The organism is Rhodococcus sp. 852002-51564_SCH6189132-a (assembly GCF_001665495.1).
In the GTDB taxonomy this organism is placed as follows: Bacteria; Actinomycetota; Actinomycetes; order Mycobacteriales; family Mycobacteriaceae; genus Rhodococcus; species Rhodococcus pyridinivorans.
Map to the genome: position 1 here is coordinate 1 of NZ_LZMJ01000056.1, position 57,671 is coordinate 57,671.

Below are 57,671 nucleotides of genomic sequence, written 5' to 3' on the forward strand. Positions count from 1 at the left end.
CCCCGTGGGCCCGCGGGGGGGGGCGCGCCGGGGGGGGGGTCTTCTGCCGCCCCCCCCCCTGCGCCCCCCCCCCCGCCCCCCCCCCCCCCCCCCCCCCCCCTTCTGGTATCGGTGGGGCCTTACTTGGCCGAGACCGAGCGTCCCGCCGACTTGAGGTCGTTGCAGGCCTCGATGACACGCTGCGTCATGGACGCCTCGGCCTTCTTGAGGTAGCTGCGCGGGTCGTAGGCCTTCTTGTTGCCGACCTCGCCGTCGATCTTGAGCACACCGTCGTAGTTGGTGAACATGTGTCCCGCGATCGGGCGGGTGAACGCGTACTGCGTGTCGGTGTCGACGTTCATCTTCACGACGCCGTAGCTCAGCGCCTCGTCGATCTCCGACTTCAGCGAGCCCGAACCGCCGTGGAAGACGAGGTCGAACGGCTTCGACCCCTCGGGCAGACCCAGCTTCTTCGACGCGGCGGCCTGGCCCTCGGCGAGGACGGACGGCTTGAGCTTGACGTTGCCCGGCTTGTAGACGCCGTGGACGTTGCCGAAGGTAGCGGCGAGCAGGTACTGGCCCTTGTCGGCGCCGAGCGCGTCGACGGTCTTCTCGAAGTCCTCGACCGTGGTGTAGAGCTTGTCGTTGATGGCGTTCTCGACGCCGTCCTCTTCACCGCCGACGACGCCGATCTCGATCTCGAGGATGATCTTCGCGGCCTTGGCGGCAGCGAGGAGTTCCTGCGCGATCTCGAGGTTCTCGTCGATCGGGATGGCCGAGCCGTCCCACATGTGCGACTGGAACAGCGGGTTCTGTCCGTTGTTCACGCGCTCCTGCGAGATCGCGATGAGCGGGCGGACGAAGCCGTCGAGCTTGTCCTTCGGGCAGTGGTCGGTGTGCAGAGCGATCGTCACGTCGTACTTCTCGGCGACGACGTGGGCGAACTCGGCGAGTGCCACGGCGCCGGTGACCATGTCCTTCACACCCAGGCCCGAGCCGAACTCGGCGCCACCGGTCGAGAACTGGATGATGCCGTCGCTGCCGGCGTCCGCAAAGCCCTTGATGGCGGCGTTGATCGTTTCGGACGAGGTGCAGTTGATGGCCGGAAACGCGAAGGAGTGCTCCTTGGCGCGGGCGATCATCTCGGCGTAGACCTCGGGAGTTGCGATAGGCACGGCAGGTGACCTCCATGTCGACGTGTCTGTGCGCTCGGCCGATGTGGGCGGCGGCGCGTTGTCCCTGCATTATGGCAACTCCGGACGTCGAACGCTTGAGTGCATCCGCGAAGTCACGTGCGGCTGTGCCCGGCCGAGTACCACTACGATGGCAGCCGTGATGACGGAGGCCCGCTCGGAGGCGAAACCCGAGGACGACGACCGCACCGCCCAACCGAAGCCGGCCGAGATGCTCGCCAACGTCGCGCGAGGCGGCCTGATCGGAGTTGCAGAGACGGTACCCGGCGTGTCGGGCGGTACAGTGGCCCTGGTCACAGGGATTTACAGTCGCCTGATCGCGTCCGGCAAGCACATCACGGACGTCCCCCGCGCGATGGTCGGGGGAGCGGGTTGGCGGACCGCTCTGCGACGTGTCGACTGGTGGCTTCTGATTCCGGTCGCTGTCGGCATGGTGGTCGCCGTGTTCTCGATCGCCGGGGTCATGGAGTCGTTCGTGAGCAACCAGCCCGTCTATTCCCGGGCATTGTTCATGGGAATGATCGCGACGTCGGTGATCGTCCCCTTCCTGGAAATCGAACGCGGAGCCCTACGTGCACGGGGAGCGAAGGGCCGCGCGTGCGCTCTGTTCGTACTGATGGCCGCCGCTGTGTTCGCGCTGACGTCGCTGCCTCGCAGCGAGATGACCGATCCGTCCCTGATCCTGGTCTTCGGCGCCGCGGCCGTGGCAGTCTGCGCTCTCGTGCTGCCGGGTGTCTCGGGATCGTTCTTCCTGCTGGTCGTCGGCCTCTACGCGCCGACGATGGCCGCCGTCGACGATCGGAACGTGCAATACCTGGGCGTGTTCGCGCTCGGGGCACTGGTGGGTGTGGTGACGTTCGTGCGCGTACTCGAATGGCTGCTGGAACGCCATCACACCGCGGCCATGGTCGCCGCAGCGGGTCTGATGCTCGGCTCACTACGTGCGCTGTGGCCGTGGCAGACGGATACCGGAGCACTCCTCGGCGTAGGCGACGGCTGGCCACTCGCATCGGGTCTGTTCGTGGCCGGTGCCGCTGTGGTCGGCGTGGTCGCTCTGGTCCAACGCCGGGTTTATGCCGCTGATGCCCGCGCATCCGTGGAGGCAGCGGAGCAAGCACGAAGTATCGAACAACGCTGAAGAACGACGCCGAACGCTGTACCGGGTCGGAGGATCGGTTCGTGAATCGGTACTCTCGCACGTCGTGATTACTTCGGTCCCCACGACCAACCTGGCACTGCTTCCGGGGTTTCTCGATCCTGTCAATCTCCTGAATTCGTTCGGGACCTGGATGCTCATCGGGCTGCTGCTCGTGGTGTTCATCGAATCCGGTCTGCTGTTCCCGCTGCTGCCCGGCGACTCGCTGCTGTTCACCGCGGGCCTGATCGCGGCGGCCAAGTCGGCGGAGGTCGAACCGTTCGCCCCGTTGTGGGTGCTGATGGTGACGATCCCCATCGCGGCGGTCCTCGGCGACCAGGTCGGCTATCTCATCGGCGCGAAGGGCGGAACCAGGCTGTTCAAGCCGGACTCGAAGCTCTTCAAGCAGGCCTACATCGACGAAGCGCACCGCTTCTTCCTGCGCCACGGACCCGCGATGATCTTCCTGGCACGTTTCGTGCCGATCGTGCGCACCTACGCCCCGCTCGTCGCGGGCGCCGCGAAGATGCCCTACCGCGTGTTCATCACCTACAACATCATCGGCGGCATCGTGTGGGGCGCCGGCGTGACGCTGCTCGGCTACCTGCTGGGACAGATCAGCTTCATCGCCGACAACATCGACATCATCTTCCTGGGCATCGTGTTCGTCTCGGTGATCCCGATCATCACGGAGGTCGGCAAGCGCGTGCTCAACTCGCGTCGTGCGGCCAAGAACGGTGAGGCGCCGGCCGCCGAGGCCGCGACGATGCCGATCAACCGCATCGAGAGCACGTAGGAACGAACCTGGCACCACAGAAGGTGGCTTCCGCCCGTCGAACGAACGGGTCGGAATCCACCTTCTTCCGTTTCAGGACCGCGAGGCCGCGACAGCGTAGGCCGCTTCCATGAGCATCCACCCGCCGAGCTGCACCGACATGTCACGTTCGGCGACGGCCGACTCGCGGACGGTGCCGCCCGCGAACCGCGCGACCGAGGTGCCCAGGCCGGGTAGCCGCGCCTGCCGCGACCAGTCGCGGCCGAAGACCGGCAGCTCCTCGACCTGCAGCCGGTTCTCCCAGGCGGCCTCCGCCGACGCCAGCACGATCCGTGCCGCGACGTTGCGGGCGCGGATGTCGTCGCGGTCGACGACGGGCAGTGTCGTGGCGACCATCGCGAGGTAGCGGGCCAGGATCCCGTTGAACAGTCCCCCGTCGCCCCCTCCCCCGCCGGTGACGACACTGCGTTCGGTGAGGTGGTCGTCGACTGCGGCGACGAGCGCGTGGACCCTGCGGCGATGCCGGGGGTCGTCGAGCTGCAGGGCGAGTTCGGTCTCGAGACCGAGCGTCACACCCTGGCAGTAGCTGTAGATCGCGCGTTCGTGCACGCCGTCGCGGATGCCGTCCAGGACGAGACCCGTCTCGGGGTCGAGCAGCACGTCGTGGATCCAGTCGGCCATCTCCTCGGCGCGGTAGACCTTGCCGGTGCGGGCGAGCAGCAGCGCCGCGGGACCGTTCGCGGGGGCGTTGAAGAAGTTGTCCCGGCGACGCCACGGGATGCCGCCGCCGCGTTCGGGTTGCCAGGCGTCGAGGAGCTCGTCGACGAGGGTCGCGATCGCACCGCGGTGGTCGACGTAGAGATGCCGTTCGGCCCGTTCCAGCGACAGGCCGAGCCACGCCATGTCGTCGTAGTAGTTGTTGGTCCAGCCGGTGAGGTTGCGGATGCGGTGGGTGCGGGCGAGCCGCACGACGCGGCGCCGGCGACGCGGTGTGGCGTCGCGCTCGGCGGCGTCGACGGCGGTGTCGATCAGGTGCGCCTGCCACCAGTAGTGCCAGGAGAGGAACAGTCGCTCACGTCGGACGGCGGGCCATCCGACCACCCCGAGCGCGGTGCCGGGCAGGGCCCAGAGACGACGGATGTGCCGCGAGACGATCGCACCCTCTGCGGCGTCGGCCCGCTGCGACCACCGGGCGGCTTCGACTCCGTCCGAACGCTGTCCTGCTGCGGTGTTCATCACCCTCCACACTGCCCGACCGGCGGCCGTCCCGACGACGGTCCGCGCGACTTTCATCCCGGAATGCGGGGCAGGTGTTACCAGGCGTCCGAGAAATCGGCGTGCTGCCTGATCCACGCGTGCATCGCGATCCCCGCGGCGACACCCGCGTTGATGGATCGGGTGGAGCCGAACTGGGCGATGGAGACCGTCATCGACGCGACGTTGCGGGCCGCTTCGGTGACGCCGGGACCCTCCTGCCCGAACAGCAGCAGGCAGCGGTGCGGCAGGGTCGCCGTCTCCAACCGGACCGAGCCGGGGGTGTTGTCCACCGCCACGATCTCGAGGTCCTGTTCGGCCGCCCACGCGACGAGCGCGTCGACGTCGGGGTGGTGGAGCAGGTGCTGGTAGCGATCGGTGACCATCGCTCCGCGCCGGTTCCACCGGCGTCGTCCGACGATGTGCACGGTGCCCACGGCGAACGCGTTGGCGGTGCGGACGACCGTCCCGATGTTCGCGTCGTGGGCGAAGTTCTCGATGGCCACGTGCAGCGGGTGCCTGCGACGGTCGATGTCCGCGACGATCGCCTCGCGGTTCCAGTAGCGGTAGGCGTCGACGACGTTGCGCCGGTCGCCGTTGGCGAGCAGCTCCGGGTCGTAGCGCGGGTCGGTGGGCGGCTCGGTGCCGAACTCCTCGATCCACGGTCCGACGCCGTGCGGGTGCTCACCCCATTCGGTGGGGCCCGCCACGTCCTCGACGGCCGGTTCGGAACGCGTGTCGGTCACCGTCAGAACGTCTCGTTCGAACCTGCTGCGACACGGAAACCGTGGCCGGTGGCGTCGTTGGTGCACGTCACGTCGGCTGCGGTGGTGGCGCACGTATAGCCGAGCTGCGACAACGACGATCCCGGCGGCAGGACGGGGCTCGCCCCGTCGGGCGAGAGGTAGACCGGTCCGCCCGAGCACACGAACTCGCCTTCTCCGGAGTCCTGTACGCGGATGCCGAGTCCCCAGTTGACCATGCAGTCCTCGGGGCGCGGCGGGATCGGATCGGTCGGTCCTTCGCAGCCCGCCTCGGTGCGGGTGGGCAGCCGGACGATGCCGCATTCGAAGGTGCCGTCGGGGCTGCTGAAGTAGTACGACTCGTTGCGCTGGTACTCGACCTGCGCGAGCGGAGCCGGTTCCTCCGGGGAGGTCTCCGGCTCGGGAGCCGGTTCGGTCGTCGACGGGGTCGCCTCCTCGGTGGTGCTCGCAGCGACCGTCGTGGAGGGGGTCGTCGAGGCAGCCGCGGAGGTCGTCGTCGACGTCGCTCCGGAGTCGGCCTCCGGCCCGTCCGCGGAGCCTCCGCATCCTGCGACGAACAGTGCCACACCCGCGACGACTGCGACCGGCCACATCCGAATTCTCACGCAACACCCTTCCCGACGACGTGCGGGTGTCACTCTATCGAGCGGCGTCAGTGGCCGGTCAGGCGCCGGTTCACCAGGCGATTCATCCATCCGGGCGACACCTGGGCGAGCGTGGCGAGCACGGTCGCCTGCCGGCCCACGGGCCGATGCACCCGTCCCGAGCGCCGCGTGGGACGAGTCGCGTCGAACACCGCGCGGGCGACGTCGTCGGCGCCGAGGTTCACGCCCAGGGAGCGTCGCGAGCCGATGTCCATCCCGTCGACCATGTTCGTGTCGACGAACAGCGGCCACAACGCCTGCACCTTGATGTCATGGCGGGCCCACTCGAGTTCGAGTGCTTCGGTCAGGCCGCGCACCGCGAACTTGGTGGCGCTGTAGGTGGCGAGCTCGGGCTGTCCGTAGAGCGCCGACGCCGAGCACATGTTCACGATGTGCGCGCCGGGGGTGTCGCGGAGATACGGGAAGGCCGCGTGGCAGCCGAGGACGACACCGGTGACGTTGACGTCGACGAGCTGCCGGTGCCGGCTCGCCGGGGTGTCCTCGAACGGCCCGGACGACAGCAGCCCGGCGTTGTTGACGAGGACGTCGAGCCGGCCGTCGGTGCAGAACTCCTCGAGTACGCGGGTCCACGCGGAGGTGTCGGTGACGTCGAGGGCACCGGTGGCGATCTGCCCCGCGGTGACCGAGGCGCCCTCCTCGGCGAGGCTCGCGAGCCCCGCGGTGTCGATGTCGAAGGCGCCGACGCGGTAACCGTGACGGGCGAAGAACAGAGCTGTGGAGCGGCCGATACCGGCGGCGGCTCCGGTGATCACCACGCTGGGAGCAGACATGGCATCACCCTAGTCACGGGCGGGAGCCGACGGCGCACAGCGGGGATAGGCTGGGATCGGAGGAGCTGTGAATCGTCGTATCGTTGCCACCGTCGCGTTCGTCACCGTGGGATATGTCGTCGTTCTCGCGTTGTGGATGCACCTGCTCCTGCCGATCTCCGAACCCGGCACCGAGGGCTTCCAGGTGGTCTTCCTCGTCTGCCTGTACGGCACCGTGCTCGGTCTGTCGATGGCGCTCGCGGGTCGCCGCTCGAAGGTCATGCGCCGTATCGAACGCGAAGGGTACGAGGGATGGGCGACCATCCGTTCCGCGACCCCGCTCGATCTGACCTCGACCGGTCAGCTGACCCGGCTCGATCTCGAGCTCACGGTGCCCGGCTCGGAGTCCTATCGCGGCACGGTCGTCTACGAGGTCGACCGTCGCAACCTGCAGCGCTACGCGCCCGGGGAGGTCGTGAGCATCTGGGTGGACCCGCTCGACCGCGACCGGATCGTCCTCTATCCCTGACTGTTCCGGCTCGTGAGAGCAAGGAGCCCTTCCACGAGCAACAGCTGGGCCACGGTGTAGGTGGCGAGCACGAACCCTTCCGCTGCCGCGCGCATCTTCTCGTCCTTCAGCAGGGTGCGGCGCACCACGATCGATCCGTCGGACAGCGTGAAGATCAGGCCGCCGAGACCGAGCCGACTACGCCTGTCGGCACCCGGCACGGCCAGCCCTGCGCGCACTCGCGCACCGGGTGCGAGGGCGGGGTCTCCGGCAAGGATCGCAGTGGTGGCGAGCAGGGCGCCGTATCCGGTCAGCGGCGCGGCCACCGAGCGGTTGCGGACGGCGAGCAGACCGGCCGCACCGGCCAGGGCACCGGCACGCTGCACCGCGACCGGCTTCGACACCCGCGCACCGCGCCGGACGAGGATGCTCGAGTAGGCGGTCTGCATGACACCGAAACAGGCTGCACCGCTCAGGATCCGGCGGTCCTCGTCGGAGCGGATCATGGCGATGTCACCGAGGGTGGCGGCTGCGAGACCTGCGACAAGCAGGGCGGTGTCGGCGCGATCGGTGTCGCGGGAGCGGCGCAGCACCCGCACGGCGAGCGCGGGTGCGATGAGCGGTTTGGCGATCTGCTGCAACTTCTCGTTCCCCGACACTCCCCCGACGACGGTGGCGGCCGACGCCGCCGCGAACACCGCGTGCTCGACGCCCCACCTCTTGCGACTGAACCAACCCATGCGCGCACAGTACCCGGCTGCATCGATCGTCCCGCAAGCTTCAGCAGCGGCGCGCACCGCCGGACGCCGTGGCGCGCAGGAAGGTCGGCGCCGGCAGGTCGCGCTGCACAGCGGCGTCGGCGACGGCCTTCCGCACCGAGTCCACGCGGTCGTCCTCGCACAGCGCGATCGCCGACCCGCCGAAACCGCCGCCCACCATCCGGGCGCCGAGTGCACCGGCAGCGACGGCCGCGTCGACTGCGGTGTCGAGTTCGAGGCAGCTGACCTCGAAATCGTCGCGCAACGAGCGGTGCGACGCATCGAGCAATGGTCCGAGATCCCGGATCCGCCCTGCCCGCAGCAACGCCGCAGCCTTCTGAACGCGGGCGATCTCGTCGATCACGTGCCGGGCGCGGCGACGTAGGACGGGATCGTCGATCAGGTCCGCCGACGAGGCGTCGCGCAAGCTATCCACGCCGAGGAACCGGGTGGTGTCTTCGACCTCACGGCGACGCTGTCCGTACTGTCCGTCGGCGAGCTCGTGCCCGGTCCCGGTGTCGACGACCAGCACGGTCAGCCCGCGGGCTTCCGCGTCGAACGGGATGTGTTCGCTGCTGCCATCGGCGAAGTCGAGGAGCAGCGCGTGGCCCGGACGTGCGTGGAGGGCGATCCGCTGGTCGAGCCCACCGGTGGGGGCACCGGCGTAATCGTTCTCCGCGCGCACACACGCCGCGGCGAGTCGATCACGGCCGTCGTCGCCGAGGGGCAGCCCGCACAGGTCGGCGAGCGCCACCGCGACCGACGTCTCGAGCGCCGCGGACGACGAGAGTCCCGCTCCGACGGGCACGTCCGACGCGACCGCGATGTCCGCACCGGTCAATCCCGGCGGGTCGAGCGTCCAGATCACGCCGGCGACGTAGGCGGCCCAGCCGTCGACGTGCCGGTCGCGCAGATCCAGGTCGACGCCGTCGAAACCGGAACTGCGCACGCGCAGTACATGATCGGAGCGCCGACGCACCGCGACGACGGTGATCTGCGGGATCGCCATCGGCAGACACAGACCCCCGGCGTAGTCGACGTGCTCGCCGATGAGATTGACGCGCCCGGGGGCGCACCAGCAGCCCTCGGGTTCGGTGCCGAACTCGGTCGCGAACAGTGCGCGGGCGGTCTCTGCGAGCGTCATGGCGCCACCTCACGCAGGCGTTCGGCGATCCGTTCGGGGGTGGTGTCGCTGATCCACGCGCCCATCGCGGATTCGGACCCTGCGAGATATTTCAGCTTGTCCGGGGCCCGCCGCAACGAGAAGATCTGGCAGAACAGCCGCATGTCCCCGCGAGGTGCACCGACCGGCGCCTGGTGCCAGGCAGCGATGTAGGGGGCGCGGTCGACGCCGGGGAAGAACCGGTCGACGCGGCCGAGAAGGTCGCGCTGGACGGCGGCGAGTTCGTCGCGTTCGTGTTCGTCGAGGGCGGCGAGATCCGGGATGTCGCGGTGCGGGACGAGGTGCACCTCGACGGGCCAGCGTGCCGCGGCGGGGACATAGGCCGACCACGCGTCGCCGGAGACCACCAGTCGGGTGCCCGCGCGTCGTTCGGCGTCGAGGATGGCGCCCTGCAGCGACCTGCCGGTCCGCTGCCGATACTCACGGGCGCGGTCGAGCAGGGCGCGTGAGCGCGGTGGGACGAACGGGTAGGCGTAGATCTGCCCGTGTGGATGTTGCAGTGTCACACCGATTTCCACGCCGCGATTCTCGAAGCAGAAGACCTGCTCGACATCCGGTTGCTTCGACAGCGCGGCGGTGCGGGCGGCGAGCGCATCGATGACGGTGCGCGCCCGCGGCACGGAGAGGTCGGCGAATCGGGCGTCGTGGTCGGGGGTGAACGCGACGACCTCGCAGCGGCCGGTCGCCGGTCGTCGCGGCCACAGACCTTCGTCGTCGACGAGATCCTCACCGGCCGACGGCGCCCCGAGCGACGGAAAACGGTTCTCGAACACGACGACGTCGTAGTCGTCGGCCGGGATCTCGGTACACACGTCCGCCCTGCTCGGGCACAGCGGGCAGTCGACGGCCGACGGCAGGAAGGTACGGTCCATGCGGTGGGCCGCGAAGGTGACCCACTCCCCCGTCAGCGGGTCGCCGCGCATCTCGGAGGTCGCCGCGACCGGCGGCAGGTCGCGGCGGTCGCGGAGGTCGCGGGTCGCGGCACCGGAGACGAACGGCTCGGTGTCGTCGAAATAGATCAGTTCCCGGCCGTCCGCGAGATGCGTGACGGTCTGCCGGACCCGCGCCCCCACGCGGCTACTTGTCGTCCAGACCCAGGTCGGCGAGGCCGAGCAGGGAACGGTACTCGACGCCCTCGGCGGCGATGACCTCGTCGGCGCCGGTCGCGCGGTCGACGACGGTCGCGACACCCACGACGATCGCGCCGGCATCGCGCAGCGCCTTGACGGCGGTGAGCGGCGAGTTGCCGGTGGTGGTGGTGTCCTCGACGACGAGCACGCGCTTGCCGGTGACGTCCGGTCCCTCGATCTGCCGCTGCATGCCGTGGGCCTTGGCGGCCTTGCGGACGACGAAGGCGTCGATGGGCCGGCCGGGGGCGTGCATGACGGCGAGGGCGACGGGGTCGGCACCCATGGTCAGGCCTCCGACGGCGTCGAAGTCCCAGTCGGAGACGAGTTCGCGCAGGAGCGTGCCGATGAGCGGGCCGGCCTTGTGGTGCAAGGTCGCGCGGCGCAGGTCGACGTAGTAGTCGGCTTCCTTACCGGACGACAGGGTCACGCGGCCGTGTACCACCGCCAGCTCGCGTACCAGTGCTGCCAGTTCGTCGCGGTCACTCATTGCGTCCTCACCCGTCGTTCGGCGGCGCGACGCCGGTGCGGTCGCGCTCGTGTCGGGGAACGAGCCTAGTCGCTGCGGGTCGCAGGTCAGGCAGCGACGGTGTCGGAGGTCGCCTCGGACTCCGACCGGACGTCGTTCTCGACAACCTTCGCATCGACGGTCTCGTGCCTGCGGGCCGGCTCGGATGCGGCGACGGGCGTGGGCGCCTCGAACAGCACGACAGGTCCGACGGCCGCGAGCTTCGCGAACAGCGAGGTGGGGAATCCGCCGACCGCGGTGTTCAGTGCGCCACCGAGGTCGTTGTGTACGCGGACGGCTCCGGCGATGCGCTGCTCGCGGGTCTGCAGTTCCCGGGCGACCCGGATGAACGGCGAGTGGTTGACCCCTCCGAGTCCACCGATCAGCTCGTGGAGCGTCGCCGACAGCGCGTTCTCCGCACCGGCGCGTTCGGTGAGACCCAGGCGCTGGTCGCGCACACCGATGGCGAGCGAGCGGGCGCCGACGACGGGCCGGATGCGCTCACGTTCTACACCGGCGCCGGCCGACGCCGCGATGAGCGCGGGCACGAGATCGTAGCGGTCGTCGAGCTCGTGGAGGAGCAGGCGCAGGCTCTCCCGGTGGCGTTGCTGCAACGTTTGAAGACGGCGCACGCCTGCGCGCAACCACAGCACCACCGCAACCACGACAGCAACACAGAGCACCACAGCCACAGACGTCACGCGCAGAAATGTACCGAGCGCACGAACCGCGTCGAAGACTGCACCCGGCGTGTCCTGCGCGGTGTATCCGTACCGTGATCTGGCAACGCCCGCCGTCAGTTCGTCCGTGGCGATCGGGTGCTGTCGCGGCCGCAGCCGATCAGGTCCGGCCGCGACCGTTGCCGAAGGTGTTGGTCAGCTTCCGCACGAGGTTCTGCGGCACCAGTCGTCCCGCCGTGGCGAGCACCTTGTACTGCAGCCCCGGAATGCTGCGGACCTTGCCCTTGTCGAGGTCGGCGAGCGAAGTGCGCACCACCTCGTCGACGTCGAGCCACATCAGGTTCGGGGTGGACGACATGTCGATCCCGGCACGCTGATGGAACTCGGTGCGCACGAAGCCGGGGCACAGTGCCTGCACCCGCACGCCCGTGCCGGCGAGGCCACCGGCCAGCCCTTCGGTGAACGACACGACATAGGCCTTGCTGCCGGAGTAGGTGGAACCGCGACCGGGCAGCAGACCGGCCACGCTCGCGACGTTGACGATGTCGCCCCTGCCCGCCTCGATCATCGACGGGAGCGCGGCGCGGGTGAACGCGACGACCGAGGTGACGTTGACGTCGAGCTGCGCCTGCAGCAGGCCCGGATCGGCGGTCCAGAACTCGCCGGTCGTGCCGAAGCCGGCGTTGTTGACGAGCATCTCGACACCGCGACCGAGGCGTTCGACGACGAGATCGCGACCGTCGACGGCCGCCAGATCGGCGACGATGATCTCCGATGCCGCCCCGAACTTCTGCTTCAGCTCGGCGGCGAGTTCGTCGAGGGCGGGACGGGTGCGGGCGACGAGCACGAGGTCGTAACCGCGACTCGCGAGGGTGCGGGCGAAACCCGCACCGATTCCCGAGGTGGGTCCGGTCACGAGCGCGACGGGGCGGACGGAAGTCATGGCCGCCACACTAACGACACGCGACGCGCGCGACCACCTCCCGAGGATCTACCTCAGTGACAATTCTCGGCGTTTCGCCTCAGTGACAATTCTCGGCGTTCCGCCTCAGTGACAATCCTCGGCGTTCCGCCTCAGTGACGGGCGGAGGGCCGGCCCGGATCCTGCGAACCCCGGTCCAGTTCCTCGGGTTCCACGACGGGCGGCAGCACGTGGAGGATGCCCGACAAACGCGCGACGGTCTCGATGGCCGAGTCCCATTCGCGTCCGGAGCTGCCGACGGGGATCGAGCCGAGCGTCCACTCGCCTTCGCTCCACAGCATCTGTACGTGGTCGGGGATGGACTCGGTGAACGCGACCATCCGCTGGTCGCACACGCGTCGCGCGATCTCGAGGTCGGTGGCGAAGACGATGCGCGGGCCGATCGAACCGAGCAGGTTCATGTCGGGGTCCTTCGGCGGCGGCGTCGACTTGAGCCGCAGATCGATGTCGACGTCGGAGCCGACCTTGCGCCGGACCGCGATGATCGTCGCGGTCTCCTCGATGTCGAACAGGACGAACTCCTCGCCGCGGCGAACCCCACGGACGATGTCGATCGCGCCGAGATATTCCTGCTTGGCGAGCGCCGCGCGGTGCCAGGTGGACGGCAGGTGGTCCTCGGCGGAGGTGTACTTGTAGCCCTGCGCTTTGGCCCAGATCTCCCGGATACGACCCGACTGTTCTCGCCGCGTCCGGTCGACGTAGAGCAGCGCGACCGCACCCAGCAGTGCGACCGCGGCCAGAGAGAACCACATGGCAGTCATCGTCGAGTCAGCCTAGCGGGTCAGCGGCCCGAACCACCGAAGGATGGGAGGGACGCGCTGACGACGGTCTCGGCGGTCATCCGTCCCTGCTCGACGGCACTGCCGGTCGCCACGGCGGTCGCTCCGACCTCGAGGCTCTCGGCGGTGTCGCCGGTCAGGGTGATGATCTCGGTGTCGGGGGTGAGGACGACGGTGACCGTCGAACCACCGATGACGCCGAGGGTGATGCTGCCGCCGTCGTTAGCGGTGATCGTGCCCACGACCGCGCCCGCGTCGCCCATGACCTCGCCGAGTCCGCCGGGGATCCGGTCGAGCGGCAGTCCCGGTGTGGTCGGTTCGGGTGCCGGCGGGAGAGTCGCCGTCGGCGGGGGCGCGACGGTGGCCGGGGCGCGATCCGACGCGACCCGCGAGGTGGAGTCGTCGGGCCGGCTGAGCAGGAACCCGATGGTGCCGCCGAGCGCGATGAGGACCACCGCGGCGAGCGTGATCAGTCCCCAGCGCGGGCCGCGCGGCTTCCCGGCATCCGTGCCGGGCGCCGGACCCGTGGGTGGCTGCCCGGGGATTCCGTGCCCCCGCGTTCCCGGTCCCGGGTTCATCGCCGTCTGCGGGTTACCGGGGTCGTATCCGGGGAGCACCTGTGTGGGCTGATAGCCGTGCGGGGGCGGGTAGCCCGGCTGAGGCGGATACGGCTGTTGCGACGGAGGACCCTGCGGGGAGGGATAGGCCTGGGTGGGCTGGTACTCGCTCCCCTGCGCGCCCCACTGCTCGTAGCGGGTGTACGCGACCGTCGGGTTGGTGACCGGCCGCCCGTACGCCTCGGTCGCGTCGTCGGTGTGCAGCACGCGGGTCGCGTCGGGGTCCGTCCCGTTCGACGACTCGTCGAGTGCGTAGGCCCGTTCCTGCGGGGTGCGCGGATCCTGGGGATTCTTCATAGCGCCTTCCAGAGTAGGCGCGCGCGGCCCCGGCGGCTCCTGCCACCGAGGCCGCGCACGGGCGCCGTCAGGCGCTGATCACGAGGTGGTCGCCGTCCTCGCTGACGCCCACGTGGACGGTGTCTCCGTCCTTGATCTCACCGGCGAGCAGCTTCTTGGCGAGCTGGTCGCCGACCGCCTGCTGTATCAGGCGGCGCAACGGACGTGCACCGTACTGCGGGTCGTAGCCGCGCACCGCCAGCCAGAACCGCGCGGTGCTCGAGACATCCAGTGTCAGTCGCCGCGCCGACATGCGGTCGGCGAACTGGTCGAGCTGGATGTCGACGATCTTCTCGAGCTGCTCCTCCGAGAGCGGGTCGAAGATCACGACGTCGTCGAGCCGGTTGATGAACTCCGGCTTGAACGCCGCCCGCACCGCCGCCATGATGTGCTCCCGATCGCCACCCGCACCGAGGTTCGATGTGAGGATCAGGATGGTGTTGCGGAAGTCGACCGTGCGGCCCTGGCCGTCGGTGAGACGACCGTCGTCGAGCACCTGCAGCAGCGTGTCGAAGACGTCCGGGTGTGCCTTCTCGACCTCGTCGAACAGCACCACCGTGTAGGGGCGACGCCGCACGGCCTCGGTCAGCTGACCGCCGGCCTCATAGCCGACGTAGCCCGGAGGCGCACCGACGAGGCGTGCCACCGAGTGCTTCTCGCTGTACTCGGACATGTCGATCCGCACCATGGCGCGTTCGTCGTCGAACAGGAAGTCGGCGAGCGCCTTCGCCAGCTCCGTCTTGCCGACACCGGTCGGGCCGAGGAACAGGAAGGACCCCGTCGGACGGTTCGGGTCGGCGACACCGGCACGTGCACGACGCACCGCGTCGGAGACGGCCTGCACCGCGACGTCCTGGCCGACGACCCGCTTGCGCAGTTCGTCCTCCATCCGCAGCAACTTGGAGGTCTCGCCCTCGAGCATGCGGCCGGCGGGGATGCCGGTCCATGCCGCGACGACGTCGGCGACGTCGTCCGGGCCGACCTCCTCCTTGAGCATCAGGTCGCCACCGGCGGTGGTACCCGACGCGGCGGCTGCCGCCTCGAGCTTCTTCTCCAGCTCGGGGATGCGGCCGTAGCGCAGCTCGGCGGCCTTGCCGAGGTCGCCGTCGCGTTCGGCGCGTTCTTCCTCACCGCGCAGGGATTCGAGCTGTTCCTTGATCTCCCGCACGGAGTCGATCGCGGTCTTCTCGTTCTGCCAGCGCGTGGTGAGCTGGTTGAGCTTCTCCCGCTCGTCGGCGAGTTCGGCGCGCAGCTTCTCGAGGCGTTCCTTCGAGGCCTCGTCGCTCTCCTTCTGCAACGCCATCTCCTCGATCTCGAGGCGACGGACGACGCGTTCGACGGTGTCGATCTCCTCGGGACGCGAGTCGATCTCCATCCGCAGGCGCGAGGCTGCCTCGTCGACGAGGTCGATCGCCTTGTCGGGTAGGAAGCGCGAGGTGATGTACCGGTCGGACAGCGTCGCCGCCGCGACGAGCGCGGAGTCGGTGATGCGCACGCCGTGGTGCACCTCGTAGCGCTCCTTGAGGCCGCGCAGGATGCCGACGGTGTCCTCGACACTCGGCTCCCCCACCAGGACCTGCTGGAAACGACGTTCGAGGGCCGCGTCCTTCTCGATGTACTTGCGGTACTCGTCGAGGGTCGTGGCACCGACCAGCCGCAGCTCACCGCGGGCGAGCATCGGCTTGATCATGTTGCCGGCGTCCATCGCCGACTCGCCGGTCGCGCCGGCGCCGACGATGGTGTGGAGCTCGTCGATGAAGGTGATGATCTGCCCGGCCGATTCCTTGATCTCGTCGAGCACGGCCTTGAGGCGTTCCTCGAACTCGCCGCGGTACTTCGCGCCCGCGACCATCGAGCCGAGGTCGAGCGAGATGACGGTCTTGCCGCGCAGCGACTCGGGCACGTCCCCGGCGACGATGCGCTGGGCGAGGCCCTCGACGATGGCGGTCTTACCGACGCCTGGCTCACCGATGAGGACCGGGTTGTTCTTGGTCCTGCGGGAGAGCACCTGGACGACACGGCGGATCTCGTTGTCGCGACCGATGACCGGGTCGAGCTTGCCTTCACGCGCCCGCGCCGTCAGATCGGTGGAGTACTTCTCCAGGGCCTGATAGCTGGCCTCGGGATCGGCGGAGGTCACGCGGCGGTTGCCGCGGACGGTCGTGAAGGCGTCGCGCAGGGCGGCCGGCGTTGCGCCGTGCCCGGCGAGGAGCTTCGCGACATCGGAGTCGCCACCGGCGAGGCCGACGAGGACGTGCTCGGTGGAGACGAATTCGTCGGTGAGTTCGGTGGCGAGTTTCTGTGCCGCGGTCATGGCCGCGATCGCCTCACGCCCGAGCTGCGGTGTGGTGGTCGCCCCGCTGGTCTGCGGAAGACGACGGACGAGGTCCTCGGCTTCCCTGCGCACCGCGGCCGGGTCGACGCCCACCGCTTCGAGCAGCGGGCCGGCGATGCCGTCGGTCTGGTCGAGCAGTGCCACGAGCAGGTGTGCCGGACGGATCTCCGGGTTGCCCGCAGCGGACGCCGACTGAAGTGCAGCGGTGAGTGCGGCCTGGGTCTTGGTCGTCGGATTGAACGAGTCCACTGCGCGCCCCTTTCTTTCTCGGTGCACCCCACGCGCAGGCGAGTGCCCCATGTCGATTCTGCAGCCGATTCCCTGCCTCGGACAGGTCTCGGTGATGTCGAATTCTTCAACGGATCATAAGTTGAGTTTGTTCCACTCAACTTTCCTGAGTATAGTGATTCTGTTCACAAACCGCTCGCAGGTTGTGACGGACCCCGTGGTCGGTGGCCGGGCGCCCTGCAACCGACTACAGTGGCGGCGTTCGCGCAGCACGGATACAGGGAGGATGGCGTGGAGGCTTTCGCCATCGCCCGGGTTCAGCTCAGCTTCGCGTCGATCATCGCCACCCCCACCGGAGCCGAACGGTTCGCGACGGCGTTCTACAACGCCATGTGGAGCGAGTCCACCGGCATCCGCTCACTGTTCCCCGCCGGCATGGAGTCGATGCGACAGCGGTTCGCGACCGCGGTCGGCTGGGTCGTCGCCCGCCTCCACGAACCGGGCACCGTCGACAGGTTCCTCGCCCAGCTCGCGCGCGACCACCGTAAGTACGGGGTCGAGCCGCTGCACTACCGCGTCGCGGGCAACGCACTGCTCGCCGCGGTCCGCGAATGCACTCCCCTGATCCTGTGGACGGCCGCGCTCGAACGCACCTGGGCCGAGGTCGTCGACGGAGTCGTCGAGACGATGGCGACCGCCGCGGCCACCGACGACCTGCCTGCCTCATGGGGGGCCACCGTCGTCGGCCACGAACGCGTGCTCCCCGATCTGGCCATCATCCGGCTCGAGGCCGACAGCTCGATCCCCTACTACGCGGGCCAGTACATGAGCGTGCAGATCCCGCAGCGCCCGCACATGTGGCGGTACCTGTCGGCAGCGATCCCGCCGAATCCGTACGGGCAGATCGAATTCCACGTTCGACGGGTCTCCACCGGATGGGTGAGCCCCGCGCTCGTCGGCGAGACCGCGGTCGGCGACCGGTGGACGATCGGCCCACCGCTCGGTGGCCTGCACGTCGACCGCGAGAGCGGCCGGGACGTGCTGATGATCGCGTCCGGCACCGGTCTCGCACCCATGCGCGCCCAGATCATGGAGATGGCGATGCGCGGCGACAACCCGCGCGTCCACCTGTTCTACGGGGGCAAGTATCCGTGCGACCTTTACGACCTCGAAACCCTGTGGCAGATCGCCACGACCAACCCGTGGCTGACCATCGTGCCGGTGCTCGAGGAGAAGGAGAACCCTTGGTGGCACCCGGTTCCCGCGAAGGAACCGCCCACCGGCCTCAACCGGCCGATGTACGGCAAACTCGGTAAGGTCGCCGGGCAGTTCGGCACGTGGGCCGACCGTCAGATCCAGATCGCCGGGTCGCCGTCGATGATCCGCACGACGCTGTACGCGCTGTCGGCGGCGGGCACCCCGCGTCAGAACATCAGCTTCGACCCGCTCTGATCTGCTTGCGCAGCTTCCGTGCTGCGAGAACGTTCCGCGTCAGCGAGATGGGGTTCGGTGGCACCCATCCGGCCTGCTTTGCCATTCCGAGGTCGTCGCGTACGGCCCAGTGCTCGACGATCTTGCCGTCGGCCACCCGCAGCCAATGGGTCTGCCGCACCGAGAACCGCTTCCCCGTGGGCGCGAACACCTGATCGACGCGCCCGTACTCGTCGTAGGTCACGAACGGACCTTCGTGCCGGGCCGACATGACGGAGTCGACGACGACGAGACCGTCCTCCTCCACGACGTGCCTCACCTCGAACCTCAGGTCCGCGAAGGCCTCGCGCAACCACAGTGCAGTCGCGAAGAAACCGTCGGGTCCGTGGACTCTGGCGGGAGGCGGTTCACTCTTTGCTTCGCGATTGACCGCGTCCGCGGACAGCACCTCGCCGAAAACGCTGCGATCACCGTCGGCCATCATCATCAGAGCCCGCACGGCGAGAGATTTCTTCTCCTCGGATCCGAGTTCCGGGGTGGACGCCGGAGTGGAATGTTCGATCTTCACGGCACTTCTCCTGCCTGTGAAACGAGACGATCGACCCCCGGTTCGAGTATGAACCGGCCGGTCCAGAAGTCAACGCCGCAGGAGAAGGGAACGGTGGCTACATCCGCTGCGCCGCGACCGCCCGCGCGAACTCCGGATGCGCCTGCGAGATGACGAGTTCCGAACCGTCCTCGGCCACGGACATTCCCAGAGAGGCCCGCTTCGGCTCGAGCACCCGCAGGGCGACGTAGATCGGGAGGAACGACAGACCGAAGACACCGAGCAGCGCCAGACCGTAGATCTCGGGAGCGCCCTGCACGAGCGCGAACACCAGCGCGAGGAAGATGACGCCGAGGACCGTGCAGGTCGCGGCGGCGGCGATCTGCCAGCGCGTGCGGACGGCGACGCAGCGAGCACACACGGGCCAGTCCACCGCGGCGACCTGCACCGTGTAGGCGGCCTCGAGCGCCGAACCGAACCGGTTCGATCCCTGGCGGGGCTCCGATGCGTCGGCCGCGACCGTCACCCGGACACGTCCGGTCTCGGGCTCTCCGTGGCGCGGGCAGATCGGGGGGATGGGATCGATCGGTCGCATCGAACCGTCTCCGAGCGTGCTCGTCGCTCCCGAGCCCGGATATTCGACTGCCAACCGCACCTCGACCCGCTGGACGTCCCCGTTCACCATGCGAGGGAGTATGTCAGGCCGCCCTCCCCGGTGAAAGCCGAGGATCTATCGGCCGCGTCGCCTCTCCGTCTCGGCCACGAAATTCGGGTGGGCGTACGCGACAACGAGGGCCGACCCGTCGATCGGAGCCTCGAAACCCCACCAGCCCTGACGCATCTGTCTGACGAAGATCGCCGGGGTCGGAACGAGAATGGCACCGAACACCAGCAGTGTCGCCACGCCGGGATGTTCACGCCCCAACCCGATGATCGCCATATTCACCACGGCGAGCAGACAGAACAACCCGGCAAACAGGAACAACTTGATCGCCCATCGCGCCACCCGATCCACCCGCACACAGTGCGCACACATCGGCACGTCGAACGAGATGTGGCGCGGTACGTGCTGTGCGCGGGCGCGCCAGGTGCTCGCCTGAGCTCCGGCCTCGGTGCCGAGGATCCGAATTTGACCACGGGTGTGCCGAACCTTCCGGCTCGTGGTGACCCATGTCCTCACTCGTTCGATCTCCGGCACACCGTGCACGGGACACAAGGGCGGAAGTGGATCCTTCACGGTCAGCAGGGGGTTCGATGCTCCATCCGGCGCCGACTTCACGTCGTCGCGGCACTTCAACTCGAAACGCACATGTGCACGGTCCGATTTCGTGATCCCCCCATGTTTCACGCCGAGCACTGTAGCGGGCCGTCTGGAGGCGCGTCGCCATGCCCTACACTCTCGTCCGATCACGACAGGGGGGATGTCTTGACACAACCGTATCTACACGTGGATCCCGACGATCTGCGCACAGCGGCACGCGATCTGCAGGATCTGGCCGATCAGGCCGACAGCGCGCGCCGCTACGTAGACCGATGGCTGACGGCACCCGAGATCGGGGGGTTCGTCTTCCTCGACGTCGCCGAGCGTGTGCATACCGTCCGCTCCCGGCTGACCTCGCTCTACGGGGAACTGGGCGTGGCCACCGACCGGGCTGCGACGGCGATGACCGAATCCGCACGGACGTACGAGGACACCGAAGTCGCCACTTCGACACAGTTCGAGCGCACGAACCCGGACGTCGGCTGGTGAGCGCCCGTCCCGATGAAGCGCTTGTCGAACCCACCGCCTCCGATCCCATACCGGACCTGCTCGAACGCACCCTCGGCTTGTACTACCTCTCCCCGAGCTTCTACGTCGCCGAACTGTGCAAGTTCGTGGTGGGTACCGATCCGTGGGCATGGGCTGCCCAGTACTACGCCGGGGATTGGGCGACAGTGCTGCGCGCGAGCGATGCTGTCGACAGACTCGCCACCTTCCACCGCGAGTACGCGACCGCCGTCGAGGAGGTCCACGGCACGGTCGCCCCCTGGAGTGGGTCGGCCGCACACGCCGCAGGGTTGTACCTCACCGATCTCGCGGCCGTTCTCGACGAGCAGGCGCAGGCCGTCCACGGCATCGGTAGGCAACTCGAACAGGTAGCCCTGGCCATGTACGAACTGAACCAGGCCTTCGCCGAAATTCTCTCCGTCATAACGGATGCCGCAATCATCGCCCTCGTCAAGTGGGCCGCGGCGGGTGTCGTCGGCGCGACCGGGGTCGGCGCCATCGCCTCCGTGGTGGTGGCGGGCACCTCACTGCGGGAACTCAAGCTCATCGCCGATTCGTGGAGCCGAGCGATGAGCATCCACACCGCCGTATGGACGACCGTCCAGGGATCCATGGGATTGCTCGTCGGTCACCTCACACAGATCGAGAACATCGAGATCCCCACCCTCCCCGCAGTCTAAGCACCACGGTGCCGCACAGGAATCGAGAAGACATGGACGAACCCGAGATCGTCGTCGACGTCGCGCGCGGCGATGCCACCCTGTCGCGCGAGATCGTCACGTCATTGCGGTCGATCGCCGATGCCACGGGCGACCCGGCCTTCGCGAAGCTCGTCGAGCAGGTGACGTCGGGTGAGCTGGGGGTGCGGGAACTCGCCGGTACAGAAGTGTTCTCGTCGATGCTCGACCGTCTGGTCGCCCCGGTCTTCGAGTCGCTGAAGGAGACGACCTTCGAGGACCTCGTCGAGGAGCGTCCCGACCCTCAAATGTAACGCGGATCACACTCCTCGCGATGATCCATCATCAGCCACACACAGAGGAACGGACATGAGCAGGATTCACGTGTGGCTCGCGATGATCGTCGTCATCGCGGGGATCGGGCTGACGGGCCCGACCGCGTCGGCCGCAACGCCCTATTGCGGCATCCACTGGGGTTCGCTGGACAAGGTGAACCCGACGATGGTCGCCTCGCCGTTCACCGCCGTGCGGGCAGGACGGCACGAGTGCTTCGACCGGATCGTCGTCGATCTCGCCGGGCCGGCCGCGGGTTACCGCGTCGGCTACGTCCCCGCCGTCCACGAGGACGGATCGGGGTTCGAGGTCCCGCTGCGCGGAGGCGCCTACCTCCAGGTGGTCGTCCTCGCGCCCGCCTACTACGTACCGGCGAACCGGCGCGAGGTCGTCGACGTGAGCGGATACCGCACCCTGCGACAGGTGGCGTGGGCCAACAGTTTCGAAGGCCAGACCACCCTCGGTGTCGGGGTACGGGCCCGGCTGCCGTTCCGGGTGTTCACCCTCGACGGTCCCGGTAGCGGTTCACGGGTGGTGCTGGACGTCGCGCACCAGTGGTGAGGCAGGACAGCGGCATTCCGAATCCACGAGTCCTGGTGACAAACAGCCGGTCCCGGCAACCACGACCGGTTGCCGGGACCGACCGCCACGCGAACGAGGTCAGCGATAGGACGCCCGCAGCGTCTTCTTGTCGAGCTTGCCCAGCGGCGTCAACGGCAGGGCGTCGAGGAAGTCGACCGATTTGGGGGCGTGCACCGAACCCTTTGCGGCACGCACCTTCTCGATCAGTTCCTCGACCGGCACCGACTGACCGTCGCGCAGCACGACACACGCCTTGACGGCCTCGCCCCACTTGGTATCCGGCACACCGACGACGGCCACGGACGCGACCGCCGGGTGCGACGAGATGACGTCCTCGATCTCGCGGGGGAAGACGTTGAAGCCGCCGGTGACGATCATGTCCTTCTTGCGGTCGACGATCGTCATGAAGCCGTTCTTGTCGGCGCGCGCGACGTCGCCGGTGTGCAGCCATCCGCCGCGCAGCGCCTCGGCGGTCTCCTCCGGCTTGTTCAGATAGCCCTTCATCACGAGCGGGCCGCGCACACAGATCTCGCCGAGTTCGCCCTGCGGCACCTCGTTCAGGTCGTCGTCGAGCAGGCGGACGTCGAGCCACGGCACGGGGCGGCCGCACGACGCGAGGCGGCTCGGATCGTCGGGGAGGTGTTCTTCCTTGCGCAGCACCGAGATGGTCATGCCGCATTCGGACTGGCCGTAGAACTGGAAGAAGACCGGGCCGAGCCGCTCGATCCCTTCGCGCAGGCGGGACGGCGACATCGCCGACGCACCGTAGAACAGGGTCTCTATGCTCGACAGGTCGCGGCTGTCGAAATCGGGATGGTCGAGCAGCATGTAGATCATCGTCGGCACGAGCATGGTCGCGTTGATGCGATGCTTCTCGATCGCTTCGAGCACGAGCGCAGGATCGAAGTGCGGCAGCACGTAGAGGCATCCGCCGCGCAGGAGCGTGGGGACGAAGAACGCCGCACCGGCGTGCGAGAGCGGGGTGCACACGAGGAAGCGCGGCTGCTCGGGCCACTGCCACTCGGCCATCTGGATCTGGTTCAGGGCCGCGCCCGAACGGAACGAGCCCATCACGCCCTTCGGCTTCCCGGTCGTGCCGCCGGTGTAGACGATGGAGGAGGTGTCCTCGATGTCGACGGGCGCGGACACGAGGCGCTGCTCGGTGAACTCCTCGGACAGGGCGAGAATGTCGGTGCCCACCGAGGACGGGCCGAGGGAGAACAGGTTCTTCAGGGTCGGCACCTGCTCGCGCAGCTCCGCTGCGCGTTCCTCGAAGTGGCGGGGATCGAAGATCAGGGTCTCGATCTCGGCGTCGGTCGAGATGTACAGGTGGTCGGAGAGCGAGCCCATCGGGTTCAGGGCCGTGGTGCGGCAGCCGGCGACCATCGTGGCGCCCATCGAGATGAGCACCTCGGGCCGGTTCTTGGACAGCATCGCGACCGCCGTTCCCTGGCCGACCCCGACGGACGCGAGCGCCTGCTGGAACCGGCTGATGGCGGCGCGCATCTCGGCTCCGGTGAGGACGACGTCACCGAGGTGCAGGGCGGGCCGGTCGGCGCTGCGGTCGAGCGCGGTGATGAGGAGATCGGGCGTGAATGCGGGGCGGTAGAGGTCGGCGTACTCCTCGGGCATGGTCGTCCTTCCGGTGTTCTGTGACGGTCCGTTGTGTGACGTCACCGGCTGGCGTTCTCCGCTGTGGTGACCATCACCTGCCGTTCGTCACGATAACCGCCCGAGACCGAAAACTGAAACACGTTCCACCCTGCCTTTTCGGCGACTTCTCGCCTAGAGTCTTGGGCACGTCACAGCACACCACCGGGGGATCACGCATGCAGTCGGCCACGCCGTCACCGAGCGAGACCGAAACGGCAGTCACCGCAACCGTCGTCGAACATCATCGGCTCCGGCGCGACCTCGCCGTCGTGCGTCTCGAATGCGACGACGCGATCGTCGATTTCCGCCCCGGGCAGTACGTCGACGTGGCCGTGCCGCAGCGTCCCACGCTGCCGCGTCGCCTCTCCCCCGCGCTGCCACCGTCGCTGGACGGCAAGCTCGAGTTCCACGTGCGCACGGTCCCGGGTGGCTGGGTGAGCGGCGCGATCGTCGCCGACACCCAACCGGGCGACGTGTGGCAGATCGGCGCCGCCCGCGGCGGCGACCTCCACATCGACGACACCGGCCGCATCGTCATCATGGTGGCCGGCGGCACGGGCCTCGCGCCGCTGCGGTCGCTGATCCTCGACACGGCGCGTCACCCGGATCCGCCCCGCACCTTCCTGTTCACGGGCGCCCGCAACCCGCGCGACCTGTACGCCGCCGACATGCTCATGCTCCTGTCCGAGGCGCTGCCGTGGCTGACGGTGGTGCCGGTCGTGGAGACCCTCGAGATCCCCGACATCCCCGACCCCTGGTTCGATCGCATCGCCCCGCGCATCGACGAGTTCGGACCCGACCCCGACGAACTGCTCGAGGGCAGCGTCGACGAGGTCGTCACGTCCTACGGTGCGTTCGGCGACCACCAGGTGCTCGTGTGTGGCCCGGCGGCCATGGTGCGCACCACCGCTCAGCGGCTGATCGAGACCGGCACCCCGGTCGAGAACATCCGCTACGACCCGTACTGAGTGCGCCCGACGTCCGGCCGGCTCTTCAGCGATCGGCTGCGACGGTCACCCAGGCACGAGCGACGACGGATCCGGAAGGATCCGTGCCGATGAGCGCGACGTCCTCGACGTCCTCGTGATCGGTGCGGTAACGCTGCAACACGGTCACCGACCAGGTCTGTGATCCGGGACCCGCGGAATGTCCGTAGAACCGCATCCGGAGTCGCCGCACATCGGCGAGGTCGAACCGTTCGACAACCGAATGCAGCAGTTCGTCGGCGAGCGGGACGGACGCACCGTGCTCACCGACCGGACGCGCCGATCCGGACACGTAGACCTCGGCGACCAACCGCCCGATCTCATCGACGTATCCGAGTGTCCGGTCGAGCCGACCGGACGCCTCGTCGCGGTTGTCGCGGGACCGGCAGGCCAGCGCCTCGGTGGTGGGTGGCGCGAAGAACACGATGTCCACTTCGTCCACCGGGCCGTCTTCGAGGCGGGGCCCGGCTCCCCAGAGGGACAGCACGGTCGGGAGGGAACGGACGTCCCCGTTCGTGATCGTCACATGCCCTCCCTACCTTTCGGATCGTCCACTCAGGCGACCGGTGCGTCCGACGATGCTGCGTCGCGTGCCGCGATGTACCCGAAGACCAGGCCCTGCCCGATGGTGGCACCGGCACCGGGATAGCGGTGGCCGAACGCGTTGGCCGCGGTGTTGCCGATGGCGTAGAGACCGGCGATGGGGCTGCCGTCCTCGCGGAGGACCCGCGCCCGCTCGTCGGCGCGCACGCCACCGCACGTGCCGAGATCGCTCAGCGTCATCTTCACCGCGTAGAGCGGGCCGTGCGTGAGGGGTCGCAGGTTCGGGTTCGGCTGGACGGTCGGGTCACCGTAGTAGCGGTCGTAGGCACTGCCGCCACGTCCGAACTCGGAATCCGTTCCCGCCGCGGCGTCCTCGTTGAACCTTCCGAACGTCGCGGCGAAGGTGTCCACCGGCACGCCCATCGACGCCGCGAGTTCCGCAGCGGTGGTGCCGCGGTGGGCGATGCCCGCCTCGTACCAGGCCTCCGGGAGCGGCCGGCGCGGGAACACCCCGGCCGCGAACACGTAGCTGTTGCGGTACTTCTGGTCGAAGACGATCCACATCGACTCGATCGGATCGCCGGCACGCTCGCGTTCGAGCACCAGCTGTCCGAACGACATGTAGTCGGACGACTCGTTCGTGAACCGGCGTCCCGTCTGGTCGACGATGAACGAGCCGGGCAGCGAACGCTCGGCGAGCATGACCATCGGCGGCTTGCCCGGACGGGTCGGCGCGACGGCGGGGAACCACCATGCCTGATCCATGAGGGCGAGATCGGCACCGACCTCCTGGGCTGCCTTGATCGCGTCGCCGGTGTTGGTCTCCGCCCCGAGGCTCTCGTGGTCGAGCAGACGCTCGGACTGGAACTTGCGCCGCATCTCCATGTCGTGGTCGAACCCACCCGCGGCAAGCACCACCCCGCGACGAGCGGTCACCGTCACCTCACGTCCGTTCTGCGCTACGACGGCACCGGTGACACGATCCCCGTCGGTGAGCAGACGCACCAGCGACGTCTCGGTCCACACCGGCACACCGGCCTTCAGCACACCCGCGAACAGGCCGGCGGCGATCGCTTGCCCACCGGCGACGTATTCACGCTTGACGGCGAGACCGGCGACCCCCTGTGCGAGCCGCTTGAAGATACGCGGAAAACCCTTGTGCGGCAAGCGCAACATGAGGTTCATCCACTTGTAGTCGGCACCGGTGGTAGGCATCGGCAGGCTCGCCTCCATGAGGCCGGGACGCAGTCGACCCCGCTCCTCACCGAGGACCGACAGGTCCATGGGCAGGCACTCGCAGCTGCGGCCGACCGCCGAACCACCCGCCAGTTCGGGGTGATAGTCGGAGTAGCCCTCAGCCCAGAACAGCTTCATGGGGGTGGTGCGCTGGAGCATCTCGACGGTGGCGACACCGTTGTCGACGAAGGCCTCGCCCCGTTCGACCGGCGCCGTGCCGTCGACGACCGTCCGCACGTAGGTGTGGCCGCGCTCGACGGTGTCGCCGCTTCCCGCCGCGGTGAGTACCGGATTGGCCGGCACCCAGAACGCACCGCCGGAACGGGCGGTCGATCCGCCGACGTAGGCCGACTTCTCCACGAGGAGGGCGGACAGTCCCACCTCGTGCGCGGTGAGTGCGGCGGCCATGCCGGTACCGGACCCGATCACGAGCAGGTCGACGGTGGTGTCCTGGGCGGGTGCCACGGGCGGTACGGATGTCGGCGCCATCGACAGTCTCCTTCTCGTCGTTGTCTGCGGGACGCTAGGACAGTTGCTCAGGACGCGAAGCCGCTCGTCCCGGTCACCGGGAGATCCGGCCCGTCGACCAGGGCGCGCACCATCTTCCACACCTCCTGCCGCGCCGGCTCGCTGAGCGACAACGCGGGGAAGGTCAGGAATCCGTGGAACAGGCCGTCGAATCTGCGGTGCTGCACGGACACCCCGGCCGCGGCGAGACGGTCGGCGTAGTCGTCGCCGGACGAACACGGCGGATCGAGTTCGGCGGTGGCGACGACCGCCGAGGGCAGCCCGGCGAGCGACTCGGCGCGGGTGGGGATCAGGCGGGGATCGTCGGTGCCGTCCGGTGCGTACTGCTCCCAGTACCACCGCATCGCCGCGGCGGAGTTGTAGTAGCCCACCCCGTACTTCCGGTACGACTCGGTGTCGAAGTCGTCGTCGATCACCGGATAGAACAACGCCTGACCGAGCACCGCCGGTCCGCCCCTGTCGCAGGTGGCGATCGCGACGGTCACGGCGAGGTTTCCACCGGCACTGTCGCCGGCAAGCACGATGCGCGCCGGGTCTCCCCCGTACGACGCGACGGTCGCGGCCGTCCATTCGAGCGCGGCGTACAGGTCGTCGTGCGCGGCCGGGGCAGGGTGTTCGGGGGCGAGGCGGTAATCGACGGACACGACGACGGCCCCGACAGCCTCCGCCATCGACCGGCAGAACTCGTCGTGACTGTCGAGATCGCAGAAGACGAACCCTCCACCGTGCGCGAACACGACGACCGGGCGCGCGGCCTCGGAGGACTCGGGACGGTAGAGGCGCAACGCGAGGCCGCCTCCCGGTCCGTCGACGACGAGATCGTGTACCTCACTGGTCGTGTATCGGCGAGCGGGACCGGACGTGCTCCGCGAGCCCGTCCGAGCGCACACTCCTGACGGACCGATCGACGAAGGAGAGCGTATGACCGACGGATCGAACCGCATGCCGGCAGTACGCATCGGGATCACCAGCCCGGTCGTCACCCGGGTCCCCGGGGCCTCCGGCGACTGGGAGGCCGGCGCGGGCATCGAGGAACTGTCGCAGATCGCGGTCACCGCGGATCGGTCGGGATTCCACCACCTCACCTGCAGTGAACACGTCGCCGTACCGGCGCCCGTGGCCGCGACGCGCGGTGGGACGTACTGGGATCCGCTGGCGACCCTCGGCTTCCTGGCAGCGCGCACCGACCGGATCCGACTGGTCACCCAGGTTCTCGTCCTCGGCTACCACCATCCTCTGGAGATCGCGAAGCGCTACGGCACGCTCGACACGGTCAGCGGTGGACGCCTGACCCTCGGTCTCGGCGTCGGTTCGCTCGAGGAGGAGTTCGCGTTGCTCGAAGCCCCCTTCACTGATCGCGGCGCACGCGCCGACGATGCTCTCGCCGCCCTGCGCGCATCTCTATCGACACGCGAACCCTCCTATCACGGAGAGTATTTCGAGTACTCGGATGTGGTGGTCGATCCCTGCGCCGTGCAGCCGCGAGTTCCGTTATGGATCGGCGGCCGCACCCCGCGTTCGCTGCGACGCGCGTGCGAGTTCGGGGACGGCTGGGTACCTTTCGGGCTCCCCTTCGACGACGTGAAAACGATGCTCGCGAAGAGGCAGCCGCCGCCCGGCTTCGAGGTCGTGCTGTCGGTGACGCGGCTCGACCCGCTCGGTGACCCCGACGCGACGCGCAGACGACTCGGCCGCGCGATCGCAGCGGGCGCGACGATCGTCGGTGCCGGTGTGGACGCCGGATCCGCCGACCACTACTGCGACCAGCTCGTCGCCCTCGCCGACCTGTTCGGCAGGGAATTCGGCGATCTCGGGGTGGGGTGAGGTCGGCATCTCCCGCTGGCCGGGAGAACGGCGATGCGGTGCGCCAGCGGGTCGCTAGCCAGCGTCGACGCGACACCTTTCGTCCCGCACCACACAGGAGCGACCGTGACCGTTTCCGACACCGACGCCCGCACTCAGCGCATCCGCACCACCGTGCATGCCTATCTCGATGCCGTGGCCGCAGGCGTGGCCGCCGACATCGCCGCCCTCTACGCCGACGACGCCACCCTCGAGGATCCTGCCGGAAGCGAGCCTCGCGTGGGCCGGGCAGCGATCGCCGAGTTCTACACGGGTGTCGAGGCCACCGAGAACACCACCGAGTTGCTCACGCTCCGGATCGCCGGGTCGACCGCGGCCTTCCACTTCCGTGTGGTCACGAAGGCGGGCGAGCAGACCTACGAGATCGAGCCCATCGACGTCATGACGTTCGACGACGAGGGACGCATCACCAGCATGCGGGCGGTCTGGGCTCCCAGCGACATGCGTGTTCGCTGACCGGTCGGCGGGACAGGGTTCGCACACTGTGTCGTCGGTGACGGACACTGGAACGAACGCCGATCGATTGGAGTTTCGATGACAGCGGAACACGCGGTACTGGATCCCCGACGGATCCGCGACGTGATGGGCAACTTCTGCACGGGTGTCACGGTGATCACCGCGCTCGACGGCGACGAACCGCTGGGATTCGCCTGTCAGTCGTTCGTGTCGGTCTCGCTGGACCCGCCGCTCATCTCGTTCTGTCCCGCCCGCACGTCGACGACCTGGCCGAAGATCCGGGAGGTCGGCACCCTGGCCGTCAACGTCCTGGCCGAGAGCCAGCGCACCCTGTGCGGTGCGTTCGCGGTGAGCGGCGGCAACAAGTTCCGCGGGGTGCGCTGGGAGCCGGGCGACAACGGCGCTCCGGCGATCGAGGGAGCCCTGGCGCGGGTCGAGGCAACCGTGGAGACCGAGTACGAGGCCGGCGACCACACGATCGTGCTGGCACGGGTCACGGGGCTGACGTCGCTGCACTCCCGCGGTCCGCTCCTGTTCTTCCAGGGCACCTACGGCGGTTTCGAACGGCGGTGACGCCGAACGACAGGTGAGGGAATAGACGGTCACCGGTCGAGGTTGCTCCGAAGGTGTGCCCGGCGGCCGATACCGGGCCCCGACGCGAAGGATTACCGGTGACCGTTCCCCTCTCCATCCTCGACCTCGCACACATCGGCAAGGGCGAGACCGCCCGTGAGAGCTTCGACGCCAGCGTGAAGATGGCCCAGCTCGCCGAGCAGTGGGGTTACCGGCGCATCTGGTACGCCGAACACCACAACATGCCGACGATCGCCTCGTCGGCGACGAGCGTGCTCATCGCGCACGTCGCTGCGCACACCTCGTCGATCCGTCTCGGCGCCGGCGGCATCATGCTGCCGAACCACTCGCCGCTGACCATCGCCGAACAGTTCGGAACTCTCGCCACGCTGCATCCCGGCCGCATCGACCTCGGTCTCGGCCGCGCCCCCGGCAGCGACCAGAAGACCATGCGGGCGCTGCGCCGCGACCCGACGTCGGCCGACAGTTTTCCGCAGGACGTCCTCGAACTGCAGGCCTACCTGAAGGGTGAGTCGCGGATCCCTGGAGTCGACGCGATCCCCGGTAAGGGCACCGATGTGCCGCTGTACATCCTGGGCTCGTCGCTGTTCGGCGCGAAACTCGCTGCTCTGCTCGGTCTTCCGTACGCCTTCGCGTCGCACTTCGCGCCGCAGGCCCTCGAGGACGCGGTGCGGCTGTACCGCCGCGAGTTCCAGCCCTCCCCCGACCACTCGGAGCCGTACGTCATCGCGGGTGTCGGTGTGATCGCCGCCGATACCGCCGAGGAGGCGCAGTCGCTGTTCGAGGCGACCAAGCGGGCGCGGGTCGTCCAGATGGTCGGACGCGGGCGCACGTTCAGCGAGGAGGAGATCGACATGCTGCTCGACTCCCCCGCCGGCATGCAGGTGCTCGAGATGCTTCGGTACACCGCCGTGGGTACGCCGCAGGAGGTGCGCGACTACCTCGACCGGTTCACCGAGCGCGCGCAGGCCGACGAGTTGATCGTCGTGTCGTCGGCTCCCGGACGCGACGCGTGGCTGCGTTCGCTGGAGCTTGTTGCGCAGGTCAGCGACCTGGTCCCGGCCTGATCGACGAGGGCTTACGCGTCAGGCTACCGGCGGGTACACTTCAGCGGCCGGCCAGGCACGGCTGAGAACCACGAGTCGTCAACCGCCAGGAGCACGATGAAGTACCGCACCCGCGCTGTCGCAGCGGCAGTTCTGACCGCTGCAGCGGCGATCACCGCACCCGCCACTGCGGCCGCCGATTCCCTGCCCACCGACGGGCCCACCATCACGCTGACGATCCGCAACGACACCGATGCGCCGATGGTGCTCACGTCGACCGAGAACCCTTACGGAACATGGGTGGACGAGCCGGCCACCGTGGTGCCGGCCCGCTCCACCGAGACGGTCTCGGCGAGCAGCGCCGACCGGCGCGGGTTCGGCATCCAGATCGACTACACGATGCCCGGCGACGCGACCGTGGCGCTCATGGCCAACAACTACGGCACGGGCGTCGCGAACGGCGACGGCACCCACATCGGCGGTGCCAACCGGCACCGCTTCGAGGTCGCGACCACCGTAGAGGACGGATATCCGTTCATGACAGCGGACTTCGCCGTCACCCGACCCTGAGACGACGGACCGGGCCCGGAGGATACCTGCGTATCCTCCGGGCCCGGTTCGTATGTGCGTCGGCGTCCTGCCTCTGTGTGTCAGCGTCCCGCCGCGTCCATCACGGACAGGTGCGCGAACAGTGCGCTCGCACCGATCGGATTGCCGCCGCCGGGGTAGACGGTGCCGCTCGGTGCGGCCATCGTGTTGCCCGCCGCGTACAGGCCGGGGATCGGAGCACCCTCGCTGTCGAGCACCCGCCCGACGGTGTCGGTCCGCAGACCGCCCTTGGTGCCGAGGTCGGAGACGCCGAACTGCGCCGCGTGGAAGGGGCCCTGTTCGATCGGGACCAGCGCGGACCCACCGCCGGTGAAGGCGAGATCGTAGGGCTCGTCCCCGCGGCCGAAGTCCTCGTCGACTCCCTTAGCGGCCAGGTCGTTCCACCGCGCGACGGTCGCCTTCAGGGATTCGGCTGGCACACCGATCTGCTCGGCGAGTTCCTCGAGGGTGTCGGCGGTCTTCCACAGTCCCGCGTCGACGTACTTCTCGGTTTCGACGAGCGGCACATTCGTCGCCCCGACCGGTGGGACCTCACCGTTCCGGTCGTCGTAGATCATCCAGAACGGCAACGTCATCTCGCCGCGCTCCATGCGGGCGATGACGTCGCGGCCCAGACGGTCGTAGGGTGCGTACTCGTTGGTGAACCGCGCACCGTCCTGGTCGACGAAGATGCCGCCCGTGAAGCACAGCGCGAACGCCGAACGTCCGTCCGGGTGGGTCAGTCCCGGCGACCACCAGGCCTGATCCATCAGGTCGACGTCGGCGCCGACGGCGATGCCCGCCTCGTGGGCCTTGCCGAGATTCGACCACGGGCCCATCGAGTCCCGCGCGGCGCCGGGCACCCCGTACTTGCTGCGCATCTCGTCGTTCCGATCGAAGCCACCGGCGGCGAGGACGACACCCTTGCGCGCGCGGATCGCCCGTCGCTCGCCGTCGTTCCCGACGACCGCGCCCACGACCACACCGTCCTCGACGATCAGTTCTTCGAGCGGGGTGTTCCGGTACAGCTCCACGTTCGGGTACTTGCGCAGGGCGATGAGGAATCGTCCGACGAGCGCGCGACCTCCGATGAGCATGTCGGGCAGGGGTTCGCCGTTGCGTTCGCGGCCGAGCGGGCCGCGGATCGACTCGTTGAGCTCGGGATCGGCGGCGATGGGCAGCGGCGACGGGACGATGTGACGTCCCTGGGCACGGGCCTTGGGCGCCTTGCCGAAGTAGTCGGGCCACGGGTAGACCATGAATTCGAGATCGTCGTCGGACTCGAGGTAGTCGATCAGCGGGGCGCCGCCGCGGACATACGCCTCCTGCAGTTCGCGCGGGGTGCGGTCGCCGACGACCGCGTGGTAGTAGGTCAGTGCGTCCTCGAGGGTGTCGTCGTCACCGGCACGCTGCAGGACCGCGTTGGTGGGGAACCAAACGCCGCCGCCCCCGGAGTACGCCGTGGTGCCGCCGAAGTACTCGGATGCCTCGACGAGGATCACCGACAGTCCTTCGCGCGCAGCGGTGTACGCACCGCAGCACCCTCCGGCTCCCGACCCCACCACGAGGACGTCGCATTCTTCCGCCCACTCCGCCATGACTGTTGCCTTCCGTCGACCGTTCGTGTGGAACACGCCACACTAGGCAGACATCGAGGCTCCACAGGGCGATCGTCTCGCTGGGCGGGAGATTTTCGTTCTCGACCGATCCGGCGGATCAGTCCCGCTCGACCGCGGTGCGGTCAGTCCCGCTCGACCGCGGTGCGGTCAGTCGCGCTCGACCGCGGTGCGGTCAGTCCCGCCTGTTGCGCGGCTTCCACACGACGAGGGCGTTGCTGCGCGGAATGGGCACCAGATCGCCGCGTGTCGAACGCAACTGGGCGACCTCGGCGTTGAGTTCGGCGACACGCTGCTGCAGTGCCTCGACCTGGTTGGTCAGCTCTATGATCCGTTTGATCCCGGCGAGGTTGACACCTTCGTCCTGGGAGAGGCGCTGCACTTCGCGCAGCAGTTCGACGTCGCGCGGCGAGTACCGGCGGCCGCCGCCGCTGGTGCGGTGCGGGGTGACGAGTCCGAGCCGGTCGTAGTTACGCAGCGTCTGCGCATGCATCCCGGCGAGTTCTGCTGCCACCGAGATGACGTAGACGCGCGCATCGGGATCCGGTGACAGATTCCGTGGCATTCTCGTCTCGCTCATCACGCACCTGCCCATCCCTCTCGAGGATCGAAACCGCTTGCCTCTTCTGCACGAAGATAGTTGTGCAGCGCTTCCGTCGCCTTCTCGTCGAGATTCTGCGGGATCGCGACCTTCACCGTGACGAGAAGGTCACCGGCGCCGCCCCCGCGCTTGGGGACGCCGCGTCCGCGGACCCGCAGGACCCGGCCGTCGGCCGTTCCCGGCGGGATCTTCAGCCCGACGCGGCCGTCGAGGGTCGGCACCGAGACGGTGCCGCCGAGGACGAGTTCGCCGTAGCTGACGGGCAGCACGAGGGTCAGATCGTCGCCCTCACGCCCGAACACGCGGTCGGGACGGACGTGCACCGTCACGAACAGGTCGCCGGACGGGGCGCCGCGCAGACCGGCCTCGCCCTGACCGGCGAGGCGGATGCGCGAACCGTCCTTGATGCCTGCGGGGACCCGCACGGTGATGGTGCGGGTGCGGTTCTGCACGCCGGTACCGCGGCAGTCGCTGCAGGGGTTGTCGATGATCGATCCACTGCCCCGGCAGTCGTCGCAGGGTTCCGAGAATCCGAACGCGCCCTGGTTGCGGGAGACCACACCGCTTCCGTTGCAGTTCGGGCAGACCCGCGGGCTCGTTCCCGGCTGGGCACCGCTGCCGTGGCAGGTGGTGCACGGCGCCGGGCTGGTCATCCGCAGGGGAACCGTGACGCCCTGGACGGCGTCGCGGAAGTCGAGCGTCGTCTCGGTCTCGACATCAGACCCGCGGCGCGGACGCGAACGGCCGGCGGTGGAAGCGGTGCCGCCACCGGCGCGGTTGAACAGGCCACCGAAGAGGTCGCCGAGCCCACCGTCGCCGCCACCGCCGAACAGGTCGCCGATGTCGAAGGTCGCTCCGGTACCACCGGAGAATCCGCCGGCGCCGGGACGGAAGCCACCCGGCATGCCGCCGGAGGCGAACAGGCGCCGGGTCTCGTCGTATTCCTTGCGCTTGGCGGGATCCGACAGGACGGCGTTGGCCTCGCTGACGGCCTTGAAGCGTTCCTCGGCCGTGGCGTCACCGGGGTTGGCGTCGGGATGCAGGTCCCGCGCCAGTTTCCGGTAGGCCTTCTTGATCTCGTCCTGCGTTGCGTCGGGGGAGACGCCCAGGTCCTTGTAGAAATCCTTCTCGATCCACTCCCGCTGGCTCACCGGGCGTCTCCTCCTCTCGCGTTTTCTTGTTCTTACTCTGTGCCCGGCTCCGCCGACCGCGCGTCACCCGGCGTGTCCGCCGGATCGCCGTCGGTGACCGTCACCATCGCGTGCCGCAGGATGCGGTCGCCGAAGCGGTAACCCTTGCGGAGCACCGTCCCGAGCACCGGGTGGTGACCGTCGCCTTCCATCTGGACGGCCTCGTGCAACTCGGGATCGAAGGCGTCGCCTTCCTCACCGAACGCGACGAGTCCGACACTGTCGAACACACCGGTCAGCTTGCCGGACAGTGCCTTCAGCGGACCCGTCTCCAAGTCGCCGTGGGCGCGTGCCCGGTCGAGGTCGTCGAGGACGTCGAGGAACTTCGCCGCGACGGAGGCCTTGGCCTCCTCCGCGATCGCCGTGCGCTGCGCCTCGGCGCGGCGACGGTAGTTCGCGTACTCCGCGCTCACGCGCTGCAGGTCGGCGGTGCGCTCGGCGAGTTCCTTCGCCTCCTGCGACTGTCCTTCGGTCCGCTCGGCCTTCTCGGCGTCGCCCTCCGCAGGAACCGACTCGATCACCTCGCCCTCCTCGGCGCGCGACTCCTCGGCGGGGTCGCGCACCTCGAAGGTCTCAGGGTCGATCCGTCGCTTGTCGGTGACGGTCACCGGTTCCTGCTCGGGCTTGTCGGCACTCACTTCTTCTCCGAATCGTTCGGCTCGTCGACGACCTCGGCGTCGACGACGTCGTCGGCACCTGCGGCCGCGCCGTCACCGGCAGCGGCACCCTCGGCGCCCTGCGCCTCGTAGATGGCCTGGCCGAGGGCCTGCGACTCGGTCGCGAGCTTCTCGACGGCGGCCTTGACCGCGTTGATGTCGGAGCCGGCGAGGGCGTCGTTGGCTTCCTTGATCGCAGCCTCGACCTTCTCCTTGACGTCGGCCGGAACCTTGTCCTCGTTCTCCTTGATGAACTTCTCGGTCTGGTGCACGAGCGACTCGGCCTGGTTGCGGACCTCGGCCTCCTCGCGACGCTTGCGGTCCTCCTCGGCGTGCGCCTCGGCGTCCTTGACCATCCGGTCGATCTCCTCCTGGGACAGGCCGGAGCCTTCCTGGATCTTGATCGTGTTCTCCTTGCCGGTGCCCTTGTCGCGGGCGGTGACGTGGACGATGCCGTTGGCGTCGATGTCGAAGGTCACCTCGATCTGCGGGACGCCACGCGGAGCCGGCGCGATGCCGCCGAGCTCGAACGAGCCGAGCAGCTTGTTGTGCGCCGCGATCTCACGCTCGCCCTGGAAGACCTGGATCTGCACCGACGGCTGGTTGTCGTCGGCGGTGGTGAAGGTCTCCGACCGCTTGGTGGGGATCGTGGTGTTGCGCTCGATGAGCTTGGTCATCACGCCGCCCTTGGTCTCGATACCCAGCGACAGCGGGGTGACGTCGAGCAGCAGCACGTCCTTGACCTCGCCCTTGAGGACGCCGGCCTGCAGGGCTGCACCCACGGCGACGACCTCGTCGGGGTTCACGCCCTTGTTGGGCTCGCGGCCACCGGTGAGCTCGCGCACCAGGTCGGTGACGGCGGGCATACGGGTCGAGCCGCCGACCAGCACGACGTGGTCGATGTCGCCGACGGAAATGCCGGCGTCCTTGACGACCTGCTGGAAGGGAGCGCGGGTGCGCTCGAGGAGGTCGCCGGTGATCTTCTGGAACTCCGAGCGGGTGAGCTGCTCGTCGAGGAACAGCGGGTTCTTGTCCGCGTCGACGGTGATGTACGGCAGGTTGATCGAGGTCGACTGCGAGGACGACAGCTCGATCTTGGCCTTCTCGGCAGCCTCACGCAGACGCTGCATGGCCATCTTGTCCTTGGTCAGGTCGACGCCGTGCTGTGCCTTGAACTTGTCGACGAGCCAGTTGACGATGCGCTCGTCCCAGTCGTCGCCACCGAGGTGGTTGTCGCCGGAGGTCGCGCGGACCTCGACGACGCCGTCGCCGATCTCGAGGAGGGAGACGTCGAAGGTGCCGCCACCGAGGTCGAAGACCAGGATGGTCTGCTCCTTCTCGCCCTTGTCGAGACCGTAGGCGAGGGCAGCCGCGGTGGGCTCGTTGACGATGCGCAGGACGTTGAGACCGGCGATGGTGCCGGCTTCCTTCGTGGCCTGACGCTGGGCGTCGTTGAAGTACGCCGGGACGGTGATGACCGCGTCGGTGATGTCCTCACCGAGGTAGGCCTCCGCGTCGCGCTTGAGCTTCATCAGCGTGCGGGCGCTGATCTCCTGCGGCGTGTACTTCTTGTCGTCGATGTCCACGGTCCAGTCCGTGCCGATGTGGCGCTTGACCGAACGGATGGTGCGGTCGACGTTGGTGACCGCCTGGTTCTTGGCGGGCTGACCCACCAGAACCTCACCGTTCTTCGCGAATGCGACGACGGACGGGGTGGTGCGGGACCCCTCGGCGTTGGCGACCACAACGGGCTCGCCGCCTTCCAGAACGGAAACGACCGAGTTGGTGGTTCCGAGGTCGATGCCGACCGCACGAGCCATAATTTTCCTCCAATGTTCCTGCCGCGACGCGTGCGCGCCGCGAAAACGTTCCATGCCCGACCTGAGCCCGTTCGGCTCAGGTGAGCGCGGTCGACTCAAGCCTGCACCCGAGCGGTCCACGCCGTCAAGTGAAGTTGAGTCTTATGCGCTCAATTTGTCTGACTCGTCCAACGGCAGGTCGTGGACTTTTGTTCCGAGGGTGGCGCACATCACTTCGATCGGTCGCATCTGCTCGATTCGGGGACCGATACCCGATGTCGACAAGGCGCCACTGTCCGCACCGGTGCGCAAGGACGGGTTGTCCACAGGGACCCCGTCGATCCACAGGTGGTCGGGTCGAGGGCTTCGATGCTCCGGGTCCGTCGTCGCCGTACACGACCCTCGCTGCATGGACGAACCGAACTTCCTTCTGCGCTCCGACCTGCTGGCCGGCGGGACGACCTCGGACGAGATCCGTCAGGCTGTCCGTGTGGGACGACTGCGGAACGTCACGCGCGGTGTGTACGTCGACGGTGCCGCGGACCTCGACCCGCTCACCCTGCACCATGCGCGCGTACTGGCGCGACGGGGACGGATCACCCCGGACGCCGTCGTCAGCCATGTCTCCGCTGCGGTTCTGCACGGCCTTCCTCTCTGGGACGTCGACCTCTCCCCGGTGCACATCAGCCGCGAACGGCCGTCGAGCGGACGCCGCACCCCGACCCTCCATGTACACAGGTGCACCTATCAACCCGACGAGGTCTGCGTCGTCGCGGGTCTGCGCACCACGACCGTCGCGCGGACGGTTGTCGACCTGGCACGAACACTGTCGGTGGACTCGGCAGTCATCGCCGGCGACGCGGCGCTGCGGGCGCATCCCCATATCGCGCCCCTGCTCCTCGATGCGCTGGCATCGTCCGGCATGCGGCACGGGATCGCCGCTGCCCGGCGGACCGTTGCTTTCCTCGACGGTCGCAGCGAAAGCCCCGGCGAGTCGCTCAGCCGACTACGGATCCGGTCGGCGGGGTTACCGGCGCCGAAGCTGCAGCACGAGCTGCGGACCCCTTCCGGAGCATTCGTCGCTCGTCCCGACTTCCTCTGGGAGGACGAAGGCGTGGTCGGGGAATTCGACGGAAGGAGCAAGTACGGCTCGGACGAGCCCGGCGCGACGGCCGAGACCGTCCATCGCGAGAAGCTGCGGGAGGATGCGATCCGGGCTCTGGGCTTCGAGGTCGTGCGATGGACGTGGGCGGATCTGTTCCGCTTCGAGGCCGTCCACGCCCGCCTGGTTCGCGCCGCCGGCAGAGCCCGTCGACGTTGATTGCACGATTCGGGGACGGATGCTCGATGACGACATCGAGCATCCGTCCCTGTGCTTACGTAGATCGCGCCTCGTTCGCCTTCGTGATGAACTCGATGTGTTCGCGACTCGGCCCGCAGAACTCCTGCTCGATCTGCTGCGCGTTGTCCTCGTGCATGCGGTAGAGGCTGTCGCGTAGGCCCTCGTCGCCGCCGTGGAACTGCTCGAGCAGATCCATCCATTGCCGTGCCATCTCCTGGGCCTCCGAACAGGCCGGATCCATCCCCGAACTCAGCGCAGCGTCGACACGCGGGATGAGTTCCTGCCACGACGTCTCTGCCGCCGTGATGACGTCGTCGCCCAGCATCGCGCGTCGTTCCGCGAGGTCTGCGATCTGTCCCTTGTCGAAATACCTTTCGAAGATGTCGTCCACTTCGATCACTCCTCGGATCACGTGAAGGAAGTCGGCGACCGATGCATCCGGCGACGTTCGGACCGTGCGGGAGAGCATCTCGACCTGCGCACGCAGCGTGCGGGTCGCCGCGAGCTGATCGTCCAGGTAGGCACGGTGCGCGTCGAGGATCTCCGACAGCGAGGTGTCGCCGTCGGTGACCGTGGCGATCGCGTCCAGTGACAGCCCGAGCTGACGCAGCGCCAGCACCTGGTACAGCCTCTCGACGTCCGACTCCTCGTACAGCCGATGGCCCGACGCCGTCCGACCCGACGGCCGCACGAGGCCTATGTCGTCGTAGTGATGCAGGGTCCGCACGGTCAGGCCTGTCTCCGCTGCGAGACGCCCCACCTTCCAGTGCTGTCCGGAACGTGTCTGCTGCCCGGAACCAGTCGCCGGCATCGTCCACCCACTTCCACCGGCACTCCGTGCGCCGGCACGATCGACGCTATGACCTCACGTTACGTGAGGTGCAAGCCGAATCGTTCGGCTACAGCTCACATCTGTCGGCCGGCTCCCGCGACCAGCCCTTCCGCACTGCGCGCTGCCACCGCTGCGGCTTTCGCAGTGAACGGATCGAGCAGCGGATGTTCGGCGCGGGATCGCCAGTGCCGCACCGCATCGACGGCCGCAGCGCGGATCTCGGCAGGTGACGCGTCGTCGGCGAGACCGAGGCGCCGGGTGGCGCCGATCCCGGATCCACCGACCACGCGCTGCAGCGCCTGGACCTCCTCGTCGGGCAGTGACACCGACGACGACCGCAGTCTGCCCAGCAGGCGGAGTTCGGCGAAGCCGTGGTCGTCGGCCAGTTCGCGTCGCACGGCTCCCAGCAGCTCGTGGTCGCCGCACGCGTGCAACACCCGCTCGAGCGCCAGCAGCGCCGAATGGGTCTTGAGCTGATCGGCACGCTGACCGAACTGCACGTCGATGACCTGACGCAGCTCGTCGAGCCCGCTGCGCGCGACGAGTTCGGCGGCGAGGGACGGTGAATCGCGCGCGCCGAGCTGCACGAGCAGCACTGCGGTGCGGATGCCGAACAGACCGAACCGGTCGACGAGACGTGCCCGCATCCCGGGGTCGACGGGCAGGTCGACGTCGGGCCGCGCGAAACGGTCGGCCGACAGCATCGCGACCTGCAGTTGTTCCACCGGCACCTGTGCGAGCGCCTCGAAGGCCGCGAACTCGTTCTGCCGCAGGGTCCGTGCGGCGAGGGCGAGCAACCCGGCGACCGGCACGACCGCCTGGCACAGTCCGGTGCGTTCGAGTTCGTCGGTGAACCTCGCCGCGACCTGCTTCGCCGACATCATCGCGTCGGCACGACCCGCACCGACCTCGTCGGCGCGCGATACCACCCCGACGATGCCGAGCGGTCCCGATCCCCCGCCGACGTGCCGGCCGATCTGTTCGAGGAACTCGACGTCGGCGGCTCCGAGCGAACGCATCAGGTAGACGACGGCGTCGGCACCGGAGGCCGATTCCTCCGGGGTGAGCAGCGCCAGGGTCCGCGCCGACACGTCCTGCGACAACGACGACGTGCCCGGGGTGTCGATGATGGTGGTCTGCGCCAGCGCGCTGGCCGGCCATTCGACGTCGATGAAGTCGACGCGGTCGGCGGTGAGTTCGCCGAGGTCGAAGGTCAAACGGCCGTCGGGACGCTGCACGGGCACCGGCATGCGGCGGTTCCCGTCGTACCAGGCGTTCACCGACGGCACGGGTCCGTTGCGGTACCAGGTGACGACGCGCGTGCACTCCGTCGCGTCGGTGGGCGCGATGTCCTGTCCTACAAGCGCATTGAGTAGGGTCGACTTGCCGGCCTTGAGCGATCCGGCGAGCGCGATCCGCAACGGCTGATCGAGTCGCGCGGCGCAGTGGTCGAGCCGGTCCGCGACGGCCGGGTTCCCGCCGTACGATGCGCGTGCCCGGTCGAGCAGGTCGCGGGCGCGCGAGAGAGTCGGGGTCACGCCGACACTCCCGCGAGTTCCGCGGCGCGCTCGCGCAATCGGCCCAGTTCCGCGACCTGCGTGTCGAGTTCACCGATCCGACGGCGGCGTTCCTGTTCCTGCACGGTCGCGGCCTGGCGGGCCGCTTCGAGCGACTCGTCGAGCGAACGTAGTGTCTGCTCTGCGATCTCGGTGAAGTGATCGCGCAACTGACGCTGGATGAGCCGGAGCCGGTCCTTCGATTCCTTGCCGACCTGGAAGCTCACGTCGTCGGTGAAGGCGCGGATCGCGCTCTTCGCGTCGACGCGGCGCTTGGCGAGCCGCACCTGCTTGTCGTCGCGATACGCCTTGGTACCCAGGACGACTCCGGCTCCTACCGAGATCGGGTTCACGAGCGCCATCCCCATCAGGGTGGTGACGAGACCGAACATCAGCACGCCACCGTAAGAACCCTTCATGCCGACGAGTACCTTCTGACCGATACCGATCCGGCCCGATTCGAGATCGGACAGGTTCTCGACGGGCTCGAGCAGTCTCGACAGGTCGCCGAGATGCAACGACGGCAAGGAGTCGTCGTCGAGTGCGAAGTGCTCGGCGACCTTGCCTGCGAGCGCCTCGGCGCGTTCGTGCGCCCACACGAAGTTGTCACCGACGGATTCGGCGACCTGTTCGGCGAGCCACTGCCCCAGCCGCGGCCATTCCTTGCCCGGATCACAGTCGTCCACGGACGCTTCGGCGTCGCGGGTCACCGTGCGCAGCCGGTCGCGCAGGTCGTGGTCGATGTCGGCCGCGAGATCGGCGATGCCGTCCGACAACGTGATCTGCCACCGCGCCGCCCGCGTCCGCAATGCCTCGGTCGCGGCGCGTGCCCGGTGCAGGTCCTCGATCGCGGCGTTCCCGGAGTCGGGGTCGCGCAGGGCGGCGAGTTCGCTCTCGCATCCGAGCGCGAGATGGTCGACGACGGTCTTCACGTCGTGCGCCACCGACAGTCGCGCCGAGTCGGCGTTGCGCGCGACCACCTGTTCGCGCAGGAAGTCGTAGATCGCGTCGAAGCCGGATTCCTGCTGCAGCGAGGCGTCTTCGGTGCGCAGGGCGTACTCGCGCAGCAGGGACGAGACGGGCAGCAGCGGCAGGTCGATCCCCGCTCGCTGCAGGTGTTCGCGGTCGGCGTCGACGATCGCGCGCCAGTGCGGATACACGTCCGTCTTGGTGACGAGCACCGCCGACGCCGGGCACAACGTCTGCACCTGTCGCAGGAACGACATCTCCGGTGCGGTGAACTCCTGACTCGCATCCGAGACGACGAAGACCGCATCCGCGGTGGCCAGGAGCGTCAATGTGGCTGCTGTGTGCGGATTTCCGTGGCCTCCCACACCCGGGGTGTCGACGAACACGAGTCCGTCGGCGAGCAGCGGACTCGGCACACTCACCTCGAGCCGGTCGACGTCCCGGCCGGCGCTGCGCGGCGCGACCTGCTGCAGGTCGTCGAAGGGCACGGCGATGCGCGGCGCCGAACCGGTCGGGACGAGTTCGGCGGACGGCTCCTGCCGGTGTTGCACGAGCGTGGGGACCGCGGTGGTCTCGTCGTCGCCGACGGAACACACCTCGAGGCCGAGCAGAGCGTTCACGAACCGGCTTTTGCCCTGGTTCAGACCCCCGACGACGACCACCCGCAGTCGCGGGTCGGAGACCTTCGTACGGGCGGCCGTCAACCGGTCGGTGAGATCGTTGCGCCCGGCGCTGCGAGATCGCGCGATCGCGGAGTCGATCAGGTCGAGGAGCGCTCGGCGTCTCGAAGGATCGGATGGATGCTGCGTATCCGGTGAATGCTGCATGGGCTGCGTCGACTCGCCTTCCGTCGGTGCGGGCTCCGGACATTATGTCCCGGAGCCCGCACCGCTGCGGGTCAGGGCAGCAGTTCGTCGAGCTCGGTGGAGTCGGTGGCGCCGAGAGAGGAGTCGCCGCCGAGACCGGAGGTCGCGGTGAGACCACCCTCGCCGAACAAGCCCGCAGCTCCCGAGGCAGAGCCGAAGACGTCCTCGCCGACCGATGCCCAGCTGTCCGCACCGCCCGACAGGGCCGTATCGACCCCGCCCGACAGGGCCGTATCGACCCCGCCCGACAGGGCCGTCCCCACCTGCGTGGACAGCTCGGCACCGAGGTCGGCTGCGCTCTCCAGACCGCCGGAGACACCGAGGTCGGCAGCCGCGCCCAGGTCTGCTGCACCACCGAGATCCAACCCGTTCTCGACATCGGTGGCTGCACCCAGATCGACGGACGTTCCCAGTCCACCGGCCGCGCCGATCCCCGAGCCGATCGCCGCGCCGAGGTCCGCTCCCACGTTCACTCCGGCCCCGAGTTCCGCCGCCGCGTCCAGTGCGCCGTCGAGGGCGTAGCCGAGCTGACCGGTGGCTTCGGCACCGGCATCGAGGCTGCCGCCGATCGTCGTCGCGAGCTGCGTGCCGAGATCGGCCCCCGCATCGAGGGACGCCGACCCTGCGGCCGTCTCGAGTGCACTGCCGAGTTGCAGGCCGAGCTCGGCGCCGGCCGAGCCGCCGGTCGCGAAGGTCGAGCCGAGGACGGACGACAGATCCGATCCGAGGTTCGTCCCCGCCTGCACGGTCGAATCGACGGTCGCGCCGATACCGGTGGTCGAGCCGATGGCGACGTTCAGCGCCGACGACAGTTCGGTGGCCGCGGTGGTCTCGAGGCCGAGCGCACCTCCGAGCACCCCGCCGACCAGCGTGCCGAGTTCGACGCCCGCCCCGGCCTCAGCGTCGATCTCACCGCCACCCGAGAGGACCGCGTCGAGGTCGACACCGCCGAGCAGACCGCCCTGCGCGCTGTTCTCGATGACGGTCCCCAGCGCGGCGCCGAGATCGGCCGCAGCTCCACCGCCCGCTCCGAGCAGGGCCGAGAGGGACGCACCGAGGCCGAGCGTCGCGCCCACACCGGCGTCGAGACCGGCGGAAAGGTCGGTTCCCAGTCCGGCGCCGAGATCGGCCACACCACCGAGGACGCCGCCCAGGCTCGTGCCGAGCGCGCCGGTCAGTTCCGTGCCCACGCCGAGAACGCCACCGAGGGTCGTGCCGAGTGCGGCACCGAGTTCGGCGCCGCCCTCGAGGGCCGCGGTGAGTTCGGTCGAGAAGGTGCCGCCGACGTCGACGGCCGATTCCAGCAGGCCACCGAGGGCAAGCCCGATGTCGGCGCCGAGGGTGCCGCCGATGCCCAAGGCTCCTTCGAGGGTCGTGGCGAGATCTGCGCCGAGGCCGCCCGAGACCTCGACGGCCGCGTCGATCGCCGCGGCCAGGTCTGCAGCGGCACCGACGCCCAGGCCGAGCCCACCTTCGAGCGCTCCGGCCACGGCACCTCCGACGTCGAAGGATCCGCCGAGTTCGAGGCCTGCGTCGAGAGCACCACCGAGCGCTGCACCCAGGGAAGCGCCGAGTTCGCCACCGGCTTCGAGCGCCGCTCCGAGCTGCGCACCGAGGTCGACGACGAGCCCGGTCTGCGCGCCGACGGTCCCGCCGAGGTCCAGTCCGCCGCCGAGGTTAAGTCCGCCGCCGAGGTTAAGTCCACCACCGAGACCCAGGCCCCCACCGAGGCCTGCTCCGACACCGAGGCCCAGGCCGGCGGCGCCACCGAGGCCCGCTGCTCCGCCCAGACCGGCTGCGGCGGTGCCTGCGATCGACGCCCCGACGTTCGCCGCACCGTTCAGCGCTGCGGTCAGTTCGGCGGCGGTTCCGGCGAACAGACCACTGTCCGCAACGAGCGGGGCGACGGCGACGATGTCGGCGTGGCACACGCTGTCCAATCCGGCTTCGGCGAGGACGGCCTCGGGGTTGTTGCAGTACCGGGCGAGTTCCTTCTCGTCACGGAACAGGCTGAGGATGAAGTCGAGTACGGCGTTGGTGGCCATCGCGTGTCTCCTGAGTCGTCGGGATCTACGGACGACGCTACGAAACGGCCGGTCGCGGGCACAGGGGGTGCGGCCCCCTGCCCGCCGTCGCCCGTTAGGGGATCGGGGTTCGGGGGCATGGGGGTCGTTAGGGGACAGTCCCTACGATCGGGCCGGTGGCGGCGTGGGCGCTAACGGGCCGCGCGGCGGGAACGACAGGCTCATCGAGACCGAACGGTGGAGCGAGATCGCGGACCGATGTCCGCCCAGAACACGGGAGCGTGCATGTATTCAGGACTCGGCGTCACGATCGGGGCGGCCAACTCGGTGGCCCTCACCGTCCTCGACCAGCCCCGATCCGGCGATCCCAGCGTTCTGTCGATCCCCACCGAACTCCACCTCCCCGAGGGCGGGGCCCCCGTCCTCGGCGCCCCGACCCCCGGTGCGCAGGTGTTCTCCGGCTATGCGGCCCGGGTGGGCGATCCGGTCGGCATCCTCGCCGACGACGGCTCCACCTATCTCGGTGAGGATCTCGTCGCGTCGACCGTGGCCTGCCTGCAGTACCGCACCGGCACCTCCGATGTGCCGACGATGCTGGCACATCCCGCCGCGTGGTCGGCTCACACCGTCGAGGCCCTGTGCGCCGCGCTCGTCCGGGCGGGCGTCACTGCACGGACGATCCCCGAACCGATCGCGGCGGTGCGCTGGCTCGACGCCACACACGGGCCGCTGGGAGACGACGTGACGGTGGTCTACGACCTCGGTGCGCGCAGCCTCGACGTCACCGTCGTGCAGGGCGGCGCCCATCCCATGCTGCTGGGCCGCCCGTTGAGCAGCGACGACGTCTCCGGCGACCATTTCGACCATCTCGTCACGACCTATCTGCTGGAAACGCTCGGCGGGGACTCGACCGGCCTCGATCCGTTCGATTCCGCGACCGTCGCGGCACTCGCCGACTTCCGCGGTCGGTGCCGCGCGGCGAAGGAGGCACTGTCCAGCGACACCGAGACGGTGGTGCCGGTCGCGCTGCCCGGCCTGCACCGCGACCTGCGTCTGGTGCGCAGCGAGTTCGAGGAACTCGCCCGGGAACCGCTCGGGGCGTCGCTCGCCGTGGTGCAGGACGCGATCCGCGGGGCCGGGCTCGATCGTGCGGACATCGGACGCGTACTGCTGATCGGTGGTGGCTCGTCCACCCCGCTCGTCGCCGAACTGATCTCGTCGGAGCTGGGTCTGCCGATCGTCTCGTCGGCGCGACCGGCCTTCACCGCAGCGCATGGGGCCGCGCTTGCGGCAGCCGCGGACGGTGCCCCGACTGCCGCGGTGCCGATGGCGCCTCCTGCACCTGTCGTCGACGACGAGCCCGAGACCGTCGCGCTCCCGGTGGTGCCCGCCGCTGAGGCGCCGCCGGTCGCCGCCGCGCATCGGCCTGCGGTCGTCGACACCGGGTCCGGCACACCCTCACGCGCCCGTGCCCGCTCGTTCGCGCTGGTGGGTGCCGCTGTCGCTGCCGTCGTCGTCCTCGCCGGGGGTGGACTGGCGATCGGCACCCTGTCGTCGGAGGCCGAGACACCCGGTTCGGAGGTGGGTCCGTCGAGCGAGGTCGTGGCCGGCAACTCGACCACCACCGCGACCGTCCCCGGTACGACCGTTCCCGGCACGACCGGCGCGCAGCCGTCCGAGGCGGGAACCACCGTCCCGATCGGGGTGCAGGGACCGGACGGCACCGTGACCGCTGTCCCGGTCGCCGCGACGCCCGCTTCCGGCGCCGCACCCACCGGCGCTGTACCTGCGCCGGACCCGACCGCACCCGCGCCGGTAGCACCCGGTCAAAGCCCGCAGGCACCCCAGCCTGCGCCGCAACCCGCTCCTGCTCCGGCCCCAGCGCCCGCCCCTCAGCCTGCGCCGCAACCGACCCCGCCGAGCACGGGTGGCAGCGGCGTCGGCGACGCCCTGTCCGGCGCAGGTCAGGGTGCCGGTGCGGTCGTCGAGGGTGTCGGTAACGGCGTCGGCGGGGTGCTCGACGGCACCGGCAACGTGGTCGGGGGTGTCCTCGACGGCACGGGGCAGGTCGTCGGCGGACTGCTCGGAACCGGACGCTGACCGATCCCGATGACGTCCGCTCCCGCTCCTCCGCGACGCCCGGTCCCCCGGGAGGTCACGCGTGCCCTGACCGCGGCCGCTCCCCCGCGACTGCTGCTCGTCGGCGGCACCGGAAGCGGGAAGTCCGCCGTACTCGCTTCGCTCCGAACCGATCTCGGCGACACCCGCACCGTCGACGACGCGCACCGCATGACCGCCGCGGAACTGCACGAGCTCGTCGACCACGTCCGGAATGCGCCGACCGGAATCGTCGTGGCCACCGAAGCTCGACCCCACCGAGCCGAGATGCGTTCGCTGACCGCAGCGTTCGCGGGAAACGGGACAGTGGTGGAACTGGGCTCGTGGACGCCCCGTGAGATCGCCGGTCGCGCGGCATCGTTCGAGCTTCGGCTCGCGCCACCCCAGGTGCGTGCCCTGCACCGCCTGACGGGCGGCGTACCGCATCTCGTCGACACCGCCCTCGAAGCCGTGCGGACGGAGGCCGATGTCCGGCAGGCCGTCGAGGAGGGGATCCGCCGGCAGCTCCTCGCCGATCTCGATCTCACCGCAGCCCTCGCGCTCGTCGATCTCGGTGCGGCGCTCGATCCTGGCGAACTCTCCGCCGTACTCGAGGTACCCGCCGAGCGGGCCCTCGATCTCGTCGACGCGGCCCGCGCGAGCGGTCTGCTCGGGGCCGATGCAGCGAGTCTCACTGCGGGAGCGAGCGGCGTGCCCGCCGCGGTCCTCGGGAGACACAACCTGTTCGCCGTCGCCCGCCGCCTCCTCGCGACACGCATCGACGCCGGAACACTCACGCCGCACCTCGCCCGGGGGCTCGCCACGATCGGCCTCACCGATCCGCATCTCGCCCGACGGCTCGTGGAGTTCGCGGTCGACGCAACGCCGCGCGAGGCCGCCGATCTTCTCGACGCCGCGGTACCGACAGGAGCCGATCCCGATGCCCTCGCAGTGCGACGCGCCGAAGTCGCCTTTGCGGCAGGGGATCTCGAGCGAGCCGAGCAGGTCACCGACCGGCTGCTCGACCGCGCCGACACGGTGGACGTCGACGACGTGCGCGCCGCCACCCGGATCTCCGCGAGTATCGCCGCGCATCGCGGCATGCTCGACCGCAGCGCCGACCTGTTCGAATGGCTCGGCCCCGAACGGGTCGGTACGGACGCTCCTCTCGCCGCCACAGTGCTGCTCGCCGCCGGACGCCCCTCGGCCGCAGAACGTCTCCGCGGTGCCGCCGTCTCGGGTGCGCCGACCTCTGCGGCCTCCGCCGCACGACTGCTCGAGGAGGGCCTGCGCGAATCCGTCGGAGGCGACGGCCGGATCGCGATGAATCACCTCGCCCGCGCATTGACGAGCCTCGGATCCGACGGTTCGTTGCGCGCCTGGCCCGACACGGTCGACGCCGTCGCCGCACTGCTGTGTCTGCACTCGGGCGAACTCGGGTACGCACGCGCGATCCTCGACCGTCCGGAGACTCCCACCGTGCGCAATCGCATCCTGGTGGCGTGGACCGAGATGCTCGGCGGTGATCTCACCGCCGCCGCGGCGACCGCCGAAGCCGTCGCTCCCGAGGTGACCGGGCAACGCAATCTCCTCTTCTTCCACGCCCTGCAGGTCGGGCTGGCGCGACGCAACGCCGACCTCGGAGCGTTGACGGTGCGATGGCAGGCCGCGCAGGCGGTCGTCGCCGAGTACTCCGTCGACCTGTTCGGATTGCTGCCCCTGGGTGAACTGTGGCTGGCCGCCGTCCGCCTCGGGGAGTCCGCGCGGGTCGCGCACCTCGTCGTCGGTGCCCGTGCGCTGCTCACCACCCTCGGCGAGCCACCGCTGTGGGGTGCGGCGCTGCACTGGTACGGAGTGCAGGCCGCGATCGCCGCGGACCGTCCGGCCGACCTTGTCCCGCACGCCCGCGCGCTCGCCCTGGCCGCGGAGACCACTGCCTACGCCGCGGTGCTCGCGCGGGCCGGGCATGCATGGCTCTCGGTGCTGCGCGGTGAGGTCGACGCGACGCGCATCCGCGAGGCGGCCGAGTCCCTCGCGTCCGTGGGTCTCCCGTGGGACGGCGCGAAGCTCGCGGGAGAAGCAGCGCTCCGGACGGACGACACCACCGTCGCCACCGGATTGCTGCAGGTCGCGCGGACGATCCGGCAGGACGGCGCGGCCGGTCGCGCACCGGTCGACGTCGCCCCCGCCGCTCCCCCGAGCGTTCCGGACGAATCACCCCTCGGCGCACGGGAGAAACCGGGTGCACTGTCCGAGCGCGAGGCGCAGGTGGCCGACCTGGTGGTTTCGGGCCTCACCTACCGAGAAGTCGGAAACCACCTGTACATTTCCGCGAAGACCGTGGAACATCATGTCGCCCGTATCCGGCGCCGACTCGGTGCCGGTTCCCGCTCGGAGCTCCTGTCACTGCTCCGAGCCATGGGGCACGGCGCAGATGTATCCCGTCACATGCACTCCGACCGGAATGGAGGAAAGCCGGCATGTCCGTAGGCGTAGGCCTGAGGGTGGGGACCACCGTGTCGTCGGTTGCGGTCACCTCACCGACGCCGGGACGGCCGGACCCCGCACCGATCGAGCGGTTCACCGCCGTCCACCTGCATTCCGACGGCACCGCGACGCTGGGCGACCACGACGTCGTCGACGGGCACACCAGTTCCTTCACCGGCTTCGTCGACCGCCTCGGCCACTCCGGCGGTGTCCGCGCGAACGACGGGTCACTCTCCCGCGCCGAAGACCTGGTCGCAACGGCCATGGAATGTCTCCTCGCCGACGCAGCCTCCCTCATCGGCGACACCCCGTACACGGCTGTGGCGACGCATCCCACCGACTGGCCGAGCTCGACGGTCGCGGTGCTGCGCAACGCCCTCGACTACGTCGGGTTGCGTCACGTCTCGCTCGTCTCCGACGCCGAGGCCGCCGCGGCATGGTTCGAATCGCAGGTCGCGCATCAGACCGGACGGCTCCTCGCGGTCTACCACATCGACCCGCAGGGCTCGACCGTCACGCTCGTGCGCTCTGGAGTCGCGGCGGGTAAGGCCTTCCGATTCCCTGAGGACGACGCTCCGTCGGTCGCCGCGCAGCTCTCGTCGGCGCTCGGCGCGTTCGGCTGGCTCGTGAGCAACCTCGACGCCATCGTCGTCACGATCGACGAAGCAGTCGATCCGAGCGCCGCGCAGCTCGTCGCACAGTCGGTGAAGACCGGTCTCGGTGTGCGGTGTGCTTTGGCGCCCGCCCCGCACCAGACGATGGTGCGGGGCGCCGCTCTCGCCGCGGCCGCCGGCTCGGTCGACCTCCTCGGTTCGACGCAGATCCTGCCCACCGCCAAGCTCACCGAACCGCGACGCAGCGAACTCGACCCCGAGATCACCGCGGTGATCTCGAAGATCACCGCGACTCCCCCTCCGGGCGCCACGCCCGCTGCCGCCGCGGCGAACACGCCGAAGGCGACGGTCGCCGCCGTCGCAGCCGGAGATGCCGCCGACGGGAAGCCCTCGGGTCGCTCGTCGAAGGTCACGGCCATCGCGGCGGCTGCGGCGATCGCGTTGCTGGTAGGCGTCGGCGCGTTGGTGTTCGGGCTGCGGGACTCCCCGACGGCCACCGCGGGCACGCAGGTCGCCGAGACCCCGACCGCTCCCGCAACCACGACGACCTCGAAGTCGAGCAAGCCGCCGGCTCCCCGCAGCACCGAGGAGACCACCACCGAGGAGTCGACCGAGCCGGCCACCGCCGAGCAGGCGGTCCCGGTGGCCCCGCCGGTCGTGCAGCAGACCTGGGTCGATCCCACCACCGGCACGAGCGAACAGTCCTCTTCGTCGTCGTCGCCCGGCTCGACCACCTCGAGCACGTCCTCAACCACCTCGAGCACCGGCTGGTCGCGGCGGAACCAGCCCGATGATTCCTCGGGTGGCGGACGCGGCAGTGGTGGCAGTGGCGGGAGCGGTGGCAGTACCACCACCACGACGACCCAGCCGACGACCGCCCCGACCGATCCCGACCCTTCTGAGGAACCACCCTCGACGGACATTCCGGAAACGACAGAGACTGAGACCGGCAGCTAGACAGCGCGGCTATCCGAGTGGTGACCTACGGCACTATCGGCGGTCGCCGGGCCGTCCCGTAGGCTGTCCCGCGGGTCGGCTCGCCGATTCCACGAAGCACCTGTTCAAGAGCACATCGAGCACACATGAAAGGCCTCCATGCGTCTCTCGTCGGCGTCGCGCGCCGCAGTCCGTTCCACCACCCGCCGCGTCGCAGTCGCAGCGGCCTCCGCGGTTCTGCTGGCTGTGCCTCTGAGCGCCACAGCGAACGCCGCGCCCGCCGAACAGTTGCCTTCCGCTGAACTTCCCGCCGAGCTCGTCGAAGCGATCCAGCGCGACCTGGGTCTGACGCCCGAGGAATACCTCGATCGCGCCGCGCGGGCGCAGGAACTCGGTGACTACGCCCGCGACTTCCGCTCCGAGCGTCCCTCCGAGTTCGCAGGCGCCTGGCTCGGCGAGGACGGCAAGCCCGTCATCGCCGTCACGAACCCCGAGGCCGCAGAGAAGGCAGCCCAGGACGGCTACCGGGCGACGGTCGCGCCGGTCTCGGCCGACGGACTCGAGCAGGCCCTCGCCGAACTGAACCGCTGGGTGGCGGGGCTCCCGCGCGAGGTGTCGTCGCAGATCAACTCCGCGTCGATCGATGTGCTCAACAACCAGATCGTCCTCGACATCGTGAACTCGCCGATCGGGCGCGCACTGAACCTGCCGTCGCTGGTGGCGAACGTGCAGGTCCAGCTGTCGCCGGGCATGCCGCCGAACGATCCGGCCCCGATGGGTGGCGACACCTACATCACCGCCGACGGTGACGTCCGCGCCACGCCCATCGAGCGCATCGGCATCTGCTCGTTCGGCTTCAACGGTGTCGACGCCGACGGCGACGCCGTCAACCTCACCGCCGGTCACTGCGACGCGGTCGCTCGTTCCGACGGTGGTTCGACGGTCTACCTGCCCAACCGCGCCAACATCGACGAGAGCGTCCGGATCGGCAAGTTCACCGAGTCCACGGTCGGTACCGACAGCACCCTCGACTACGGCATCGTCTCGCTCGACAAGGCCGGCGTCGAGGCGGGCCTGGACCGCCCGTCGGTTCGCGGCGGCAACGGCTCGACCCTCACGGTCACCGGCACGGCCGTTCCGGTCGTCGGCGCGCCCGTCTGCAAGTCGGGACAGTCGTCGTCGTTCACGTGCGGGCTCGTCGTCGCCGATCGCATCGAGACCCAGCTGACCTACGACTCGGGCTTCTCGAGCACCATCCGCGGCTTCGCGACCTCCGCCTGCACCCTCGCGGGTGACAGCGGTGGTGCCATCGTCACCGGCACCCTCGCCCTCGGCGTGATCAGCGGATCGAACAGCGCCGGCGCACCGAACTGCGTCGAGGCGAATCTGGTACTCGCGCCCAACGGTGGCACCTCCAGCCTCGGCATCCCGATCCAAGAGATCGAGAACGCCACCGGCGCCCGAGTCCGTACTGCGGCGAACCCGTCATAATGCCCGGAACACCTGGGCCGTTCGTCACAACAGTCACACGAGTCTCATACGTAACCGAGAAGTAGCTACGTACTTCCGCGATCACCCCTTAGGATCGGACGGACGCCGATCCGCGGGGGAACGGCGCCTTCGCGCGTGCATGCGCGAAGGAACGAGAAAGGTATCCATGCGACGCACCTTCGCACGTCGGACGGCCGTCATCGGTTCGACCGCACTGCTGCTCCTCGGCCCTGCCGTTGCCATCGCGCAGGCCGAACCCGAGACCGAACCGGCGCAGACATCGTCTCTGCCGGCCGAGCTCGTCGAGGCGTTGCAGCGCGACCTGAACATCGATGCCGAGCGCTTCCTCGCCGATGCGCAGCGCAGCCAGGATCTCGCCGCGTTCGCCGAGAAGGCACGGGAGCAGTTCGAAGCCGTCTTCGCCGGTGTGTGGCTGGACGACCAGGGCACCGCCACCGTCGGCCTCACCGAAGGTGACGGCTTCGAGGAGGCCCGCAAGGCCGCCGAGGATGCCGGATTCACCGTCGCCGAGACCGAGCGCAGCGAGGACGCCCTCGAAGATCAGCTCGGCGCGCTGGGCGACTGGCTCGAGACCCAGCCGCCCGCCGTCGCCGATGTCATCCGCGGCATCGCCGTCGACGTGGTCAACAACGATGTCGTCGTGCGCACCGACAACGTGTCCGGCGTCGAGCTCCCCGACTTCCTCGACGGCGTGCGCGTGCTGTTCGCTCCCGCCGAACTGACCCCGGAGGGCGCAACCGACCTGCAGCCCATCGCCGGTGGTCTCGGCGCGCCCGACGCGCTCTTCGGCGGCGACGCCTACGCCGCGCTCGGTGCCGGCGAAGGGCTCCGCTGCTCGCTCGGCTTCAACGCCGAGGACGGCAGCGGACGTCCTGTGAACATCACCGCCGGTCACTGCGACCCCAACCGCGCCCAGGCCGGTACGCGATGGGCGTCCCAGGTCCACCAGCTCGTCGGCGACAACCTGGGTCAGCACCTCGGCTCGTTCGAGAAGACGGTGCTCGACCGCAGCGACTACGCGCTGATCCGTCCCTCCGCCGAGGCCGCAGCCCGTTTCGAGAACAACGGCGTGCGCGTTCCGTTCGCCGCTCCGCTGACCATCACGGGCGTCGCGGATCCCGTCGTCGGCGCTCCGGTCTGCAAGTCGGGCCTGCGCACCGGCTACAGCTGCGGCGTCGTGACGGCCGCCAATCAGAACGTCGAGATCGGCCACCGCGTGCTCGAGAACGGCTTCTCCACCAACCTGTGTGCCCTGCAGGGCGACAGCGGTGGCACCCTCGTCACCGGCACTCTCGCCCTCGGCATCTCCAGCGCCTCGAACGTCGGCCAGTACGGCATGTGCGAGATCGCCGGGTTCGTCAGCGGCCTGCTCGGTGAGAGCCCCGAACTGTTCGCCACGCCGATCAAGACGGTCCTGGCCGAGAACCCGGGCCTGAAGGTCCGCACCTGGTAGCGCGAGTCCACACGACGACGAGGCCCGGCTTCCGCACCGCGGAGGCCGGGCCTCGTTTCGTCTCATCTCCGCAGATTGCGCTCTTCTCGGAGCGTCGTTCGGGCGCCAAGATCGAATCGGATAGGCTCGCCCGATCGGTCGGACCGGACGAGTGGACCGCAGGGACAGAGGGAGATCGAAGTGCTGGGATCATCGATCGTGGGCAGTATTGCGGTGCTGCTCACGGATCAGCAGGTGCTGTGGAATCTGATCAGGCTTTTCCTGGCCGGTTGATCTGCATACGAAACGGCCCCGTCACCCTGCAGGGCGACGGGGCCGTTTCGTACTACGGCTTACTTACCTTCGGCCCACTGCGTGGTTCCCGGAGCCGCCAGCAGATCCTGGACCACCGCGATACCCGCGATGACAGCCGTCGGGCCGCCAGCCGTGAACGCGCCGATGGTGCCACCGACGCCCGCACCGGCACCACAGCCGAGGATGGTCCCTGCGCCCGGCACGATCGTTCCGGGAATCGCTCCGACGATGCAACCGATGATCGCGCCCGCGACAGTGCCGATAGCGGTGGCCATGCCCAACTGCGACACGAAGTTCTGCTGCGACTTCAGGTTCTCTTCGGGCGATGCGACATCGGTGAGCTTCAGCGCCACCGGGGTGAGCGACGGTCCGACCTTGTCCTCAGGTGCGACCGGGGTCGCCTTGGACAGGTCGGTGACGGGGGTCAGCGTGAGAGTCTTGCCGTCCTCGCTCACCTCACGCTCGAAAGGCAGCTGCAGATCGCCGAGCTGGATGGCGAGCGGCAGGCTGAGGACGGTGTCGCCCTCGTCGTCCTGCAGTTCGACGCTCTTTCCGTCTCCGGAGACCTGGAAGGAACCTGCGTCGATGACGGTCACGACGGACTCACCCTCGGGCCGGACCTCGTAGTTGATCGCGTCTTCGTCGGCTGCGGCCGGAGCGGCGTACGAAGTTCCGGCGGTGATGCCCATGGCGGCGATCGTCATCGTCGCCACAGCGGCAAGCTTCTTCAGCTTCATCTTTTTCCGTTCTGTGACATGGCGCACGCCTGTTAAGACGCCCCCATTCTGCTGTATCGACCTGGAGTTCTACGTCCCCCGACGTGTATATCCCACGTGCGAACCCCACGTACCGGGCAAATCATAACCGACATCACATCCGGAGCGTTATACCCCTTTGTCCGAATGGACACCGCATCGTGGCCGGTAGAGCGTGTCGTGACCTCCGTGTGACATACGCCTCGTTTCGGGCGAGTTAGGACATCCTGCGCGACGGCGGTATCGCGTTTGACCTCTAGCGTGTCCGGGCACACGGTCTCCGATTCGACGCAGATTTTGCTACTGGCGGGTAACTCCAGTTCAGACCAAGTTACCGGTGGGTAACTTAGCTTGCGTTACGATGCGGTGACTCATACCAGGCGGCACGACGCCGCCCCCGACACGAAAGGCCACGTATGAATGCCCTGACGATTACGTTGGGCACGATCGGCGTGCTGCTGAGCCTCGTGTGTTGGTTCGCGTTCATCAGCGGCGCATTGAAGATGGTCAACACGATCCGGGTCGGCCAGCCGGCTCCGGACCGCTGGCGGCCGTTCTTCCCGCGCTTCAAGCAGATGGTCGTCGAATTCCTCGCGCACACGAAGATGGTCAAGTTCCGCACCGTCGGCTGGGCGCACTGGCTGGTGATGGTCGGCTTCATGCTCGGCGCGATCGTCTGGTTCGAGGCCTACGGCCAGACGTTCGACCCGAGCTTCCACTGGCCCATCATCGGCAACACCGCCGTCTATCACTTCATCGACGAGATCCTCGGCCTCGGCACAGTGATCGGCATCCTGACGCTGATCTACATCCGCCAGCGCAATCATCCACGTCAGCCCGGACGGATGTCGCGCTTCAGCGGCTCGAACTTCAAGGCCGCCTACTTCGTCGAAGCGGTCGTGCTGCTCGAGGGCCTGGGAATGATCCTGGTGAAGGCCGGCAAGATCGCCACCTACGGCGGCGGTCACCTGTCGACCGACTTCTTCACCATGCAGGTCGCCCGGATCCTTCCGGAGAGCCCTGAACTCGTGTCGGTCTTCGCGTTCATCAAGCTCATGTCGGGCATGGTGTGGCTCTACATCGTCGGCCGCAACATCACGTGGGGTGTCGCATGGCACCGCTTCTCGGCCTTCTTCAACATCTACTTCAAGCGTGAGGACGACGGCGGTCCCGCCCTCGGTGCCGCACGTCAGATGATGTCCGGCGGCAAGCCCGTCGACATGGAAGACGCCGATCCGGACAAGGACACCTTCGGTGCCGGCCGCATCGAGGACTTCACGTGGAAGGGCTGGCTGGACTTCACGACCTGCACCGAGTGCGGTCGTTGCCAGTCGCAGTGCCCCGCCTGGAATACCGGTAAGCCGCTGTCGCCGAAGCTGCTCATCACGTCGCTGCGCGACCACGGTTACGCCAAGGCTCCCTACCTGCTCGCCGGTGGTCGCACCGATCTCGGTGGCGACGAGGTCGGCTTGGTCGACGCCGAGGGCAACCCGGACGAGGCCAAGCTGGCGAAGATCCCGGCGTCGGCTCGCGAGGAGTCGGGTCGCAAGCTCGTCGGCGAGACCGAGGGACTGCTGGAAGCAGGCGAGCTCGCTCCCGTCATCGACACCGAGACCCTGTGGTCGTGCACCAACTGTGGTGCGTGCGTCGAGCAGTGCCCGGTGGACATCGAGCACGTCGACCACATCATCGACATGCGTCGCTACCAGGTGCTCATCGAGTCGGACTTCCCGTCCGAGCTCGCGGGTCTGTTCAAGAACCTCGAGAACAAGGGCAACCCCTGGGGGCAGAACGCCAAGGACCGTCTCAACTGGATCAACGAGATGGAGTTCGACATCCCGGTCTTCGGCCAGGATGCCGACAGCTTCGACGGCTACGAGTACCTCTTCTGGGTCGGCTGTGCCGGTGCCTACGAGGACCGCGCCAAGAAGACCACGAAGGCCGTCGCCGAGCTCCTCGCGACCGCTGGCGTGAAGTTCATGGTCCTCGGCGCCGAGGAGACTTGCACCGGCGACTCCGCTCGCCGCGCGGGCAACGAGTTCCTGTTCCAGCAGTTGGCGCAGCAGAACATCGAGGTCCTCAACGGTGTGTTCGAGGGCGTCGAGCAGAGCAAGCGCAAGATCGTCGTGACGTGTGCGCACTGCTTCAACGCGCTGAACAACGAGTACCCGCAGGTGGGTGGCAGCTACGAGGTCGTCCACCACACGCAGCTGCTCAACCGTCTGGTGCGGGCGAAGAAGCTGGTCCAGGTCAAGGCCGTCGGCCAGGACGTGACCTACCACGACCCGTGCTTCCTCGGACGGCACAACAAGGTCTACAACGCTCCGCGTGAGCTGATGGCGGCGTCGGGCGCGAAGCTCGTCGAGATGCCGCGTCACGGCGAGCGGTCCATGTGCTGTGGTGCCGGTGGTGCCCGCATGTGGATGGAGGAGAAGATCGGTAAGCGCATCAACATCGACCGTGTCGACGAAGCGCTCACCACGAATCCCGCCAAGATCGCGACGGGCTGCCCGTTCTGCCGCGTCATGCTCACCGACGGTGTGACGGCGCGTCAGGAAGAGGGCAAGGGCGAGGGCGTCGAGGTCATCGACGTTGCGCAGCTCATGCTCGAGTCGATCTCTCGCGTCGAGGCTGCGAAGCTCAGCGACAACCTCAAGGTCGTCCAGCAGCCGAAGACTCCGGTCGA

Annotated in this window: 52 protein-coding genes (1 of these 52 running past the window's edge); 21 read left to right on the forward strand and 31 right to left on the reverse strand. The window is 68.8% G+C overall.

Translation table 11 applies throughout. The features are described from left to right. Positions 1-119 precede the first annotated feature (119 nt). Complete coding sequence (fbaA, locus tag A5767_RS13055) at positions 120-1,154, reverse strand: class II fructose-bisphosphate aldolase (RefSeq protein WP_006552988.1); 1,035 nt, start codon at positions 1,152-1,154, stop codon at positions 120-122. Positions 1,155-1,302: 148 nt separating this feature from the next. Here fbaA and A5767_RS13060 point away from each other — a divergent pair, with 148 nt between their 5' ends. After that, the gene (locus A5767_RS13060) at positions 1,303-2,310 is read left to right on the forward strand and encodes a DUF368 domain-containing protein (protein WP_064852461.1); all 1,008 of its coding nucleotides are present in this window, start codon (positions 1,303-1,305) and stop codon (positions 2,308-2,310) included. 64 nt (positions 2,311-2,374) lie between these two features. Beyond that, a complete protein-coding gene (locus tag A5767_RS13065) occupies positions 2,375-3,103 on the forward strand; it encodes a VTT domain-containing protein (RefSeq protein ID WP_019291049.1) in 729 nt (242 codons plus the stop codon). A 72-nt stretch (positions 3,104-3,175) separates the two neighbouring features. Here A5767_RS13065 and A5767_RS13070 read toward each other — a convergent pair whose 3' ends face one another. The 4 genes from A5767_RS13070 to A5767_RS13085 form a co-directional block, all read right to left on the reverse strand. Further along, a complete protein-coding gene (locus A5767_RS13070) occupies positions 3,176-4,318 on the reverse strand; it encodes a glycoside hydrolase family 76 protein (protein ID WP_064852490.1) in 1,143 nt (380 codons plus the stop codon). A gap of 77 nt (positions 4,319-4,395) precedes the next feature. Then, entirely contained in the window at positions 4,396-5,082 is a 687-nt protein-coding gene (locus A5767_RS13075) for a TrmH family RNA methyltransferase (protein WP_064852462.1), read from the reverse strand. Between the two features lie 2 nt (positions 5,083-5,084). Continuing rightward, positions 5,085-5,693 carry a hypothetical protein gene (locus tag A5767_RS13080; RefSeq protein ID WP_019291046.1) on the reverse strand — a complete coding sequence of 203 codons (609 nt, stop codon included), beginning with the start codon at positions 5,691-5,693 and terminating at the stop codon, positions 5,085-5,087. Between the two features lie 59 nt (positions 5,694-5,752). Continuing rightward, on the reverse strand, positions 5,753-6,535 hold the full coding sequence (locus A5767_RS13085) for an SDR family oxidoreductase (protein WP_033096219.1): 783 nt from the start codon (positions 6,533-6,535) through the stop codon (positions 5,753-5,755). A 67-nt stretch (positions 6,536-6,602) separates the two neighbouring features. Here A5767_RS13085 and A5767_RS13090 point away from each other — a divergent pair, with 67 nt between their 5' ends. Then, positions 6,603-7,043, forward strand: coding sequence for a hypothetical protein (locus A5767_RS13090; RefSeq protein WP_064852463.1), 441 nt, complete (start codon positions 6,603-6,605; stop codon positions 7,041-7,043). Here A5767_RS13090 and A5767_RS13095 read toward each other — a convergent pair. The 9 genes from A5767_RS13095 to clpB all read right to left on the reverse strand — a co-directional run bounded on the left by A5767_RS13095 (position 7,034) and on the right by clpB (position 16,576). Next, on the reverse strand, positions 7,034-7,762 hold the full coding sequence (locus A5767_RS13095; RefSeq protein WP_019291043.1) for a lysoplasmalogenase family protein: 729 nt from the start codon (positions 7,760-7,762) through the stop codon (positions 7,034-7,036). The genes A5767_RS13090 and A5767_RS13095 overlap by 10 nt on opposite strands. A 40-nt stretch (positions 7,763-7,802) precedes the next feature. After that, entirely contained in the window at positions 7,803-8,924 is a 1,122-nt protein-coding gene (gene galK, locus A5767_RS13100) for a galactokinase (RefSeq protein WP_064852464.1), read from the reverse strand. Next, positions 8,921-10,036: a galactose-1-phosphate uridylyltransferase gene (gene galT, locus A5767_RS13105; protein WP_006552998.1), complete on the reverse strand. Its 1,116-nt coding sequence runs from the start codon at positions 10,034-10,036 to the stop codon at positions 8,921-8,923. Before galT ends, galK begins: the two co-directional genes overlap by 4 nt. Positions 10,037-10,040: 4 nt before the next feature. Further along, complete coding sequence (gene pyrE, locus A5767_RS13110) at positions 10,041-10,580, reverse strand: orotate phosphoribosyltransferase (protein ID WP_006552999.1); 540 nt, start codon at positions 10,578-10,580, stop codon at positions 10,041-10,043. 86 nt (positions 10,581-10,666) lie between these two features. Then, positions 10,667-11,254, reverse strand: a complete 588-nt coding sequence (locus A5767_RS13115) for a LemA family protein (RefSeq protein ID WP_064852465.1) — start codon at positions 11,252-11,254, stop codon at positions 10,667-10,669. A gap of 184 nt (positions 11,255-11,438) precedes the next feature. Beyond that, positions 11,439-12,221, reverse strand: coding sequence for an SDR family NAD(P)-dependent oxidoreductase (locus A5767_RS13120; RefSeq protein ID WP_019291039.1), 783 nt, complete (start codon positions 12,219-12,221; stop codon positions 11,439-11,441). A gap of 131 nt (positions 12,222-12,352) precedes the next feature. After that, the gene (locus tag A5767_RS13125; RefSeq protein WP_006553002.1) at positions 12,353-13,012 is read right to left on the reverse strand and encodes a hypothetical protein; all 660 of its coding nucleotides are present in this window, start codon (positions 13,010-13,012) and stop codon (positions 12,353-12,355) included. Between the two features lie 29 nt (positions 13,013-13,041). After that, complete coding sequence (locus A5767_RS13130) at positions 13,042-13,953, reverse strand: hypothetical protein (protein WP_019291037.1); 912 nt, start codon at positions 13,951-13,953, stop codon at positions 13,042-13,044. Positions 13,954-14,020: 67 nt separating this feature from the next. After that, the gene (gene clpB, locus A5767_RS13135) at positions 14,021-16,576 is read right to left on the reverse strand and encodes an ATP-dependent chaperone ClpB (protein ID WP_039585568.1); all 2,556 of its coding nucleotides are present in this window, start codon (positions 16,574-16,576) and stop codon (positions 14,021-14,023) included. 270 nt (positions 16,577-16,846) lie between these two features. Here clpB and A5767_RS13140 point away from each other — a divergent pair, with 270 nt between their 5' ends. After that, complete coding sequence (locus tag A5767_RS13140; protein WP_024101900.1) at positions 16,847-18,007, forward strand: FAD-binding oxidoreductase; 1,161 nt, start codon at positions 16,847-16,849, stop codon at positions 18,005-18,007. Here the strand turns inward: A5767_RS13140 and A5767_RS13145 are convergent. The 3 genes from A5767_RS13145 to A5767_RS13155 form a co-directional block, all read right to left on the reverse strand. Further along, positions 17,988-18,554, reverse strand: a complete 567-nt coding sequence (locus A5767_RS13145) for an ester cyclase (RefSeq protein WP_064852466.1) — start codon at positions 18,552-18,554, stop codon at positions 17,988-17,990. The two genes, A5767_RS13140 and A5767_RS13145, sit on opposite strands and share 20 nt — an antisense overlap. A gap of 97 nt (positions 18,555-18,651) precedes the next feature. Then, positions 18,652-19,218 carry a hypothetical protein gene (locus A5767_RS13150; RefSeq protein WP_019291034.1) on the reverse strand — a complete coding sequence of 189 codons (567 nt, stop codon included), beginning with the start codon at positions 19,216-19,218 and terminating at the stop codon, positions 18,652-18,654. Positions 19,219-19,263: 45 nt separating this feature from the next. After that, positions 19,264-19,842: a hypothetical protein gene (locus tag A5767_RS13155; protein WP_006553008.1), complete on the reverse strand. Its 579-nt coding sequence runs from the start codon at positions 19,840-19,842 to the stop codon at positions 19,264-19,266. A gap of 138 nt (positions 19,843-19,980) precedes the next feature. Between A5767_RS13155 and A5767_RS13160 the strand changes: the two genes are divergently transcribed. The 4 genes from A5767_RS13160 to A5767_RS13175 are packed head-to-tail and all read left to right on the forward strand — an operon-like array spanning position 19,981 to position 21,872. Continuing rightward, positions 19,981-20,283 carry a hypothetical protein gene (locus A5767_RS13160; RefSeq protein WP_006553010.1) on the forward strand — a complete coding sequence of 101 codons (303 nt, stop codon included), beginning with the start codon at positions 19,981-19,983 and terminating at the stop codon, positions 20,281-20,283. After that, complete coding sequence (locus tag A5767_RS13165) at positions 20,280-20,981, forward strand: hypothetical protein (RefSeq protein ID WP_006553011.1); 702 nt, start codon at positions 20,280-20,282, stop codon at positions 20,979-20,981. The genes A5767_RS13160 and A5767_RS13165 overlap by 4 nt, the downstream gene beginning before the upstream one ends. A gap of 32 nt (positions 20,982-21,013) precedes the next feature. Further along, a complete protein-coding gene (locus tag A5767_RS13170) occupies positions 21,014-21,292 on the forward strand; it encodes a hypothetical protein (protein ID WP_039585572.1) in 279 nt (92 codons plus the stop codon). Positions 21,293-21,347: 55 nt separating this feature from the next. Next, the gene (locus tag A5767_RS13175; protein WP_026061274.1) at positions 21,348-21,872 is read left to right on the forward strand and encodes an AMIN-like domain-containing (lipo)protein; all 525 of its coding nucleotides are present in this window, start codon (positions 21,348-21,350) and stop codon (positions 21,870-21,872) included. Between the two features lie 99 nt (positions 21,873-21,971). Here the strand turns inward: A5767_RS13175 and A5767_RS13180 are convergent, their stop codons facing one another. Beyond that, entirely contained in the window at positions 21,972-23,525 is a 1,554-nt protein-coding gene (locus A5767_RS13180) for an AMP-binding protein (RefSeq protein ID WP_033096228.1), read from the reverse strand. Positions 23,526-23,722: 197 nt separating this feature from the next. Between A5767_RS13180 and A5767_RS13185 the strand changes: the two genes are divergently transcribed. Beyond that, positions 23,723-24,514 (forward strand): FAD-binding oxidoreductase, encoded by a 792-nt coding sequence (locus tag A5767_RS13185; protein WP_064852467.1) that lies wholly within the window; start codon positions 23,723-23,725, stop codon positions 24,512-24,514. A 25-nt stretch (positions 24,515-24,539) separates the two neighbouring features. Here A5767_RS13185 and A5767_RS13190 read toward each other — a convergent pair whose 3' ends face one another. From A5767_RS13190 to A5767_RS13200, 3 genes are read right to left on the reverse strand one after another with little or no spacing between them, the layout of a single operon-like run. Next, positions 24,540-25,058 (reverse strand): hypothetical protein, encoded by a 519-nt coding sequence (locus A5767_RS13190; protein ID WP_006553016.1) that lies wholly within the window; start codon positions 25,056-25,058, stop codon positions 24,540-24,542. Positions 25,059-25,087: 29 nt separating this feature from the next. After that, positions 25,088-26,800, reverse strand: coding sequence for a 3-ketosteroid-delta-1-dehydrogenase (locus A5767_RS13195; RefSeq protein WP_064852468.1), 1,713 nt, complete (start codon positions 26,798-26,800; stop codon positions 25,088-25,090). Between the two features lie 47 nt (positions 26,801-26,847). Then, positions 26,848-27,729 carry an alpha/beta hydrolase gene (locus tag A5767_RS13200; protein WP_006553018.1) on the reverse strand — a complete coding sequence of 294 codons (882 nt, stop codon included), beginning with the start codon at positions 27,727-27,729 and terminating at the stop codon, positions 26,848-26,850. A 31-nt stretch (positions 27,730-27,760) separates the two neighbouring features. Here A5767_RS13200 and A5767_RS13205 point away from each other — a divergent pair, with 31 nt between their 5' ends. From A5767_RS13205 to A5767_RS13225, 5 genes are all read left to right on the forward strand, one after another. After that, a complete protein-coding gene (locus A5767_RS13205; RefSeq protein ID WP_064852469.1) occupies positions 27,761-28,663 on the forward strand; it encodes an LLM class F420-dependent oxidoreductase in 903 nt (300 codons plus the stop codon). 105 nt (positions 28,664-28,768) lie between these two features. Then, positions 28,769-29,158: a nuclear transport factor 2 family protein gene (locus A5767_RS13210; RefSeq protein WP_064852470.1), complete on the forward strand. Its 390-nt coding sequence runs from the start codon at positions 28,769-28,771 to the stop codon at positions 29,156-29,158. A gap of 78 nt (positions 29,159-29,236) precedes the next feature. Beyond that, entirely contained in the window at positions 29,237-29,731 is a 495-nt protein-coding gene (locus A5767_RS13215) for a flavin reductase family protein (protein WP_024101914.1), read from the forward strand. Between the two features lie 98 nt (positions 29,732-29,829). Next, entirely contained in the window at positions 29,830-30,819 is a 990-nt protein-coding gene (locus tag A5767_RS13220; RefSeq protein ID WP_019291024.1) for an LLM class flavin-dependent oxidoreductase, read from the forward strand. A 96-nt stretch (positions 30,820-30,915) separates the two neighbouring features. Continuing rightward, positions 30,916-31,368 carry a hypothetical protein gene (locus A5767_RS13225; protein ID WP_006553023.1) on the forward strand — a complete coding sequence of 151 codons (453 nt, stop codon included), beginning with the start codon at positions 30,916-30,918 and terminating at the stop codon, positions 31,366-31,368. Positions 31,369-31,448: 80 nt separating this feature from the next. Here A5767_RS13225 and A5767_RS13230 read toward each other — a convergent pair whose 3' ends face one another. From A5767_RS13230 to dnaK, 5 genes are all read right to left on the reverse strand, one after another. After that, entirely contained in the window at positions 31,449-32,984 is a 1,536-nt protein-coding gene (locus tag A5767_RS13230) for an FAD-binding protein (protein ID WP_064852471.1), read from the reverse strand. Positions 32,985-33,177: 193 nt separating this feature from the next. Beyond that, on the reverse strand, positions 33,178-33,582 hold the full coding sequence (locus tag A5767_RS13235) for a heat shock protein transcriptional repressor HspR (RefSeq protein WP_024101918.1): 405 nt from the start codon (positions 33,580-33,582) through the stop codon (positions 33,178-33,180). Beyond that, complete coding sequence (dnaJ, locus tag A5767_RS13240; RefSeq protein ID WP_033096234.1) at positions 33,582-34,754, reverse strand: molecular chaperone DnaJ; 1,173 nt, start codon at positions 34,752-34,754, stop codon at positions 33,582-33,584. Before dnaJ ends, A5767_RS13235 begins: the two co-directional genes overlap by 1 nt. 32 nt (positions 34,755-34,786) lie before the next feature. Next, positions 34,787-35,431, reverse strand: a complete 645-nt coding sequence (grpE, locus tag A5767_RS13245) for a nucleotide exchange factor GrpE (RefSeq protein ID WP_006553027.1) — start codon at positions 35,429-35,431, stop codon at positions 34,787-34,789. Continuing rightward, positions 35,428-37,269, reverse strand: a complete 1,842-nt coding sequence (dnaK, locus tag A5767_RS13250; protein WP_064852472.1) for a molecular chaperone DnaK — start codon at positions 37,267-37,269, stop codon at positions 35,428-35,430. Before dnaK ends, grpE begins: the two co-directional genes overlap by 4 nt. A 388-nt stretch (positions 37,270-37,657) precedes the next feature. Here dnaK and A5767_RS13255 point away from each other — a divergent pair, with 388 nt between their 5' ends. Beyond that, positions 37,658-38,569, forward strand: coding sequence for a hypothetical protein (locus A5767_RS13255; RefSeq protein WP_064852473.1), 912 nt, complete (start codon positions 37,658-37,660; stop codon positions 38,567-38,569). A gap of 55 nt (positions 38,570-38,624) precedes the next feature. Here A5767_RS13255 and A5767_RS13260 read toward each other — a convergent pair whose 3' ends face one another. From A5767_RS13260 to A5767_RS13275, 4 genes are all read right to left on the reverse strand, one after another. Beyond that, on the reverse strand, positions 38,625-39,401 hold the full coding sequence (locus A5767_RS13260; RefSeq protein WP_006553030.1) for a MerR family transcriptional regulator: 777 nt from the start codon (positions 39,399-39,401) through the stop codon (positions 38,625-38,627). Between the two features lie 95 nt (positions 39,402-39,496). After that, positions 39,497-40,960, reverse strand: coding sequence for a dynamin family protein (locus A5767_RS13265; protein ID WP_064852474.1), 1,464 nt, complete (start codon positions 40,958-40,960; stop codon positions 39,497-39,499). Beyond that, a complete protein-coding gene (locus tag A5767_RS13270; protein ID WP_064852475.1) occupies positions 40,957-42,774 on the reverse strand; it encodes a dynamin family protein in 1,818 nt (605 codons plus the stop codon). Before A5767_RS13270 ends, A5767_RS13265 begins: the two co-directional genes overlap by 4 nt. Before the next feature lie 71 nt (positions 42,775-42,845). Beyond that, on the reverse strand, positions 42,846-44,858 hold the full coding sequence (locus A5767_RS13275) for an IniB N-terminal domain-containing protein (protein ID WP_064852476.1): 2,013 nt from the start codon (positions 44,856-44,858) through the stop codon (positions 42,846-42,848). Between the two features lie 264 nt (positions 44,859-45,122). Here A5767_RS13275 and A5767_RS13280 point away from each other — a divergent pair, with 264 nt between their 5' ends. The 5 genes from A5767_RS13280 to A5767_RS13300 all read left to right on the forward strand — a co-directional run bounded on the left by A5767_RS13280 (position 45,123) and on the right by A5767_RS13300 (position 53,936). Then, positions 45,123-46,937: an Hsp70 family protein gene (locus A5767_RS13280; RefSeq protein ID WP_064852491.1), complete on the forward strand. Its 1,815-nt coding sequence runs from the start codon at positions 45,123-45,125 to the stop codon at positions 46,935-46,937. A 9-nt stretch (positions 46,938-46,946) separates the two neighbouring features. Then, complete coding sequence (locus A5767_RS13285) at positions 46,947-49,424, forward strand: LuxR C-terminal-related transcriptional regulator (protein ID WP_064852477.1); 2,478 nt, start codon at positions 46,947-46,949, stop codon at positions 49,422-49,424. Next, positions 49,415-50,992, forward strand: coding sequence for a hypothetical protein (locus A5767_RS13290; protein ID WP_064852478.1), 1,578 nt, complete (start codon positions 49,415-49,417; stop codon positions 50,990-50,992). The genes A5767_RS13285 and A5767_RS13290 overlap by 10 nt, the downstream gene beginning before the upstream one ends. A gap of 138 nt (positions 50,993-51,130) precedes the next feature. Next, the gene (locus A5767_RS13295; RefSeq protein ID WP_006553037.1) at positions 51,131-52,462 is read left to right on the forward strand and encodes a S1 family peptidase; all 1,332 of its coding nucleotides are present in this window, start codon (positions 51,131-51,133) and stop codon (positions 52,460-52,462) included. Positions 52,463-52,628: 166 nt separating this feature from the next. Then, on the forward strand, positions 52,629-53,936 hold the full coding sequence (locus tag A5767_RS13300) for a S1 family peptidase (protein WP_006553038.1): 1,308 nt from the start codon (positions 52,629-52,631) through the stop codon (positions 53,934-53,936). Positions 53,937-54,268: 332 nt separating this feature from the next. Here the strand turns inward: A5767_RS13300 and A5767_RS13305 are convergent, their stop codons facing one another. Next, positions 54,269-54,967 (reverse strand): hypothetical protein, encoded by a 699-nt coding sequence (locus tag A5767_RS13305; protein WP_006553039.1) that lies wholly within the window; start codon positions 54,965-54,967, stop codon positions 54,269-54,271. A gap of 434 nt (positions 54,968-55,401) precedes the next feature. Here A5767_RS13305 and A5767_RS13310 point away from each other — a divergent pair, with 434 nt between their 5' ends. Beyond that, positions 55,402-57,671, forward strand: partial view of a (Fe-S)-binding protein gene (locus A5767_RS13310; RefSeq protein ID WP_064852479.1) — the 5' portion only. It continues 919 nt past the right edge of the window; the window shows 2,270 of its 3,189 coding nt (coding positions 1-2,270); the start codon lies at positions 55,402-55,404; the stop codon falls past the right edge of the window.

Excerpts from the sequence above, each read along its gene's own strand:
- A5767_RS13060 (WP_064852461.1), top strand. The coding sequence starts at position 1,303 with ATGGCAGCCGTGATGACGGAGGCCCGCTCGGAGGCGAAACCCGAGGAC.
- A5767_RS13070 (WP_064852490.1), bottom strand. The coding sequence starts at position 4,318 with ATGAACACCGCAGCAGGACAGCGTTCGGACGGAGTCGAAGCCGCCCGG.
- A5767_RS13080 (WP_019291046.1), bottom strand. The coding sequence starts at position 5,693 with ATGTGGCCGGTCGCAGTCGTCGCGGGTGTGGCACTGTTCGTCGCAGGA.
- A5767_RS13085 (WP_033096219.1), bottom strand. The coding sequence starts at position 6,535 with ATGTCTGCTCCCAGCGTGGTGATCACCGGAGCCGCCGCCGGTATCGGC.
- A5767_RS13095 (WP_019291043.1), bottom strand. The coding sequence starts at position 7,762 with ATGGGTTGGTTCAGTCGCAAGAGGTGGGGCGTCGAGCACGCGGTGTTC.
- galK (WP_064852464.1), bottom strand. The coding sequence starts at position 8,924 with ATGACGCTCGCAGAGACCGCCCGCGCACTGTTCGCGACCGAGTTCGGC.
- pyrE (WP_006552999.1), bottom strand. The coding sequence starts at position 10,580 with ATGAGTGACCGCGACGAACTGGCAGCACTGGTACGCGAGCTGGCGGTG.
- A5767_RS13120 (WP_019291039.1), bottom strand. The coding sequence starts at position 12,221 with ATGACTTCCGTCCGCCCCGTCGCGCTCGTGACCGGACCCACCTCGGGA.
- A5767_RS13125 (WP_006553002.1), bottom strand. The coding sequence starts at position 13,012 with ATGTGGTTCTCTCTGGCCGCGGTCGCACTGCTGGGTGCGGTCGCGCTG.
- A5767_RS13130 (WP_019291037.1), bottom strand. The coding sequence starts at position 13,953 with ATGAAGAATCCCCAGGATCCGCGCACCCCGCAGGAACGGGCCTACGCA.
- A5767_RS13150 (WP_019291034.1), bottom strand. The coding sequence starts at position 19,218 with ATGGTGAACGGGGACGTCCAGCGGGTCGAGGTGCGGTTGGCAGTCGAA.
- A5767_RS13170 (WP_039585572.1), top strand. The coding sequence starts at position 21,014 with ATGGACGAACCCGAGATCGTCGTCGACGTCGCGCGCGGCGATGCCACC.
- A5767_RS13175 (WP_026061274.1), top strand. The coding sequence starts at position 21,348 with ATGAGCAGGATTCACGTGTGGCTCGCGATGATCGTCGTCATCGCGGGG.
- A5767_RS13180 (WP_033096228.1), bottom strand. The coding sequence starts at position 23,525 with ATGCCCGAGGAGTACGCCGACCTCTACCGCCCCGCATTCACGCCCGAT.
- A5767_RS13185 (WP_064852467.1), top strand. The coding sequence starts at position 23,723 with ATGCAGTCGGCCACGCCGTCACCGAGCGAGACCGAAACGGCAGTCACC.
- A5767_RS13195 (WP_064852468.1), bottom strand. The coding sequence starts at position 26,800 with ATGGCGCCGACATCCGTACCGCCCGTGGCACCCGCCCAGGACACCACC.
- A5767_RS13205 (WP_064852469.1), top strand. The coding sequence starts at position 27,761 with ATGACCGACGGATCGAACCGCATGCCGGCAGTACGCATCGGGATCACC.
- A5767_RS13215 (WP_024101914.1), top strand. The coding sequence starts at position 29,237 with ATGACAGCGGAACACGCGGTACTGGATCCCCGACGGATCCGCGACGTG.
- A5767_RS13225 (WP_006553023.1), top strand. The coding sequence starts at position 30,916 with ATGAAGTACCGCACCCGCGCTGTCGCAGCGGCAGTTCTGACCGCTGCA.
- A5767_RS13230 (WP_064852471.1), bottom strand. The coding sequence starts at position 32,984 with ATGGCGGAGTGGGCGGAAGAATGCGACGTCCTCGTGGTGGGGTCGGGA.
- A5767_RS13235 (WP_024101918.1), bottom strand. The coding sequence starts at position 33,582 with ATGAGCGAGACGAGAATGCCACGGAATCTGTCACCGGATCCCGATGCG.
- dnaK (WP_064852472.1), bottom strand. The coding sequence starts at position 37,269 with ATGGCTCGTGCGGTCGGCATCGACCTCGGAACCACCAACTCGGTCGTT.
- A5767_RS13255 (WP_064852473.1), top strand. The coding sequence starts at position 37,658 with ATGGACGAACCGAACTTCCTTCTGCGCTCCGACCTGCTGGCCGGCGGG.
- A5767_RS13260 (WP_006553030.1), bottom strand. The coding sequence starts at position 39,401 with ATGCCGGCGACTGGTTCCGGGCAGCAGACACGTTCCGGACAGCACTGG.
- A5767_RS13270 (WP_064852475.1), bottom strand. The coding sequence starts at position 42,774 with ATGCAGCATTCACCGGATACGCAGCATCCATCCGATCCTTCGAGACGC.
- A5767_RS13275 (WP_064852476.1), bottom strand. The coding sequence starts at position 44,858 with ATGGCCACCAACGCCGTACTCGACTTCATCCTCAGCCTGTTCCGTGAC.
- A5767_RS13280 (WP_064852491.1), top strand. The coding sequence starts at position 45,123 with ATGTATTCAGGACTCGGCGTCACGATCGGGGCGGCCAACTCGGTGGCC.
- A5767_RS13285 (WP_064852477.1), top strand. The coding sequence starts at position 46,947 with ATGACGTCCGCTCCCGCTCCTCCGCGACGCCCGGTCCCCCGGGAGGTC.
- A5767_RS13290 (WP_064852478.1), top strand. The coding sequence starts at position 49,415 with ATGTCCGTAGGCGTAGGCCTGAGGGTGGGGACCACCGTGTCGTCGGTT.
- A5767_RS13295 (WP_006553037.1), top strand. The coding sequence starts at position 51,131 with ATGCGTCTCTCGTCGGCGTCGCGCGCCGCAGTCCGTTCCACCACCCGC.
- A5767_RS13300 (WP_006553038.1), top strand. The coding sequence starts at position 52,629 with ATGCGACGCACCTTCGCACGTCGGACGGCCGTCATCGGTTCGACCGCA.
- A5767_RS13305 (WP_006553039.1), bottom strand. The coding sequence starts at position 54,967 with ATGAAGCTGAAGAAGCTTGCCGCTGTGGCGACGATGACGATCGCCGCC.